We start from the raw sequence: 57,671 nt of genomic DNA, 5'->3' as shown, positions 1-57,671 counted from the left end.
TACCTAAGGCTCGTCTGCTCGCGCGGTTTGAGTTGCCGCAGCGACGGCTCGGTCGCTCTGGAGCGGCGACCCGTCTAGGCCGCGAAAGTCCGCGGTCTCCCGGGATGGTTGTCCTGGGGGTGGGGCACAGCGGGGCGCCGGAGGCTCCCTGTGCGACCCGGCGCGACCGCCAGGACGGACCGGTCTCGCATTGTGGGCAGTGCTTGACGTCACAGTTCAACACGAGTTGATACTAGCGACGCCCCCCGGCCGCACACCCGGAGTGGGCCGACCGGGCGACGTGGCGCGGTGCACTGTCAATGAGGAGGTGTGTCTCTGTGGCTACTCGGATGGACGTGGCCAAGCTCGCGGGAGTGTCACCGGCGGTGGTCAGCTATGTGATCAATGAAGGCACACGGCCGGTGGCGCCGGCGACTCGTGCCCGCGTCCTCGCAGCGATCAAGGAGCTGGGATACCGCCCGAACCGCTTGGCCGCGTCACTGCGGAGCAGCAAGAGCCACACGATCGGTGTGCTCGTGCCGGACAACTCGAACCCGTTCTTCGCCGAGCTGGCACGGGCGATCGAGGATGCAGCCTTCGTCCTCGGGTACACGATCCTGCTGGGAAACGCGAAAGAGATCCCGAGCCGGGAGGTGGCCTACGTCTGTGAGTTCCTCGACCGGCAGGTCACTGGGATCGCGATCATTCCCGCCTACGGTCCCGCGGAATGGACTTCGCACCTCGTCGGCCGCGACGTGCGGTGCGTACTGCTTGACCGCGACCTCGACGGCACCGACGGGCTGGAGTTGCCGCTCGTGCGGAGCGCGGGCGAGGACGGTGGCTACGAGGCGACCGCTCACCTGCTCGGGCACCGGCGTCGTCGTCTCGCGATGATCGCGGGGCCCGAGGGTCTGGCGCCGGCGGAGGAACGTGTGCGCGGTATGCGTCGAGCTGTCACGGAGCACGGCGCCGATCCGGATCTCGTCCCGGTCCAGCACGTGCCGTTCAACATCGCGGCGGGGTACCGGGCGACCCTCGAACTCCTTGCCCATCACCCCCAGACCGACGCGATCTTTGTCAGTAGCGACATCCAAGCCCTCGGAGTGCTCCGTGCGCTCACCGAGCGAGGTCTGACGGTACCGGGCGACGTCGCGATCGTCTCCTTCGACGGCATTCCGCTCTCCGCCTACACCTCGCCGCCGCTGACGACTGTCCAACAAGGCTTCGACGAGCTGGGGCGAGAGGTGCTGAACACTCTCGTTGCCGAGGCGGATGCGCGACCGCGGGTGAGGTCGACCACCATCCCCACGAGCCTTCGCATCCGCTCCTCGTGCGGGTGTGTTCCCGCTCCGTCATATACCGAGCTCGGCGCTGAGGGGGGTGGCGCCATGTGAGCACACCCGCCGGCGCGAGCATGTTTTTCAAGTATGTCTCGAACAGGCAGACCCCCGTTCTCCACACACGCGAAAGGCCAGAAGACATGAACGTACGAAAGACCCTCGCCATCGGAATGGTCGCCGTCGCCGGCCTCTTCCTCTCGGCGTGCGGCCAGGACAGCCCAGCTCCGGCCCAGTCGAACGGGTCGCCCGCGGCGACCGGTGACACGGACGGCGACCTGCCGCGCATCGGGCTCGTCATGAAGTCGCTCGGGAACGAGTTCTTCCAGGAGATGCAGCAGGGCGCGCTCGACTACGAGGCTGAGGAGGGGACGTTCGAGCTCACCGCCGTCGGGACGCAGTCGGAGACGGACATCGACGGCCAGGTCCAGGCGATGAACCAGCTGATCGCTCAGCAGGTCGATGCCATCGTCATCGCGCCGGCCGACTCCCGCGGCCTGGTTTCCCCGGTCCAGCAGGCCGTTGAGGCCGGGATCCCGGTGATCAACATCGACGTCCGACTCGACCCGGACGCGCTGGAGGCGGCCGGCATCGAGGTCCCGTTCGTCGGACCGGACAACCGCGAGGGCGCCAAGCTTGCCGGTGACGCACTGGCGGACGCGATCGGTGAGGGCGGCCGCGTCGTCATCATCGAGGGCATCCCCGGCGTCGACAACGCCGAGCAGCGGAAGGCCGGCTTCATGGACGCGATCGAGGACGGTGGCCTCGAGCTCGTCGCCTCGAACACCGCGAATTGGGAGACCGACCAGGCGCACAGCGTCCTCACCAGCATCCTCACCGGCGACGCGGAGATCGATGGCGTCATGACCGCCAACGACTCGATGGCCCTCGGTGCGATCTCTGCGGTCGAGTCCGCCGGACTCACCGGCGAGATCGAGATCGTCGGCTTCGACAACATCCCCGCGATCCACCCCTACCTCGAGGACGGCACGGTGCTCGCCACGGTAGACCAGTACGGGTCGCAGCAGGCGGCGCTCGGAATCGACGCTGCACTCCTCGCGATCGACGGTGAGACCCTCGAGCCCTGGGTCAAGACCGAGGTGACGCTCATCACCGGAGACGCGCAGTAAGAACGCTCTGGGTGGCCGGCCGGGCCGGCCACCCCGTCGTCCCGACACGTCGCGAGGAAGATCCAATGAACGACAAACCCCCACCGCGCGCCGAGCCGGATGCGCTGCTGGTCGCACGAGGTGTCACCCGCCGCTTCCCGGGCGTGCTCGCGCTCGACCACGTCGACCTCGACCTGTACCCCGGCGAGGTGCACGCCCTCGTGGGTGAGAACGGAGCCGGGAAGTCGACGCTCGTCCGGATCATCGCCGGTGTCGAGACGAGGGACTCCGGCGCGCTGCAGCTCGATGGGAAACCCTACGAGCCGGCCTCGTCCGCCGACTCGATCGGCCACGGCATCAGGGTGGTTCACCAGGAGCTCAACCTCCTGCCCTACCTCACGGTCGCCGAGAACATCTTCTTCGAGCGTCTGCCGCGTCGGCGCGGGCTGGTCGACTACCGCACGATGTATCGCGAGAGCGCGACGCTGCTGGACGCGGTCGGGCTAAACATCTCGCCGCGGACGAAGGTCGAGACGCTCGGCATCGCGCAGATGCAGCTCGTCGAGATCGCCCGCGCGGTCTCGGCCAGGAGCCGGCTGCTCATCCTCGACGAGCCCACCGCCACCCTGACCCCGCCGGAGAAGGAACGGCTGTTCGCGATCATCGACCGCCTGCGTTCCTCCGGTGTCGGGATCGTCTTCATCTCCCACCACCTCGACGAGGTCGTGCGCCTCGCTGACCGCTGCACGATCCTGCGCAACGGCGCACGGATCGCCGAGCACTGCGCTCCTGGGATCACCGTCCCCGCGCTCGTCCGGCAGATGGTCGGGCGCGACCTCGCCGAGGAGTACCCGCCGCGGCCCGAGCACGCCCGGACCAACGCGGTGCTCGAGGTCAGCCAGCTCCGGCGGAGCAAGGGGTCCTCGCCCGTCGATCTCATGGTCCGGCAGGGCGAGGTACTCGGTGTCGTCGGTCTCGTCGGCGCCGGTCGGACGGAGATCATGCGTGGCATCTTTGGTGCGGACGTCCCGGCGTCCGGGACGGTGCACGTAGGTGGGCGCCCCGTCACGATCAGGACGCCCCGCCAGGCGGTCAGAGCCGGCATCGGGTTCCTCACGGAGGACAGGAAGGCTCAGGGGCTCGTCCTCGACCTCCCGTGCGACGTCAACACGACGCTCGCCGCTCCGCACAAGGTGTCGCGGTTCGGCGTGATCGACCGGCGTGCGGAGCGGGAGGCCTTCGAGGAGCTCTCGCGGTCGCTGCGGATCAAGGTGGACTCCCCGAGACGCACCGCGAGGACGCTGTCCGGGGGGAACCAGCAGAAGGTGGTCCTCGCCAAGTGGCTGTTCGCCGAGAGCGACGTCCTCATCGTCGATGAACCGACGCGCGGGGTCGACGTCGGTGCGAAGTACGAGATCCACCGCCTCCTCGGGGCCCTGGCCGAGCGCGGCAAGAGCGTCATCATCATCTCGTCGGACCTCAACGAGGTGACCGCCACGGCGAACAGGATCATGGTCGTGTCGAACGGCGCCATCGCCGGCGTCGTCGACGGACCGGAGTTCGACAAGGAAGAAATATTGGCTCTCGCATACTCCGGCTACCTCGACCAAGAGGGCAGCGCCGGGCACGGTGCTACCGAATCTCTCAATGAGGAGCTCTAGCGTGAACGAAGCGTCGACGAAAAGCGTCTCGCGCGCCTTCAGTGGTCGTGCGCTCACCAATCGCATCATGGGTGAGGCTGGTATCGGGATAGTGCTGGTCCTCCTCATCCTGTTCTTTGCGGTCCTTGCTCCGAACTTCGCGAGCCGCGCGAACCTCAGCAACATCGCCACGGAGATTACGATCAACACGATCCTCGCTGTCGGGATGACCTTCGTCATCCTCATCGGGGGAATCGACCTGTCAGTTGGCTCGGTTCTGGCGCTGTGCGCCGTCGTCGCTGGACCCATCCTCGTGAACGACTCGATGTCGGCAACGGTGGCGATCATGCTTGCCGTCCTCGCCGCCGTCCTCACCGGGCTCGCGGTCGGGCTGATCAATGGTCTGATCACCGAGACCTGGAAGATTCCAGCGTTCATCGTGACGCTCGGCATGCTGTATATTGCCCGCGGCGCGGCGCTTGAGAAGACGCAGGCTCAGACGATCTACCAGTTCCCCGCCTCGTTCACGGATTTCGGTCGCGCGACGGTGCTTGGCGTACCGGCGGTGTTCCTTGTCGCGCTGGCCCTCGTGATCTTGGGTCAGTTCGTGCTGAGCAAGACCGTCTTCGGCAGGCTCCTGCTGGCGATCGGCAACAACGAGGAGACCGTACGGCTCGCCGGTCACCGCACCAAAGCCATCAAGGTCGCCGCCTTCGCGATCGCCGGCGCCTGCGTCGGCATTGGCGCCATCATCTACATGGCACGGCTAAACATCGCCAGCCCCATTGTCGGAACCGGCTATGAGCTGACGGCCATCGCTGCGGTCATCCTCGGTGGGACGAGCCTTTTCGGCGGAAAGGGCTCGCTCATCGGCACCTTACTCGGCGCATCCCTCCTCGGCGTCCTGACCAATGGGCTTCTCCTCATTGGTGTGAGTGACTTCCAGCGCCAGATGATGACGGGTGCAGTGATCATCGTCGCCGTCGTGGTGGACGCTTACAGGCAGCGCTTCTCCCGCAGGATGGCCATGGAGTAGTTCGTGGAGGGGCGTTGTGGCAGCCGATGACACGGTTTGTGTTGATCACAGGTGACGTCGCGAGGTCTACACCTGACGGTTGAAGAGCATGCGGGTCTGCGGCGCCACGGTGCCGAGGCGGTAAGGGGGACTGCAGTGGCGAGAACAGTCGCGGTCATCGGATCGGCGAACGCCGATCTGTTCACGCGGATTGACCGTCGTCCGGAGCCGGGTGAGACAGTCATGGGCTCGGACCTCGTCGTCATGGCGGGCGGGAAGGGGGCGAACCAGGCCGTCGCCGCTGGGCGCCTGGGGGCTGACGTCAGCTTCATCGGCTGTGTTGGTGACGACGGGCAGGGACGGATGCTCAGGGCAGCGCTCACCGAGGCTGGCGTAGCGACGCGCGGCCTGCGCGTCGCCGCGAGCGCGAGCGGGAGCGCGATCATTATGGTCACTCCCGATGGTGAGAACTCCATCGTCGTATCGCCAGGGGCCAATCTGAATGTGACGCCGGAACTGGTCCAGGATTGCAGCGACATCTGGCTCGGTGCGGATCTCGTGGTGATGCAGATGGAGATTCCGATGGAGACGGTCGAGTACGTCGCTGACGCCTCCCGGCGGTCCGGAGCGCGATTCGTGCTGAACGCCGCTCCCGCGCAGCCGCTACCGGCATCGGTGCTAGCGGTGTGCGATCCGCTCGTCGTTAACGAGGGGGAGGCGGTACTCCTGCTCGGCTCCAGCGACGAGAGCGGCGACCCGCTCCGGCTTTCCGCTGCGCTCCTGGGGCTGGGGCCTCGGTCGGTCATCATCACGCTCGGGAGCCGCGGCGCCGTCTATCGCGAGCGAGCTGCCGCGCAGTGTGGGCACGTGCCGGCGCGCCAGATCGATGCCGTCGACACGACCGGGGCCGGGGATGCATTTGTCGGAGCGTTGTGCGCCGCGCTCGCCGAAGGGGCGCCGCTTGGCGCGTGCGTCGAGATAGCAACCGACGTCGCGGCGTTCGCAGTCGAGGGCCGTGGAGCACAGGCCTCGTACCCGACGCCCGATGCACTGCGTGCTCGCGGCTTTCGCCGAAAGAAGGCCGTCTGAGGAGCCAGTGTCTGGAGGAGGGACATGCACGCTCGCCGACGCACGTCGTCATTGAGTCAGAGCAGCGAGACGACCTGCCGGGCGATCTCGAGCTCCTCGTTCGTCGGGACGACCATGACGGTGACCCGCGAACGGTCCCGCGAGACGACGGTCGGGCTCTTCTTCGGACCGGCGTTGCGCACCGGGTCGAGCTCGATGCCGAGGAACTCGAGCCCGGCGAGGGCGCCGGCCCGCACCGTCTCGTCGTTCTCGCCGACCCCGGCGGTGAACGTGACGACGTCGAGCCCGCCCATGACCGCGGCGTAGGAGCCGACGTACTTGCGCAGCCGGTGGGTGTAGACCTCGAGCGCGAGCCGGGCACCGGCGTCGCCTCCCGCGATGAGCTGGTGGACCTCGCGCAGGTCGTTGTGGCCCGCGAGCCCCTTGAGGCCCGAGCGCCGGTTGAGCAGGTCGTCGATCTCGTCGATGGACATCCCGGCGTTGCGATGGAGGTGGAAGATGATCGCCGGGTCGATGTCGCCCGTGCGGGTCCCCATGACGAGGCCCTCGAGCGGGGTCATGCCCATGGACGTGTCGACCGCCCGCCCGCGGTCGACGGCGGACGCGGACGCGCCGTTGCCGAGGTGGAGGACGATCTGCTTGAGCTCGCCGAGCGGGCGCCCGAGCACCTCGGCCACCGTGCGGGAGACGTACTGGTGGGACGTGCCGTGCGCGCCGTAGCGGCGCACGCGGTGCTTGCGCGCCACCTCGACGTCGAGCGCGTACGTCGCCGCGGCGTCCGGCAGGCCCCGGAAGAACGCCGTGTCGAAGACGGCCACGTGCGGGACGTCGGGCAGGAGCTCGCGGGCCACCTCGATGCCGCGCAGGTTCGGCGGGTTGTGCAGCGGCGCGAGCGGCGCGAGCTCGGCGATCGTCGCCTCGACCCCGTCGTCGATGCGGACGGGACCGTCGTACCGGGCCCCGCCCTGGACGACGCGGTGCCCGACGGCGACGACGCCCGCCTCACCGAGGTGCGGCCCGACGCTCGCGAAGAGGTCGAGGACGACGCGCAGGCCGGCGCCGTGGTCGGGGACCGGGTCCTCCCGGACGGTGACCGTGCCGGCGTGGGTGTGCCGCAGGCGGCCGGTGCGCTCCCCGATCCGCTCGACGAGGCCCGACGCGAGGGCCGTCCCGCTCTCCGGGTCGACGAGCTGGTACTTGATCGAGGATGAGCCGGAGTTGATGACGAGGACGGTCGCGCTCATGCGCCGGTCTCCTTCGTGGCGGCGAGCGCCTGGGCCTGGACCGCCGTGATGGCGACCGTGTTGACGATGTCCTGGACGAGCGCGCCGCGGGAGAGGTCGTTGACGGGCTTGTTGAGGCCCTGGAGTACCGGGCCGATGGCGACGGCACCCGCCGAGCGCTGGACGGCCTTGTACGTGTTGTTGCCGGTGTTGAGGTCGGGGAAGACGAAGACCGTGGCCCGCCCGGCGACGTCGGAGCCCGGCATCTTCGTCTGGGCGACGGAGGCGTCGACGGCGGCGTCGTACTGGATGGGGCCCTCGACGGAGAGGTCGGGTCGGCGCTCGCGGACGAGGGCGGTCGCCGCGCGGACCTTGTCGACGTCGGCGCCCGTGCCGGACGCCCCCGTCGAGTAGGACAGCATCGCCACGCGCGGGGCGATGCCGAACTGGGCGGCCGTCTCGGCGGAGGAGATCGCGATGTCGCTCAGCTGCTCGGCCGTCGGGTCGGGGTTGACGGCGCAGTCGCCGTAGACGAGGACCCGGTCCGCGAGGCACATGAGGAAGACCGAGGAGACGATCGACGTCCCCGGGCGGGTCTTGATGATCTCGAACGACGGCTTGATCGTGTGCGCCGTCGTGTGCTGCGCCCCCGAGACCATGCCGTCGGCGAGGCCGAGGTGGACCATCATCGTGCCGAAGTACGACACGCTCGGCAGCACCTCGCGCGCCCGTTCGACGGTCATGCCCCGGTGGCCGCGCAGGCGTGTGTACTCCTCGGCGAAGCGCTCGAGGAGCTCGGAGGAGCGCGGGTCGATGACGGGGGCGGCGTCGAGGTCGAGGCCGAGCTCGCGCGCCCGTCCGCGGACGGCCTGCTCGTTGCCGAGGAGGGTGAGGTCGGCGACACCGCGGGAGAGCAGGGTGCTCGCGGCCCGCAGGATCCGGTCGTCCGTGCCCTCGGGCAGGACGATGTGCTGACGGTCGCCGCGGGCGCGCTCGAGGAGCTCCGACTCGAACATGAGCGGGGTGACGACCTCGCTGCGCGGCACGTCGAGGGCGCGCAGGACGGCGTCGCCGTCGATGTTCGTCTCGAACGCGCTCAGCGCGAGGTCCCGCTTGCGCTGGGTGCGGTGGGAGATGAGGCCCCGGGTGGTCGAGGCGATCCGCGCCGTCTCGTACGTGTCGTGGGTCGTCGTGACGATCGGCAGGGCCTGGCCCAGGCCCTCGACGAGCGTGCGGATCTGCTCCGACGGCGCGTAGCCGCCGTTGAGCACGATGCCCGCGAGGGAGGGGAAGTTCTCCGACGCGTGGGCGCTGACGAGCGCGAGGAGCACCTCGGACCGGTCGCCGGCGGCGATGGCGACCTGGCCGTCGCGGACCCGCTCGAGGATGTGCTCGGTGTTCATGCCGCAGACGAGGAGGTGCTCCGCCTCGCGGGCGAGGAGGGCGCTGTCGCCGGCGAGGAGCTCGCCGCCGAGGGCCTGCATGAGGTCCCCGACCGTCGGGGCCGACAGGAGCGGGATCTCGGGGAAGATCCACACCGGCAGGTCGAGGTCGGCGAGCTCGCCGCGGACGTCGTCCGCGTTCTCGGGCTCGCACCGGTTGACGGCGACGGCGACGACGGAGGCGTGGCCGGAGCGCAGCTCGCCGGCCGCGACGTCGACGACCTGGCGGACCTCCTCGCCGCTGCGTCCGAGCGCACGCACGACGAGGAGGACGGGGGCGCCGAGGTTGGCGGCGACGCGCGCGTTGAAGGCGAGCTCTGCCGGGCCCGTCACGTCGGTGTAGTCCGAGCCGACGACGACGACCACCTCGTTGCGGGACCCGACGGCGCGGTAGCGCTCGAGGATCGTCGTCAGCGCGGCGTCCTCGTCGGCGTGGACGTCCTCGTAGGTGACGCCGACGGCGTCCTCGTAGGCCGTCTCGACGCCGTCGTGGGCGAGGAGCAGCTCGAGGACGTTGTCCGGCTCGCGGGAGCCGCGCACGACCGGCCGGAAGATCCCGACGCGCTGGACGCGCCGGGAGAAGAGGTCGACGAGGCCGAGCGCGATGGTCGACTTGCCGGTGTGCCCCTCGGGGGAGGCGATGTAGATGCTCCGCGCCACTTCGTGTGCCTGCTTCCTGTCGTGGTCGTGCGCCGTCCCCGCCCGGCCCGGGCCAGGCGTCCTACTCGTTGTCCCCGCCGGTGGCGGAGGTCGGGATCGGGCCTGCGTCCTCCGTCGCCGTCTCGCCGGCGTCGGGCCACACCCAGTCGGCGACGGCGGGGATGTCCTGCCCGTGCTCGCGCGTGTACCGGCGGGCCTCGTGCCGGGCGTCGCTCATGCGCTGGCGGAGGCCGGCGTAGCGGGACCCGAGCGACGGTACGCGGTCGATGACGTCCATGACGAGGTGGTACCGGTCGAGGTCGTTGAGCATGACCATGTCGAACGGCGTCGTCGTCGTGCCCTCCTCCTTGTACCCGCGGACGTGGAGGTTGGCGTGGCCCGCGCGGCGGTACGTGAGGCGGTGGATGAGCCACGGGTACCCGTGGTAGGCGAAGATGACCGGCCGGCCCGTCGTGAAGAGGGTGTCGAAGTCCCGGTCGCTCAGGCCGTGCGGGTGCTCACGCTCGTCCTGGAGCCGCATGAGGTCGACGACGTTGACCACCCGCACCTTGAGGTCAGGGATGTGCTCGCGCAGGAGGTCCGCGGCGGCGAGGGTCTCGAGCGTGGGGACGTCGCCCGCGCAGGCGAGGACGACGTCGGGCTCGGTGCCCTCGACCTCCGTGCCCGCCCACTCCCAGATGCCGAGGCCGCGCTCGCAGTGCGTGACCGCGGCGTCGATGCCGAGGAAGCTCGGCGCGGGCTGCTTCCCGGCGACGACGACGTTGACGTACTGCCGCGAGCGCAGGACGTGGTCGTAGGTGGCGAGGAGGGTGTTGGCGTCCGGGGGCAGGTAGACGCGGATGACGTCCGCCTTCTTGTTGACGACGTGGTCGATGAAGCCCGGGTCCTGGTGGGAGAAGCCGTTGTGGTCCTGCCGCCAGACGTGGGAGCTGAGGAGGTAGTTGAGCGATGCGATCGGCCGGCGCCACGGGATGTGGTTCGTGACCTTGAGCCACTTGGCGTGCTGGTTGACCATCGAGTCGACGATGTGGATGAACGCCTCGTAGGACGTGAAGAGCCCGTGGCGCCCGGTGAGGAGGTAGCCCTCGAGCCACCCCTGGCACTGGTGCTCCGAGAGCATCTCCATGACGCGTCCCGCCCGCGCCAGGTGCTCCCCGGTGTCGCTCGTGCGGTAGTCGGCGTTCCACTGCTTGTCGGTGACGTCGTAGACGCCCTGGAGGCGGTTCGACGCGACCTCGTCCGGCCCGAAGATCCGGAAGTTGTCCGGGTTGCGGCGGATGACCTCCGTGAGCCACGCACCGAGCACCCGCGTCGCCTCGGCCAGGGGGGCGCCGGGGGAGGCGACGTCGACGGCGAAGTCGCGGAAGTCCGGCAGGCGCAGGTCCTTGAGCAGGAGCCCGCCGTTGGCGTGGGGGACGGCGCTCATCCGCAGGTCACCGTCGGGGGCGAGGGCGGCGACGTCACCGGAGAGCCGGCCGTCGTCGTCGAAGAGCTCCTCGGGCCGGTAGCTGCGCAGCCAGCTCTCGAGGGTTCGCAGGTGCTCCTCGGTGTCGCGGGCGCTCGTCAGGGGGACCTGGTGGGAGCGCCACGAGCCCTCGGCGGGCTTGCCGTCGATCTCCTTCGGGCACGTCCAGCCCTTCGGGGTGCGGAAGACGATCATCGGCCACAGCGGGCGCTCGAGCTCGTCCGGCGGCGTCGCGGCGGCGCGCGCCTTGATCTCGGCGATCTCGTCGAGGACGTCGTCGAGGAGGGCGGCGAAGCGCGCGTGCACGGCCGCGGGGTCCTCGTCGTCGAACCCGCCGGTGAAGACGTGCGGCGTGTGCCCGTAGCCCCGCATGAGGGCCGTCAGCTCGTCGTCGCTGATCCGGGCGAGGACCGTGGGGTTGGCGATCTTGTACCCGTTGAGGTGGAGGACGGGCAGGACGACGCCGTCGGTGGCGGGGTTGACGAACTTGTTCGAGTGCCAGCTCGTCGCGAGCGGCCCCGTCTCCGCCTCGCCGTCCCCGACGACGGCGAGGACGAGGAGGTCCGGGTTGTCGAACGCCGCGCCGTAGGCGTGGGAGAGGGCGTAGCCGAGCTCACCGCCCTCGTGGATGGAGCCGGGGGTCTCGGGGGCGACGTGCGAGGGGATGCCGCCCGGGAAGGAGAACTGCCGGAAGAGGCGGCGCAGGCCCTCGGCGTCCTCCGTGATGTCCGAGTACGTCTGCGTGTACGTCCCCTCGAGGTAGCTGTTGGCGACGAGCCCGGGGCCGCCGTGGCCGGGGCCCGTGACGTAGAGGGTGGACTGGCCGCGCTCGCGGATGGCCCGGTTCATGTGCGCGTAGAGGAAGTTGAGGCCCGGCGTCGTGCCCCAGTGGCCCAGCAGCCTCGGCTTGACGTGCTCGCGGGCGAGCTCGGTGCGCAGGAGCGGGTTGTCGAGGAGGTAGATCTGCCCGACGGAGAGGTAGTTCGCGGCGCGCCACCACGCGTCGATCGTCCGCAGGGTCTCGGGGCTGAGGTCGTGCCCGGGGCGGGGTCGCCACGCCGCGGTACTCGTCTGCTTCGTCACCAGGAGCCTCCTTGTCGCCGACGGTCCGTGCGCCCCAGCCTGGTGCCGGGGGCGGGCTGCGTCTACACGTGGCGCCGCCCGGGGTGTGCGGGGGGCGACGGCCACGTGCCTCGAGTCTGTCCTGGGCCGCGTGCGGCGAGATGGGCCGTTGGTCCGGTTCGTCCCCGCGTGCGCGGTGATCTGCCACACACGGCAACGCCGTCGCGGGGGTGCGCCGCGGCGGTGGGCGCACGCCGAGCCGAGCGCCCACGGGGGCCACGTACCCTGGGAGCGTGGAGGACCCCGACTCCCGGGAGACCCCCGGTTCCCTCGATCTCGACCGCAGCGCCGGGCCCGGCGTGCGTCCCGGCACCAGCTTGCGCGCGGACGCCCGCGGCGCTGACGGGCGCGGCGCTGACGGGCGCGGGCACGGCCGCCGGGCCGCCGCGCGCGAGTGGCTCCGGGCCGCCGCCAGCCCGGGCATGGCGGTCCTGCTCGTGCTCGTCCTCGTCGTCGGCGGCCTCTTCGTCCGCCTCGGGTTCTGGCAGCTCGACCGCGCGGGGATCCGGGCCCAGGAGGCCGTCCAGGTCGAGCGGGCCGAACGCCTCGCCGCCGACCCGGTGCCGGTCGAGGACGTCCTCGCACCCCAGCGGGCGCTGACGGCCGACGAGCTCGGGCGCCGGGTGGGCATGACCGGGCAGTACGCGGCGGGCGAGGAGGTGCTCGTCCCGGGGAGGCAGGTCGACGGCGTCGACGCCGTCCTCGTCGTCACCGCGCTCCACCTCACCGAGGGCGCGCACGCCGGCGCGATCATGCCGGTCGTACGCGGGTGGGTGCCCTCCGCCGAGCTCGCCGCCTCCGGCCTCGAGGCCGGGGGCAGCGAGGGCGGGATCGGCGAGCTCGACGTGCCCGACGCCCCCACGGGCGCGGTCGACGTCGTCGGGGTGCTGAGCGCCGGCGAGGCGGTCGAGGCCGACGCACTGCCGCCCGGGCAGGTCGGCGCCATCAGCCCCGCCCAGCTGACGAACCTCTGGGGCGGGCCGATGTTCAGCGCCTACCTCGTCGCGCAGACGCCCGAGCAGGGGGCAGGCGACCTCGGGGCCGCCCCGGCGCCCGTTCCCGAGGGGGGACTCAACCTCCAGAGCCTCGCCTACGCGATCGAGTGGTGGGTGTTCGCGGCGTTCGCCCTCGTCATGTGGCTGCGCATCCTGCGTGACCGGGTCCGCGACGCCCGCGACGACGCGCGCCCGTAGGAGCCCCTGCTCCCGCGTCCGGGGTGATCCCCCTCTCCCTTCGTGATCGTGCAGAAGCTCCGCGGAACTTCTGCACGATCACGAGCAAAGGGGGCGGGGGCAGGGTGGGCCTACTCCTGCTGCCAGGAGCGCCAGAGCGCCGCGTACTCCCCGTCCGCGGCGACGAGCTCGTCGTGCGGGCCGATCTCGATGATCCGCCCGTCCTCGACGACGGCCACGCGGTCGGCGTCGTGCGCGGTGTGGAGCCGGTGCGCGATCGCGACGACGGTCCGCCCCGTCAGCACCGCGGAGAGCGAGCGCTCGAGGTGCCGGGCCGCCCGCGGGTCGAGGAGCGAGGTCGCCTCGTCGAGGACGAGCGTGTGCGGGTCGAGGAGGACGAGGCGCGCGAGCGCGAGCTGCTGGGCCTGCGCGGGGGTGAGGTGCGCGCCGCCGGAGCCGACCTCCGTGTCGAGGCCGTCCGGGAGCGCCCGCGCCCAGCCGAGCGCGTCGACGGCGTCGAGCGCCCGCTCGAGCTCGTCGTCGGTGGCCTCGGCCCGGGCGAGGCGGAGGTTGTCCGCGAGCGTCCCGACGAAGACGTGGTGCTCCTGCGTGACGAGCGCGACGTGCCCGCGCAGCTCCTCCTCGGGCAGGTCGACGAGCGGCACGCCGCCGACCGTCACCGAGCCGCCGGTGGGCGGGTGGATGCCCGCGAGCATGCGCCCGAGCGTCGACTTGCCGGCCCCCGAGGGCCCGACGACGGCGAGCCGCTCACCCGGCACGAGGTCGAGGTCGATGCCGTGGAGGACGTCCTCGCCGTCCCGGTAGGCGTAGCGCACGCCGCTGGCGACGATCTCCTCCCCGGCCGGGCGCGCTCCGCTCGTGCTGCGGTCCGGCTCGACGAGGCTGACGCCGACGATCCGTGCGAGGCTCGCCGTCGCGACCTGGATCTCGTCGACCCACATGAGGAGCTCGCTCACCGGGTGGCGCACCTGCATGGCGTACAGCGCGACGGTCGTCACCGCCCCGAGCGTGACGAGGTCCCGGGAGACGAGCCACGTGCCCCACACGAGGACGGCCGCGATGGGCAGGGCGAAGGAGATCCCGAGCCAGAAGAACAGCGGCACGCGCAGGCGCAGCGTGGCCTTCTCCGTCTCCCAGGCGTGGCCGACGACGGCGTCCGTGCGCGCCCGCCGGTGCCGCCCGAGGCCGAGCGCGTCCACCGTCGCCGCGTGCTCGACGGACTCCGTCAGGGTCCCGTTGAGCGTCGCGTAGGCGGCGGCGTTGGCGTGGTACGCCGGCGGTGCGAGCCGCAGGTACCACCGGGTGGCGGCGAGCAGGACCGGGATGCCGACGAGGACGGCGAGCGCGGCGAGCGGCGAGGCCGCCACCGCGGCGGCCAGGGTGAGCAGGACCGTCGTCGCCGTCACCAGGACGCGCGGGACGCCGAAGCGCACCGCCCACTGGACGCGGTCGACGTCGTTCGTCGTCCGCCCGAGGAGGTCGCCCGTCCCGGCGCGCTCGACCGTGGACAGGGGCAGGTGCGTGACGGCGGAGAGGAAGTTCTCCCGCAGCCGGGCGAAGACCTCCTCGCCGAGGATCATCGCGCTGCGCTGGGCGTACCGGGTGACGACGGTCTGGACGAGCACGACCCCGACGAGGACCGCCGCCGTCGTGTGGATGTGACGCTCGGTCGTGCCGGCCGCGACGGAGTCGACGAGGCCGCCGAGCACCCACGGCACGGCGAGCGCGGCGACGGCGGCGAGCGCCTGGAGCCCGACGACACCGGCGAGCCGGCCGCGGTAGTGGCCGATGAGCCCGCCGGCGAAGCGGCGAACCGTGCGGGCGTCCGCGATGGGTAGCTGCATCAGCGCTCCTCGGCGGCGTCGGTGGTGGTCTCGCTCGGCTCGGCCGTCTCGCGGGTGACGACGGCGCGGTAGGCGGCGGCGTCGGGGTCCCCGGCGCCGGCCCGGGCGAGGAGGTCGCGGTGGGCGCCGCGCACGCGCTCGCGGCCGTGGGAGAGGAGGACGACCTCGTCGGCGTGCTCGAGGACAAGAGGGGAGGCGGTGACGACGACGGTGGTCCGGCCCCGCCGGTGCGCGGCGAGCCGGGCGGCGATGCGGGCCTCCGTGTGCGCGTCGACGGCGCTCGTCGGCTCGACGAGGACGAGGGCCTGCGGGTCGGTGAGGAGCGCGCGCGCGAGCGCCACGCGCTGGCGCTGCCCGCCGGAGAGCGAACGGCCCTTCTCGGTGATCTCGCCGTCGAGGCCCTCGGGCAGGGACGCGAGGACGTCGTGCGCGTCAGCGACGTCGAGGGCGGTGAGGAGCGCGGCATCGTCGGTGGCGTCGCCGTCCCCGCGCACGGCGAGGCCCTCGCGGAGCGTGCCCGTGAAGAGCTGGGGCGTGGCGTCGGCGACGACGACGCGCTCGCGCACCTCGGCGAGCGGAAGGTCGCGCAGGGCGATCCCGTCGAGGCGGACCGGGGTCTCGGTTGCGTCGTCGAACCGGCCCAGGCGTACGGCGAGGGCCGCGGACTCGTCGGGGGAGTCCGAGACGATGACCGTGAGCGCGCCGGGCCGGACGATGACGCCCGCGGCCTCGTCGACGAGCTCGGCGGGCACGCCGTCGCCCGTGGGGGCGGCGGGTCGGGCGTCGGCCGCCTCGGACTCGGCGATGCTCCCGGCGGCGGGCTCGACGGAGAGCACCCCGATGATCTTGCGCCCCGCGACGCGGGCCCGGGTGAAGAAGTTGAGGAACTGCGTGGCCCAGCGAAGAGGTTGGGAGAGGAAGGCCGTGTAGCCGTAGATGGTGACGAGCTGTCCGGGCGTGATCTCCCCCCGCAGCGCGAGCAGCGCGCCGAACCAGACGACGCCGGCGACGAAGAGCCCGGGCAGGAGGACCTGGAGTGCCTCGAGGACCGAGGACATCCCGGCGACGCCGACGCCCGCGCCGCGCACCCGCTGGGACTGGTCCCGGTAGCGGGCGGCGAAGGCGTCCTCGCCGCCGATCCCGCGCAGGATCCGCAGGCCGGAGACCGTGTCCGAGCCGAGGGTCGCGAGGCGGCCCGAGGCCTCGCGGTGCGCCTTCTGCCGGGCGTGCAGCGGCTTGATGATGAGGCCGAGCGTCGCGGCGACGAGGGGGAGGCCGAGGAGGACGGCGAGCCCGAGGGGCACCGAAGCCTCGAGCATGACGACGGCGACGACGGCGTACGCGACGATCCCGGCGATGAAGCGCGGGAGCAGCTCGAGCATGTTGCCGACGTGGAAGGAGTCCGAGGCGACCGTCGAGACGACCTCGCCGGTGGGCAGCTCCGCGCCGATCGCGGGACCCGTGCGCGTGACGTGGTGGCCGACGAGCCGCTGGGCGGTGAACGCCCCGTGCATCCACGCGCCGACCTCGGCGACGTGCCCCGACGCGGAGGCGGTCGCCTCGACGAGCCCGACGACGAGCAGGAGGAGGACCGCGACGAGCAGCGGGCGGGACAGGCCGTCCTCGAGGCCGGCGTCGAGGGCCCGGCCGAGGAGATAGGGGATGGCCGCCCCGCACAGCGCCTCGATCGTGGCCAGGGCGACCCCGGCGAGGAGAAGGAGGGTGCCGCGACGCGTCACCCAGCCCAGGAGCGCCAGGGGAGAGGTGAGCGGGGGGTGACCGGGATGACCGGTCGGGACGTCGAGCACGAGGGCTGAGCGTACGCGGCGGGTGCGACATCGCCCTACCTGTTTTTCGCCGGTGGGCGCGCCACAGGGGGAGGCAGGAGTGGCGGCGGAGCGCACCCGGCGGGCGCGCCGCTCACGGTGGACCGGCGCCGCGCAGCGCCAGGAGCCCCCGTGGCGGCTGAGATACTGGGGGCTCAGGCGGTGCGACGCGAAAGGTGCAGACGTGAGCTCGAGGAACATCCCGCCCGCCGACGAGGCGGAGCGCAAGGCCCGGCGGACGTGGGGGTTCTACCGCGTCATGGCGTTCGTCACAGGCGTCATGCTCCTCCTCCTCACCGCCGAGATGATCCTCGTCTACCTCGTCGGCGTCGGGCCCGACGTCGAGTCGGCCATCGCGTGGATCCCGTTCGTCCACGGCTGGATCTACGTCGTCTACGTCGTCGCCGTCTTCAACCTGTGGTCGGCGATGCGGTGGAGCCTCGGGCGCGTCGCCGCGCTCGTCGCGGCCGGCGTCGTCCCCGTCCTCTCCTTCGTCATGGAGCGCCGGGCGCGGGCATGGTTCGAGGCGGACCTGCCGGCCCTGGTCGAGCGGACCCGAGCGCGCACTACCCTGAACCGGTGAGCACCGACCCCACCGCGCCCACGACCGCCGAGCTCGCCGCCACACCCCGGCCTGTCCTCGTCGTCGACTTCGGCGCCCAGTACGCCCAGCTCATCGCCCGCCGCGTGCGCGAGGCCAACGTCTACTCCGAGGTCGTGCCCCACACGCTCGGCGTCGACGAGATCATCGCGAAGGACCCCGCCGCGATCATCCTCTCCGGAGGCCCGGCGTCGGTGTACGCCGAGGATGCCCCCGGCGTCGACCCCGCGCTCTTCGAGGCCGGCGTCCCCGTCCTGGGCATCTGCTACGGCTTCCAGGCCATGGCCGGTGCGCTCGGCGGCACCGTCGCCCGCACCGGCGTGCGCGAGTACGGCTCGACCGTCGTCGAGCTGAGCGCGTCCGGCTCGCTCCTCGCGGACTCGCCGACGCAGCAGACGGTGTGGATGAGCCACGGCGACTCGGTCCAGGCCGCACCGGAGGGCTTCGACGTCCTCGCGACGTCGCCGGGCTCGCCGGTGGCGGCCTTCGAGGACCGCTCGCGCCGCCTCTACGGCCTCCAGTGGCACCCCGAGGTCAAGCACTCGGTCCTCGGCCAGGCCGCGCTCGAGCACTTCCTCTTCGACGGCGCGGGCCTCGAGCCCACGTGGACGCCGGGCAGCGTCATCGCCGAGCAGGTCGCGGCGATCCGCGCCCAGGTCGGCAGCGCGCGGGTCGTCTGCGGGCTATCCGGCGGCGTCGACTCCTCGGTGGCGGCGGCGCTCGTCCAGAAGGCGGTCGGTGACCAGCTCACGTGCGTCTTCGTCGACCACGGCCTCCTGCGCGCGGGCGAGGCCGAGCAGGTCGAGGAGGACTTCGTCGCCGCGACCGGCGTCAACCTCAAGGTCGTCGACGCGGCCGAGCAGTTCCTCACCGCCCTCGCCGGGGTGAGCGACCCCGAGACGAAGCGGAAGATCATCGGCCGTGAGTTCATCCGGGTCTTCGAGCAGGCCGCCCGCGAGGTCGTCGCGGAGGCCGGTGCCGACGAGGAGGTCAAGTTCCTCGTCCAGGGCACGCTCTACCCCGACGTCGTCGAGTCCGGCGGCGGCGAGGGAGCGGCGAACATCAAGTCTCACCACAACGTCGGTGGCCTGCCCGACGACCTCCAGTTCGAGCTCGTCGAGCCGCTGCGCGCCCTCTTCAAGGACGAGGTCCGCGCCGTCGGCCTCGAGCTCGGCGTCCCCGAGGGCATCGTCTGGCGCCAGCCGTTCCCCGGCCCCGGCCTCGGCATCCGCATCATCGGCGAGGTGACGGCCGAGCGCCTCGAGATCCTCCGCGCCGCCGACGCCATCGCGCGCGAGGAGCTGACCGCCGCCGGGCTCGACCGCGACATCTGGCAGTGCCCCGTCGTGCTCCTCGCCGACGTCCGCTCGGTCGGCGTCCAGGGTGACGGGCGCACGTACGGCCACCCCGTCGTGCTGCGGCCCGTGTCCTCCGAGGACGCGATGACGGCCGACTGGTCCCGCGTGCCGTACGACGTCCTCGCGAGGATCTCGAACCGCATCACGAACGGGGTGCCCGAGGTCAACCGCGTGGTGCTCGACGTGACGAGCAAGCCGCCGGGCACGATCGAGTGGGAGTGAGCCGCTAGCGAGCGGGTGCTCACGCCCCGGCGCGGCGGTACATGTCCTCCGTCGCGCCGAGCACCGTGGCCCACGTCGTCGTCGGCGGGACGGTGCGGTTGTGCGCGGTGATCCGCCCGAGGAGCGCGCGGTCGGTGACGAGCCGGGCGAGCTGGTGGGCTAGGGCCGCGTCGTCGTCGGCGAGGAGCCCGTCCACCCCCTCGGTGAGGAGCTCGGCCGCTCCGGACTGGGCGCGCGAGACGATCGCGAGGCCGGCGGCCTGAGCCTCCTGGACGGCGACGCTGAAGGCGTCCTGGACGCCCGGCGCGAGGTAGACGTCGGCGCGGCGGTAGAGCTCGATGAGGTCGGCTCGGCTCAGGCGCCCCGGGAGGTGGACCCACCCGGTCATGCCGTGCTCGGCGAGGAACGCCTCGGCGTCGCCGAGCTGAGGGCCGGCGCCGGCGATCGTCACCTCGAGCGCGTCGTCGGGCAGGAGCTCACCGGCCCGGCGCAGCGCCTCGAGCAGCGGCATCATCCGCTTGCGCGGGGCGAAGCGCCCGGCGGTGACGGCGTGGACCGCGCTCGAGGCGCGGGGGAGCGGGGGGCGGCGCCACTCCGTGACGTCGACCCCGTTGCGCAGGACGTGGACCTCGGTGCCCGGCCGCGCCGCCCGGCGGACCGGGCGGGCGGCGAGCTCGGAGACGGCGGTGAGGGTGAGCGGCCAGCCCGACCAGCCGAGGAGGCGGTCGAGCGCCGCGTAGAACGGCACGGCCGTGCGCGGGCTCCACACGCTGTGCACCGTGACGACGGCGGGGATCCCCAGCCGGCCCACGAGCGGCATGACGGCCTGGGTCGACGGCGTGACGCCGCCCATGTGGAGGTGGACGACGTCGGGGCGGAGCCGGGTCAGCAGCCGGCGCGCGTGGGGGACGGGCCAGGGGTGCACGGGGACGCCCGCGGGCATACGGGCCGCCATGCGGTAGACGCGCACGCCGTCGTCGTCCTCCTGGCTGAGGCCGTGCCCGCCCCGCTCGCGCGGGGTCGCGGTGAGGATCCGCACGTCGTGGCCAGCGGCGCGCTGGTGCAGGGCGAGCTGGCGGACCTGGACCTCGATCCCGCCGAGGAGCGGCAGGTAGCAGTCCGTGACGTGGAGGATCCTCATGGCGAGGATCGTCCCACCCGGTGACGTCCGGAGCGCCCACGGTGTGACCCCGGGCACGCCCGCCGGCACCGGGACCATCGGCCCATAACGGGAGCAATCGCCCCTGACATGATCTTCACATCACGAGCTCACCGGCTCACCCGACGGCAGCGTGGCTGCCCGACCGTCCCCCGAAAGGACCGTTCTCATGAGCACCACCCGCCCCGGCACCGGAATCGCCAAGACCGCCGGCCTGCTCTCCCTCATCGCCGGGATCATCTTCGTCCTCGCCGGCGGCGTCACGTGGTTCGTCGTCAGCGACCAGCTCGCCGCCGAGGAGATCACGGTTCCCGAGGACGCGAACTTCCTCGCCGGGCGCGAGGTCGGCGGGCCCTTCACGGCGTACGCGCAGGCCGACATCATCAACCAGCACGCGCTCGCCGGCACCGACGGCCGAACCTACGCCGAGCTCGGCGCCGCGATGCGCGAGGTCGAGGAGGGCTCCCCCGAGCACGAGGAGCTCCAGGCCCAGCGTGACTCGGTCATGAACGCGTCCTTCCTGCGGGCGTCGCTCTTCACCTCCGTCGTCGCCTACGGCGTCGCCGCGCTCGTCATCGGCCTCGGGGTGCTGCTCGGCCTCGTCGGCCTCGCCCTCATGAACCTCGCCAAGGCGGCGCAGACGCCTGTCTACGCCGACGCGCCGCGGGACTACGACGCCGGTCGTGACACACGCCAGAGCTGATCCCCTGCGGCCCGGCGCGTCCCCGCGGGCCTCGTGGAGCCGCCCCGCGAGCGGCTCCACGAGCGGCCCCCGCACGGACGAGTGCGCCTCGACACGCGCAATGCGCCTGGTAGACCAGGCGCATCGCGCGTGTCGAGGCGCACTCACGTCGGGGGCGCGAGTCAGTCCTCGTCCCGGGCGGCCCAGGTGCCCCCGGTGCCGACCTCGGCCGGCTCGGATCCTCGGCCGGGCCGGACGAGCGCCTTGACGAGGAGCCCGACGCCGGCGACGGCGAGGAGCACGATGAGGACCGCCTGGAGGTCGAGGTCGACGCCGAGCCCGAGGGCCAGCACCGCCAGACCGGTCAGCGCGAGGAGGATGCCCCACACGATGGTGCCCGCGCGGGGCGTGGACGGCTCGTGGCTGCTCATGCTCATGACCTCTCCTCGATGATGACCTGACCGAAGCCGACCTCGACCTCGACGATGATGTCCGGCCCGGTCGCGGTCCCGGTGCCCTCCTGGACGACGACGACCTCGACGCCCATGCCGTTGCCGAGCGAGTCGCCACCGCGCGTGGCGTCCCCGGGCAGTGCGCCGCTGGGGACCGACCAGTCCGCGCCGAGGCGGCCGATGATCTCGCCGCCGGCGACGCTCGCGCGGACCTCGACGTCCGCGTCCTCGGGCACGAGGACGCGTGCGACCCCGAAGGCCACCTCGACGGGCACCTCGACCGTGCCGCGCGCGGTGCCCAGCTCGGTGAGGTCGACGGTCAGCTCGCCTGCGCCGAGCTCGTAGCCCTCACTGGCCTGGGGGCCCGTCGTCGGCCGGAACGTCGGGTCACCGGCGAGGGCGGACCCGGGGGAGCTGAGACCGCCCACCGTGCCGAGACCCGGCAGGACCGCGACGGCCGACGCCGTCGGGACGAGGACGATCGCGAGGACGAGGGCGAGCCCGCCGAGCGCTCCCTGCCGGCGCCCGCGCATCCCGCTGAGGACGACGCCGAGGCCGAGGAGCGCGAGGACGGTCCCCCCGACGACGAGCACGGGGTTGCCGTCGAGCGCGCCGGCGCGGTGCGCGAGGAGCAGGGCCGCCGTGGTGAGGAGGCAGAGCGCGAGGACGATGCTGACCGTCGTCGAGCTGGGGCCCGGGACGGGTGGGCGCGGCGGCACGGGCGGGACCGGTGGCACCACGGGAGGCGGGGCGCCCCCGTCATGGAAGAAGGGAGTGGTCGGCGGCTCGTAGCCGGGCCCGCCGTACGCGGACGCCCCGTCGCCCGGGGTCGGGACGTCGGACGGCGGCGCGTCGTGCAGCGGGTTGTCGAACGCGCGCGTCGGTGCGTCGGCGTCGGGCGCGGGGCCGGCCGGCGCGGGCGGGTACGTCGTCATCGGGTAGCTCTCTCCAGCGGTCGGGGCGGGCGGCGGCGTGGTCCACGCGGCGGGTGCGGGCGGCGCCGTCCACGCGGCGGCGCCGTACGGGGTGGTCGGGTCGTGCGGGTGCGTGGGCGGCGTGGTCCGCGCACCGCGGGCGGAGACGACGGCGGCGACGGTGAGGCCGATGAGCACGAGCACCCACACCGCCCCCCAGCCGTTGCCGGGGAAGTCCCACCAGAAGACGGGCCGCGAGATACCGATGATGAAGACGGCGATGGCCCCGGCGAGGGCGGCGTCGACGTGGCCGCGCATCGCCTGCTGGAGGTGGATGCGCCCGTCGCGCGCCTCGGGCAGGAGCGCCCAGCCCGCGCCGTAGAGGATGAGTCCGAGTCCGCCGAAGAACGTGAGGACGACGAGGAGACCACGCACGAGCGCCGGGTCGATGCCGAGGCGCTGGGCGGTCCCGGCGGCGACGCCGCCGACCCAGCGGTCGTCGGTGCGCCAGATGCCGGTGCGGCGCAGGGAGTCGAAGAAGGAGTCGCCGCCGGAGGGCCGGGGCGGTGGGGGCGCCGGGGCCGCCGGCGGGTCGTGGTGCGGTGTCGTGTCCATGCCATCGAGCCAACCGCGCCGAGGTGCCCCGCCGCTATGGGGGACCCCCCTGATCCGACCCTGGATCGTGCCACCGCCGCGGCGGGGCTCACCCTGAGATCCGGGCCGAGGGCTCCCGCTGGTGCCCGGCCCGTGTGACGATTCCGGGGTGAGTGCCACCCCGATGCCCGCCCCGCCGCGGCTGCCGCTGCGCCGTCCCGACCGGGGGCGGCGCGTGGCGGGCGTGTGCCGCGGCGTCGCCGCCCATCTCGACCTCCCGGTCGAGCGGGTCCGCCTCGCCTTCGCCCTCGCTACGCTGGCGTTCGGCGCCGGCGCGATGATGTACGTGTGGCTGTGGCTCTTCGTGCCGCCCGGGGACCCGGCGGCCGCGGCGGCCGAGGCCCGGCCGGCGGCCGGTGCGCGCCTGGCGCCGCGGCTGCGGACGATGAGCCGTGCCGTCTCGCTCGGCGACGTCGTCCTCGCCCTCCTGCTCATCCTCGCCGCCGTGCTCCTCGTCCTGTGGCGGGCCGGGATCACGCTGCCCAGCCCGTGGCTCGTCCCGGCGCTCGTCGCGGTGGGCGGGGCGGGGCTCGTGTGGAGCCAGCTCGACAGCTCCCTCCCCGGCGCTGCGGCGTCCCGCCCGCGCCGGGCCGCGAGCGTCCTGCGCGTCGTCGGGGGCCTGCTCCTCGCGCTGGTCGGCACGCTCCTGCTGCTCGGGCGGGGCGAGGGACTCGCCGAGCTCCTGGGCGGCACCGTGGCGGGGGCGGCGATCCTCGGCGGTGCGGCGCTCGTCCTCGCGCCGCTGTGGCTGCGCCTCGTGCGGGACCTCGGCGCGGAGCGCGCGGCCCGCGCCCGGGAGGCCGAGCGGGCGGACATCGCGGCGCACCTGCACGACTCCGTGCTCCAGACGCTCTCGCTCATCCGCTCCCGCGCCGGCGATGCCGACCAGGTGGCGCGGCTCGCCCGGGCCCAGGAGCGACAGCTCCGGGAGTGGCTCTACGCGGACCGCCCGGCTGCCGGCACCTCGGTCGCCGCCGCGGTGCGCCAGGTGGCCGCCGAGGTCGAGGACCTGCACGGGGTCGCCGTCGACGTCGTCACCGCGGGCGACCGCGAGCCCGACGACGCGACGGCACCCCTCCTCGCCGCGACCCGGGAGGCGCTGACGAACGCCGCCGTCCACGGCGCGCCCCCGGTCTCGCTCTACGTCGAGGTGGGTGAGGGTGCGACGGAGGTCTTCGTCCGGGACCGCGGTGCGGGGTTCGACCTCGCGGCCGTCCCGGCGGACCGGCACGGCGTGCGCGAGTCGATCATCGAGCGGCTCGAGCGGCACGGCGGCACCGCGCGGATCCGCTCCGGCGGTGGGACCGGGCTCGTCGGGACCGAGGTGCGGCTGAGCATGCCCGCAGCGGGCGCCCGGGCCTGAGCCCGCCCACGGGGCGGGGGCGGGCTGCGAGGATGGCGGCATGAGCGAGCCCGCGACCCCGCAGTACCGCGTCGTCATCGTCGACGACCACTCGATGGTCCGCACCGGCGTGCGGACCGAGCTGGCGGCCCAGGCGAGCGACATCGTCGTCGTCGGGGAGGCGGCCGACGTCGCCGGGGGGATCACCGTCGTCCGGGAGCACGTGCCGGACGTCGTCCTCCTCGACGTCCACCTGCCCGGCGGGCGCGGGGGCGGCGGGAGCGAGGTCATCGCCGGGTGCGCGGACGTCGCGACGCGCTTCCTCGCCCTGTCCGTCTCGGACTCGAGCGAGGACGTCGTCGGCGTCATCCGCGCCGGCGCACGTGGCTACGTGACGAAGGCCATCGCCCCGGTCGATCTCGCCGACGCCGTGCGCCGCGTGGCCGGCGGTGACGCCGTCTTCTCCCCGCGGCTCGCGGGCTTCGTCCTCGACTCCTTCGGCACAGGTGCGGCGGACGTCGCCACGACCGACGACGAGCTCGACCGCCTCTCCGCGCGCGAGCAGGAGGTCATGCGCCTCATCGCCCGCGGCTACTCCTACCGGGAGGTCGCGAGCGAGCTCTTCATCTCGATCAAGACCGTCGAGACCCATGTCTCGGCCGTCCTGCGCAAGCTCCAGCTCTCCTCCCGCTACGAGCTCACCCGCTGGGCGGCGGCCCGCCGGCTCATCTAGCTCCTGAGGCGCGCCGAGCGCTCGGCGACCGACCTTTGGTGACGACCTGTCAGGAAAGCCGCCTAGGCTGGGCGGCATGGATTTCCTCTACCACCTCGTCCTCGTCCTCCACATCCTCGGCTGGGCGATCGTCCTCGGCGGGACGCTCGTCAACCTCCGCCCGCCGCGCATCGCCAAGGGGGTCCTCCACGGCGCGCTCACCGCGCTCGTCACCGGCCTCATCATGGTGGGGCTCGCCGAGGCTGTGCTCGACGGCGACGTCAACCACATGAAGATCGGCATCAAGCTCGTCGTCACGCTCGTCGTCACCGCGCTCGTCGTCGTCGCGAGCCGCAAGGACGCGGACAAGGTGAGCACCGGCATGGTCGGGGGCATCGCTGGCCTCACCGTGCTCAACATCGCCATCGCCGTCCTCTGGCGCTAACGTCGCCGGCATGACGCACGAGCCCCCGACCGCGCCCCTGCCCACCTGATGGGCGCCCTCGGTGAGGGGCTCGTCGTCCTGGCCGTCCTCGTCGGGCTCGTCGGGGCGGTCGTCCAGGTCATCCCCGGCAGCCTCATCGTGCTGGCCGCCGTGCTCGTGTGGGCGTTCGTCACCGGCGGGACCGTCGGGTGGACCGTCGGCGTCGTCGCGACCGTCGCGGTGGCCGTCGCCGCCGTCGCGAAGTACGTCCTCGCCGGGCGCTACCTCGGGCGGGGCGGCGTGCCGGGCCGCACGCTCGTCGTCGGTGGAGTGCTCGGCGTCGTCGGGTTCTTCGTCATCCCCGTCGTCGGGCTGCCCATCGGCTTCGTCCTCGGGGTCTACCTCATGGAGAGCGCGCGACTGCGGGAGCAGGGAGCCGCGTGGCGCTCGACGTGGCTCGCGATGAAGGCGACCGGCCTGACGATCCTCGTCGAGCTCGCCGGTGCCCTCGTCGCGACCGGGGCGCTCCTCATCGGCATGTGGCGCACCTGACCCGTCCACCTCCCCCGTCGCGGTCCCCAGGGGCGCCGGAGTGTCAGTGCGAGCGCTTACGCTTGAAGGCGCCATGACATCTCTGTTCGACAACCTCCCGCTCCCCGGTCTCGAGGGCCTCGCGACCCTCCCGGCCGCCGTCCTGCCGCGCACGGACGACGACGTCCCAGCCGAGCGTCCCGGTGGCTCCCGCGGCCGTGGCGCGAGTGGCGGCGGCAGCGCGGGCGGCAGTGCCGGTGCCGCCGCCGACGGGAGCAGCGAGGCCGCGGCCCTCCTCGAGGGGCTCAACCCGCAGCAGCGCGCCGCCGTCGTCCACGCCGGCGGCCCGCTCCTCATCATCGCGGGCGCCGGCTCGGGCAAGACCCGCGTCCTCACGCACCGCGTCGCCCACCTCCTCGCGACCCGGCGCGCGCGCCCGGGGGAGATCCTCGCCATCACCTTCACGAACAAGGCGGCGGGGGAGATGCGCGAGCGCGTCGAGGAGCTCGTCGGGCCCGCAGCCCGGAGCATGTGGGTCTCGACCTTCCACTCGGCGTGCGTGCGGATCCTGCGCCGCGAGCACGCGACCCTGGGGCTGCGCTCGAGCTTCTCCATCTACGACGCCGCGGACTCCCAGCGCCTCATGACGCTCGTGTGCCGCCAGCTCGACCTCGACCCCAAGCGCTACCCGCCGAAGATGTTCTCGCGCCGTGTCTCCGACCTCAAGAACGAGCTCGTCGACCCGGACGACTTCGCCGCCGGCGTCGCGGAGACCAACCCGTTCGACACGGCGCTCGCGCAGGCCTACCGCCTGTACAACGACCGCCTGCGCCAGGCGCACGCGCTCGACTTCGACGACCTCATCATGACGACGGTCAGCCTCCTCCAGGCGTTCCCGGCCGTCGCCGAGCACTACCGGCGCCGGTTCCGGCACGTCCTCGTCGACGAGTACCAGGACACCAACCACGCCCAGTACGTCCTCGTCCGCGAGCTCGCCGGCGTGGGGGACACCTCCAGCAACGACCTGCCCGACGTGCCGCCCGCCGAGCTCACGGTCGTCGGTGACGCGGACCAGTCGATCTACGCCTTCCGCGGCGCGACGATCCGCAACATCCTCGAGTTCGAGGTCGACTACCCGCACGCGACGACGATCCTCCTCGAGCAGAACTACCGCTCGACCCAGACGATCCTCTCCGCCGCCAACGCCGTCATCTCGCGCAACCCCGGCCGGCGGGCGAAGAACCTGTGGACGGACTCGGGCTCGGGTCCCCAGGTGGTCGGCTACGTCGCGGACTCCGAGCACGAGGAGGCGCGCTTCATCGCCGAGGAGATCGACCGCCTCGGGGACTCCGACGGCGTGCGCCCGGCCGACGTCGCCGTCTTCTACCGCACGAACGCCCAGTCGCGGGCGCTCGAGGAGGTGCTCATCCGCGTCGGCATCCCCTACAAGGTGGTCGGCGGGACGCGCTTCTACGAGCGGCGTGAGATCAAGGACGCGCTCGCCTACCTCCGGGCCGTCGCCAACCCCGACGACGCCGTCAACCTGCGCCGGATCCTCAACGTCCCCAAGCGCGGGCTCGGGGACCGCGCCGAGGCCATGCTCGCCGCCCATGCCGAGCGGGAGCGCATCTCCTTCGGCGCGGCCATCGAGCACGCGGCGGCGGCCGACGGCGCGGCGCCCGAGGTCCTCGGCCTCGCCACCCGCGGGCGCACGCAGGTCCGCGTGTTCGCCGACCTCATGCGCGGGCTGCGCGACCTCGCCGCCTCCGGCGCGGGGCCGGCGGAGATCCTCGACGCGGCCCTCGACCGCTCGGGCTACCTCGCCGAGCTGCGGGCGAGCGAGGACCCCCAGGACGCCTCCCGGGTGGAGAACCTCGCCGAGCTGCACGCGGTCGCCGCCGAGTTCTCCGAGCTCGACCCCGAGGGGGAGCTCGGTGACTTCCTCGAGCGCGTCGCCCTCGTCGCGGACTCGGACCAGATCCCCGACGCGGGCGCGGCCGACCAGGGGCAGGTCACCCTCATGACGGTCCACACGGCCAAGGGTCTCGAGTTCCCGGTCGTCTTCATCACCGGCCTCGAGGACGGCACGTTCCCGCACCAGCGCTCGCTCGCCGACACCGAAGAGCTCGCGGAGGAGCGGCGGCTCGCCTACGTCGCCCTCACGCGCGCCCAGCAGCGCCTCTACCTCTCGCGCGCGGCGGTGCGCACCGCGTTCGGGATGCCGCAGGAGCTGCCCGCGAGCCGTTTCCTCTCCGACATCCCCACCGACCTCCTCGACTGGCGCCGCGAGGCGTCCTCGATGGACGCGCTGCGTTCCGGCACGGGCGGAGGCTGGCGCTCCGGCTGGGGCGGGCGGTCCGACCGCGCCGGCGCGCCGTCGGGGCCTGGCGGCTCCGGCGCCCGCAGCGGCGCCGTCCGCACCACCCGGCAGGGCGCCGGGGAGAAGACGCCGAGCTTCGGGTCGGCCACCCCGCGCGCCGACGTGCCGGACCTCGACGTGGGGGACAAGGTCACCCACGACGCGTACGGCATGGGGACGGTCATCGCCATGGAGGGCGCGGGCGCGAGCTCGGTCGCCAAGATCGACTTCGGCGGCGGCAACACGAAGCGCCTCCTCCTGCGCTACTCGCCCGTCACGAAGCTCTAGCGGGGCACGTCCGCCCCGCGGGACCGGCGCGCCGCGCCGGGATCTGCGCCTCCGCGTCCCTACGCTCGGGACAAGGCGGAGGGAGTGGTCCATGAGCGCGACGTCGACGCTCGCGCGGCCGCGCGGGCAGGCACCGCGCGCCGCCACCTCGCGGCCTCCCGCTGCGGCGGACCCGCGGGCACCCCGGTCGCGCGCCTCGAGCCGCATCGAGGGGCTCGACGGGATCCGGGCGCTGGCGATCGTCGCCGTCCTCGTCTACCACCTGCGTCCGACGTCCCTACCGGGCGGCTTCCTCGGCGTCGACGTCTTCTTCGTCCTCAGCGGGTTCCTCATCACGACGCTCCTCCTGCGCGAGATGCGCACGAGGGGCCGCCTGGACCTGCCGCGGTTCTGGGTGCGCCGCGCCCGCCGGCTCCTGCCGGCCCTCGTGACCGTCGTCGCCGTCAGCGTGAGCGCGGCGGCGCTCGTGGGCGGGGACCTCCTCGTCAACATCGGCCGCCAGGCGCTCGGCGCCCTCACCTTCTCGAACAACTGGCTCGAGATCGGGGCCGGGTCGAGCTACTTCGCCCGCACCTCGCCCCTGCTCTTCGTCAACTTCTGGTCCCTCGCGGTCGAGGAGCAGTTCTACCTCCTGTGGCCCGTGCTCCTCGTCCTCGTCCTCGCGTTCACGGCCACGGTGCGCCAGCGCGTCGCGGCCGCCCTCACCGCCGCCGCGCTCTCCGCGGGCGCCATGGCGCTCCTCTTCACCCCGGGCGAGGACGCGACCCGCGTCTACTACGGCACCGACACCCACCTCTTCGGGCTCATGATCGGCGTCGCGCTCGCGTTCGCCTGGGGCGCGCCCGGCGGGTGGCTGCGCTCGGCGTGGTGGCGCCGGCTGCGGGGCCTCGCCGCCCTCGCGGCCCTCGCCGGGCTCATCGCGCTCATGCTCGGCCTGCGCGAGGACCTCACCGGGACGTTCCGCGGCGGCATCCTCGCTGCGTGCCTGCTCACGGCCGTGCTCATCGCCGCCCTGCTCGGGCCGTCCTCGACCTTCCAGCGCCTCATGCGGATCCCGGCGCTCGAGTGGGTGGGACAGCGCTCCTACGGCATCTACCTGTGGCACTGGCCGGTCATCCTCATCGTCACGGAGGCGCTGCCGGCGACGACGTACGACTCCGGCTGGAGCTGGACGGTGCGTGGGCTCGCCCTCGTCCTCACCCTCGTGATCTCGGCGGCCTCGTACCGCTGGGTCGAGATGCCCGTGCGGGAGGCCGGCTTCCGGGCGAGCGCGGCCGCCGCCGGGCGCGCCCTCGCCGGGCCACGCTCGCGGGGCCCGCGCATCGCGGCCGCCGTGGTGGTGATCCTCCTCGCCGGCAGCGCTGTGGCCATCGCCACGGCGCCCACGTCCTCCCGGACCCAGGCGCAGATCGAGGCGGGGGAGAGCATCGTCGCCGCGTCGGAGGCCGCGGAGGCCGCCAGCGCAGCCGCTCCTGCCGCGGACCTCGACACCTCGATGCCGACCGGGGAAGAGATCACCGCCTTCGGGGACTCGATCGTCGTGACGAGCGCGCACGGCCTCACCGACCGGTTCCCGGGCATCGCGCTCGACGCCGAGTCGAACCGGCAGTGGCCTGCGGGCCGGGCGGCCGTCGAGGCACAGGTAGCGGCCGGGACCGTGCGCCGCGCCGTCGTCCTCGACTTCGGCACGAACGCCGGCGTGCGCGAGCCCGACGTCGTGCGCGCCACCCTCGACGCGCTCGGACCGGAGCGGATGGTCGTCGTCGTCAACCTCTACGGCGGCAGCTACTGGGTGCCGGAGGCGAACGCGACGCTCGCGGACGTCGTCGCGGAGTACCCGAACGTGATCATCGCCGACTGGTACTCCGCGATCGACGCCGTGCCCCACATGCTCCAGTCCGACGGCATCCACCCCGACATCGACGGCGGCCTCCTCTACGCGGACGTCGTGGCGGACGCGTTCGCCGAGCTGTCCGCACGGCTGGGCGGGTAGCGCCGCCGCGGGCAGGATGGCTCCCATGAGCGAACCGAGCACGTGGGCCGAGATCACCCGGGCGAACCCCGAGCACTCCACCTGGTACGTCGAGCGCTTCCGGGCGATGGCCGCTGCCGGCGCCGACCTCGTCGGTGAGGCGCGGCTCGTCGACGCCCTCGTCCCGCCCGGGGCCCGCATCCTCGACGCCGGCTGCGGGCCCGGCCGCCACGGCGGCTACCTCGCGGGTCTCGGCCACGACGTCGTCGGGGTGGACGTCGATCCCGTCCTCGTCGCCGCGGCGAAGGAGGACCACCCCGGCGCGACGTGGCTCGTCGGAGACCTCGCCGAGCTCGACCTGCCCGCCCGCGGCATCACCGAGGGGTTCGACGCGATCCTCTGCGCCGGCAACGTCATGGCCTTCCTCGCCCCGGGCACCCGCCGGGAGGTGCTGCGGCGGATGGCCGTCCACCTCCGTCCCGACGGCCGCGCGGCGATCGGCTTCGGCGCCGGGCGCGGGTACGACTTCGACGAGTTCCTCGACGACGCGCGGGTCAGCGGGCTCGTCCCGGACCTGCTGCTGTCCACGTGGGACCTGCGCCCCTACGTCGAGGGCGCCGGCTTCCTCGTCGCCCTGCTGCGCCGGGCCTGACCGGGGCGGTACTCGTACCACCACGCGAAGAGCGCCGTCGCGAGGAGCAGCTCCGCGACGTCCCCGCCGTAGTACATCCACTGTGCGGCCGCCTCGCCGGCCGGGTCGCCCGCCCGCGCGTAGAGCAGCTTCGCGAGGAACGCGTGCGCGCCCGCGGAGAGGAGCAGCACGCCCACCCGGACGCCCATGCCGGGCCGGCGCGGGGCGGGGTCGGGCCCGGCGATCGCCCACGTGTAGAGGGCGCCCGCGAGGACGAGGTGGACGTTGAGGGCGGTGTGGACGACGGGCTCGGTGAGGGTGAGCGCGTAGAGCGGGGTGAGGTAGAGGACGAAGAGGCTGCCCGTGGCCAGCACCGCCGCGACGCCCGGGTGGGAGAGCACGTGGACGCCTCGCTGGCGCAGGACCGCGGTCACCCGTCGGGCGGTCGGGGGCTCTGAAGCACCGAGGAGGAGCGAGACCGGCGCGGCGAGGACGAGCGCGAGCGGCGCGTACATGCCGAGCACGAGGTGCTGGGCCATGTGCCCGCGCGGGTCGGCGTGGGCCCACGCCGAGGCCGGCGGGGACACCGCTGCCGCCACGAGGAGCGCGCCGAGCACCCAGCTCGCGGTGCGCCGAGGGTCCCACGGGCGCCCGCGCCGGCGCCGGTAGGCGCGGGCGCCGGCGCCGTACGCGGCGAGGAGCGCGAGCGCGAGGAGCGCGGGCACGAGCCAGGCGGCGAGGCCACTTCCAGCGCCGGCGGCGTGGGCCGCGTGGTCGGCGGAGGTGCGGACGGCGGCGCCGATACCGATCGTCACGCCGCCGCCCGGGCGACGACCACCGTCGCCGTCACCGTCCCTCCTGCCCGGCCTCCCGGCGGGAGCCGAGGAGGAGGACGAGCCCGACGACGAGCAGGGCTCCGCCCGCGAGGTTCCACGCGAGGTCGTACGGGAGGAGGTCGACGCCGTACCGGACCTGGTGCAGACCGAGGACCTTGTGGTTGACGAGCCCGTCGAAGAGCTGGAAGCCGCCGAGGCCGAGGAAGAGCCCGGCGAGGGCGGAGCGCGGTGCGAGCGCCCGGCGGCGGCGCAGGTCGGCGTAGAAGAAGAAGCCGGCGACGACGAGCACGAGCTCGGCCGCGTGGAGCAGCCCGTCGGACAGGAGGGCGACGTCGCTCGTCGAGCGGTCGTAGAAGTGGTGCCACGCGAGGACCTGGTGGAAGACGATCTCGTCGACGGCGGCCATGACCCCCACGCCGATCATCGCGCCGGACGCGAGCGACCGGCCGCGCTCGGACTGCCGACCGGCCATGGCGCCCTCCCCGTCGTCGTCTCGTGGCCACCGTAGGACGGGCCGGTGGCGCGCGCATCACACCGTCGCCGCCCGCCTCCGTTCGGTGCGTGCGGAAGCCGCGCGATAGGCTCACCCGAGCTGTCTCGCGTGTCGAGGCACCCAAATCTGTCGATGGAAGGACTCACCGGGGTGGACCTTTTCGAGTACCAGGCACGCGACGTGTTCGCCAAGCACGGTGTCCCCGTGCTGGGCGGCATCGTCGCCACGACTGCCGAGGAGGCGCGGGCCGCGGCCGAGCAGCTGGGCGGCGGCACCGTCGTCGTCAAGGCGCAGGTCAAGACCGGCGGCCGCGGCAAGGCGGGCGGCGTCAAGCTCGCCCACTCGCCCGCGGAGGCGGCCGAGAAGGCCGGCGAGATCCTCGGCATGGACATCAAGGGCCACACCGTCCACCGCGTCATGATCGCCGAGGGGGCGAAGATCGCCGAGGAGTTCTACTTCTCCGTGCTCCTCGACCGCTCCGAGCGGCGTTACCTCGCCATGGCGAGCGTCGAGGGCGGCGTCGAGATCGAGCAGCTGGCCGTCGAGCGCCCCGAGGCGCTCGCCCGCGTCGCCGTCGAGCCGGGCGTCGGCATCGACGAGGCCAAGGCCCGCGAGATCGTCGAGACGGCGGGCTTCGCGCCCGACGTCGCGGACGAGGTCGCCCGGGTCATCCAGACGCTGTGGACCGTCTACGTCGAGGAGGACGCCACCCTCGTCGAGGTCAACCCTCTCGTGCGGACCGAGGACGGGGCGATCATCGCCCTCGACGGCAAGGTGACGATCGACGAGAACGCCGCCTTCCGTCACGCCGACCACGCCGAGCTCGAGGACAAGGCCGCGGCCGACCCCCTCGAGGCCAAGGCGAAGGCCGCGGGCCTCAACTACGTCAAGCTCGACGGGCAGGTCGGCATCATCGGCAACGGCGCTGGGCTCGTCATGAGCACCCTCGACGTCGTCGCCTACGCGGGCGAGGCGCACGGGGTCCGCCCGGCGAACTTCCTCGACATCGGCGGCGGCGCCAACGCCGAGGTCATGGCGAACGGCCTCGACGTCATCCTCGGTGACGAGCAGGTCCGAAGCGTCTTCGTCAACGTCTTCGGCGGGATCACCGCCTGCGACGAGGTCGCCAAGGGCATCGTCCAGGCCCTTGAGATCCTCGGGGACAAGGCCACCAAGCCGCTCGTCGTCCGCCTGGACGGCAACTCCGTCGTCGAGGGGCGACGCATCCTCGACGAGGCCAGCCACCCCCTCGTGACGATGGTGGACACCATGGACGACGCCGCGGCCAAGGCCGCCGAGCTCGCCGCCGCGAAGTAAGGACGGGAACCCCAGCTATGTCGATCTTCCTCAACGCGGACTCGCGCGTCATCGTCCAGGGCATGACGGGTGCGGAGGGCCAGAAGCACACCCGCCGGATGCTCGGCGCCGGCACGCAGGTCGTCGGCGGCGTCAACCCCCGCAAGGCGGGCACGAGCGTCGACTTCGACGTCGAGCCCATCGGTCCGGGTGCGCAGGGGCGCACCGCCGGCACCGTCTCGATCCCGGTCTTCGGCTCCGTCGCGGAGGCGAAGGAGGCCACCGGCGCGGACGTCTCGGTCATCTTTGTCCCGCCGGCGCACACGAAGGGCGCCGTCATGGAGGCCGTCGACGCAGGGCTCCCCCTCGTCGTCATCATCACGGAGGGCGTGCCGGTCGCGGACTCCGCGGAGTTCTTCACCTACGCCCAGTCCAAGGGCGTGCGCCTCATCGGCCCGAACTGCCCAGGCATCATCAGCCCTGGGAAGTCGAACGTCGGCATCACCCCGGCGGACATCACGGACGCGGGCCCGATCGGCCTCGTCTCCAAGTCGGGCACGCTCACGTACCAGATGATGTACGAGCTCCGCGACATCGGCTTCACCACCGCCATCGGCATCGGCGGGGACCCGGTCATCGGCACGACGCACATCGACGCCCTCGCGGCGTTCGAGGCGGACCCGGACACCGAGGTCATCGTCATGATCGGTGAGATCGGCGGCGACGCCGAGGAGCGGGCCGCGGAGTTCATCAAGGCCAACGTGACGAAGCCGGTCGTCGGCTACGTCGCGGGCTTCACCGCCCCCGAGGGCAAGACGATGGGCCACGCCGGCGCCATCGTCTCCGGCTCCTCGGGCACGGCGGAGGCGAAGAAGGTCGCGCTCGAGGCCGCCGGGGTCAAGGTCGGCAAGACGCCGAGCGAGACCGCGCGCCTCGCCCGCGAGATCCTCGCCGGCTGAGCGCCCGGCACGGCGCCGATGGCGCCGTGCTTCCCGCCACGCCGACACGCCGCCCCGCTAGCACTCCTGCGGGGCGGCGTTCGTCGACGATGGGGGAGATGTCCACGACCGCCGCGCCCCCGCTCCTGAGCCCGTCCCCGACGCGCCGGGTCCTGCGCCTTCCCTCCGGGTGGCTGCGCTCGACCATCACGGGCGTCGAGGCCGCCGTGCTCAGCTGGCTCGCGATCGCCATCCCCGCCGTCGCTGCCTACGTCGCGACGGCGGCCGCCCCGGTCCTCGGCGAGGCGGGCTGGGTCGACGCAGCCCGCGCCGGGACGTCCCTGTGGCTCCTCGGGCAGGGCGGGACGATGCACCTCGGCGGCGGCGGGACGGTCTCCCTCACGCCTCTCGGCCTGTCCCTCCTCAGCGCCGCGCTCGTCTACGGCGGGGCCCGCCGGGCCCGGTTGCGCTCGTGGGGCCAGGCGGGCTTCACGACCGGCGGGTACGTCCTCGCCGCGCTCGTCATCTCCGCGGTCGTCCCGGGCCCGGCCGGCCGGCTCGGCGCGGTCGTCGGTGCCGCCGCCATCGCCGCGCTGGGCGCGGCCGCGGCGTTGCGGCGGGCGCGCGCCCGCACTCCCGAGCGCGTCGCGCGCGCCGTCGGAGCGCTCCCGGCGTCCGTGCGTGCCGGTGTGCGCGGCGCCGGGTGGGCCGCCCTCGGGCTCCTGGCGCTCGCCGTCGTCGCCGGCGGGACGGCGCTCGCCACCGGTGCCGCGGAGGTGAGCGCCCTCCACGAGGCGCTCGGCCCGGAGCCCCTCGGCGGCGTCATCCTCGTCCTCGCCCAGCTCCTCTGGCTGCCGAGCGCACTCGTGTGGGCCCTGGCGTGGGTCGCCGGGCCGGGTTTCGTCGTCGGCACGGGCACCCTCTTCTCGACGACGGAGGTCGTCACCGCGCCGCTGCCCGCCGTGCCGCTCCTCGGTGCCCTCCCCGGACCCGGCGCGCCCGGCCTGGCGTGGGTCCTCCTCGGCCCCGTCCTCGTCGGTGCGGCCGTCGGCTGGTGGCTGCACCGCCGGCGGTTCTGCCCCGCCCCCGGTCACGCCGCTCTCTCCGCCCTCACGGCGGGCGCGGTCGCCGGCGTCGTCACCGGGCTCTTGTGCGGCGCCGCGAGCGGCGCGATCGGGCCCGGCCGGATGGCCGAGCTCGGGGCTCCCGCGCTCGCGGTCGCCGGGTACACCGCGGCGACCGTCACGGGCGGGGCGCTCGTCGTCGTCCTCGCGCTGCACCCGGCCACCCACGCCCTGCTCGGGCGGGCGTACGCCGGGGCGCGGACGCGCCTGCGCCGGGACGGTGCCGTCGACGGCGCCGACGCCGCCGCGCGCGACTGACCGTCGCCGGCCGGCGCGGCGCAGGAGCCGGCCGGACGGCGCCCGGGGAGGCTCTCGGGATGCGCGTGGGAGCAGGGCGGTGTTCTCTGGTCGCACCACGGTCATTGCGGACCGTGCCGGCGAGAAGGAGGCCGAACGTGCGACGACGTCCGACGGCGGTCGCCGGTCTGGCGCTGACCATGACCGCCTGCCTCGCCGCGTGCGCGAGCGAGTCCGGTCCTCCGGTGCTCACCTGGTACACCACGCCGGACGCCGGAGGGCAGGCCGAGATCGCCCGCACCTGCTCGGAGGCCGCCGAGGGGGAGTACCGCATACAGATATCCCTGCTGCCCAACGACGCCCCCGGGCAGCGGGAGCAGCTCGCGCGGCGCCTGGCGGCGTCCGACGCCTCCATCGACATCATGAGCCTGGACCCGCCGTTCATCCCCGAGATCGCGGAGCCGGGCTTCCTCGCCCCGATGCCGGAGGAGCTCGCGGACGTCTTCGTCGAGGACGTGGTGCAGGGCGCCGTCGACTCGGCCACGTGGGACGGCGAGCTCGTCACGGCCCCGTTCCTCAGCAACACGATGCTGCTGTGGTACCGCAAGTCCGTCGTCGAGGAGGCGGGCCTGGACATGAGCCAGCCGGTCACCTGGGACCAGATCATCGAGGTGGCCCGGGACCAGGGCAAGTACCTCGGGGTGCAGGGCGTCAAGGCCGAGTCGATGACCGTGTGGGTCAACGCGCTCATGGCGTCTCAGGGCGCGGAGATCCTCCCCGACCCCGCCGCGCCCGCCGACGAGCTCGAGGTCGCCCTCGACAGCCCCGAGGGGCAGCGGGCCGCCGAGATCATGAGCACCATCGCCTCCGAGGGGCTCGGCGGGCCTGGGATGCCGACGGAGGACGAGGACGCCTCCCTCAACGAGTTCCTCGGGGACAACGGCTCCTTCATGGTCAACTGGCCGTTCGTGTGGCCCGGCGCGCAGAGCACGGCCCCCGACGTCGTCGAGGACATCGGCTGGGCGATGTACCCGCAGGTGGAGGAGGGGACGGAGAGCGCCCCGCCGGTCGGTGGTCTCAACCTCGGCGTCGGGGCGTTCTCCGAGCACGTCGGCCTCGCCTACGACGCCGTCCAGTGCCTCGTCCAGCCGGACAACCAGGCGATGTACGTCGAGACGAACGGCAACGCGCCGGTCGGCGCAGACGTCTACGACCGGCCCGAGATCCAGGAGGCCTATCCCATGGCGGACCTGCTGCGCGACTCGCTCGAGCGGGCGGTGCCCCGCCCGCAGACCCCCTACTACAACGAGGTCTCCATCGGGCTCCAGGAGACGTGGTACCCGATCTCGGACCTCGACCCCGAGCGCACCCCGGTCGAGGCGACCGAGCTCATCACCGGGGTGCTCCGAGGGGAGCGGCTGCTGTGAGCGTCCAGGGACAACCGCCACCGCCCGCCCCGACCGCGGTCGACGCCGACGTCGACGCCGAGGAGGGCCGCGCGGCGCCGGCGAAGAAGAAGCGCCGCAGCGGTCGTGGCCGTGACGAGGCGAGGCTCGGCTGGATGCTGGCCGGTCCGGCCTTCGTCATCATGCTCGCCGTCACGGTCTACCCGATCCTCCAGGCCTTCTGGGACTCGCTGTTCTCCTACCGGCTCACCGCCCCGGACGACCGCCGGTTCGTCGGGCTCGGGAACTACGGCGTCGTCTTCACCGATCCCGAGTTCTGGCGGAGCATGCTCATCACGGCGTTCATCACGGTCGTCACGGTGCTCATCGAGCTGGTCCTCGGCTTCGCGCTGGCCATGGTCATGCACCGGGCGATCAGGCACCTGCGCGGTCTGCTGCGCACGGCCATCCTCGTGCCCTACGGCATCATCACCGTGGTCTCGGCCTTCGCCTGGTTCTACGCCTTCGACATCAGCTCCGGGTACGTCAACAACTGGATCTCGGCGTTTCCGGGCGTGGACATCACCGACCTCAACTGGTTCGCCGGGTCGGCCAGCTCTCTCTTCGTCATCATCGCCTCGGAGGTGTGGAAGACCACGCCCTTCATCTCCCTGCTGCTGCTCTCCGGGCTCGCGCAGGTGTCCGGGGACCTCGAGGAGGCCGCGAAGGTCGACGGCGCCACGCCCTGGCAGGTGCTGCGGCGCGTGATCCTGCCGAACATGAGGGCCGCCATCATGGTCGCGGTCCTCTTCCGGGCGCTGGACGCGTTCCGCATCTTCGACAACATCTACATCATGACCGGCGGCGCGAACAACACCCGCGCGCTCTCGCTCCTCGCCTACAACACCTCCATCGGCCGCCTCGAGATCGGCATGGGCTCAGCGATCTCGGTGGTGCTGTTCCTGTGCGTGATCGGCATCGCCATCGGCACGGTCAAGGGCTTCAAGGTGGACCTGGCCGGCTCTGTGGGAGGGAAGTGACATGGCGCTGACGACGAAGCAGAAGGTCGCCTGGGCACTCATCACCCTCGTCGTCCTCGTGTGGGCGCTCTTCCCCGTCATCTCGATCCTCATGACGTCCTTCAAGGCCCCGGCGGACATCGACTCGGGCACCTTCCTGCCGCCGGCGTGGTCCGTCGAGAACTACACCGCGATCCTCGCGCCCGACGGATCGGCGCAGGAGCTGTTCCTCTCCGCGCTGCGCAACTCCATCGGCATCTCGCTCATCTCCACCGCCGTGGCCGTCGTCCTCGCCACGTTCGCCGCCTACGCCATCGTCCGGCTCGACTTCCCCGGCCGGCGGATGGTGCTCCTCACCTCGCTGGCCGTCTCGATCTTCCCGGCGATCTCCATCGTCACCCCACTGTTCAACCTGTGGCGCTCGATCGGGCTGTACGACACCTGGCTCGGGCTGATCATCCCCTACCTGTCGCTGACCCTGCCGATCTCGATCTGGACGCTGGCGGCGTTCTTCCAGCAGATCCCCTGGGAGCTCGAGCAGGCCGCCCAGGTCGATGGCGCGACGCCGATGCAGGCGTTCCGCAAGGCGGTCGTGCCCCTCGCCGCGCCCGGGGTGTTCACCACGGGCATCATCGCGTTCTTCATCGCCTGGAACGACTTCGTCTACGGCATCTCACTCACCTCGACCGAGGCGGCCAGGCCCGTGCCGGCGGCACTCGCGTTCTTCACGGGCGCCTCGCAGTTCGAGCAACCCACCGGGTCCATCTCGGCCGCCGCCATCGTGGTGACCATCCCGGTGGTCATCGTCGTCGTGCTCTTCCAGCGTCGCATCGTGTCCGGCCTGACCCAGGGCGCCGTCAAGGGCTGAGGCCCTCGACCAGAAGAAGGAGAGGCCCCAGATGGCATCCATCACCCTCGACAAGGTCGTCAAGACCTACCCGGACGGTTTCACCGCCGTCAAGGGGATCGACCTCGACATCGCCGACGGCGAGTTCGTCATCCTCGTGGGCCCGTCCGGCTGCGGGAAGTCCACGCTGCTGCGGATGATCGTCGGCCTCGAGGACATCACCGACGGCGAGCTCCGCATCGGGGAGGAGGTCGTCAACGACAAGGCGCCGCGCGACCGGGACCTCGCGATGGTGTTCCAGAACTACGCGCTGTACCCGCACCTGACGGTGTACGAGAACATCGCCTTCCCGCTGCGGCTGACCAAGGGCCAGTACTCCGACGACGACATCGACGCCCGGGTGCGCCGCGCGTCGTCCCTGCTCGAGCTCGACGAGCACCTCGAGCGCAAGCCCGCCAACCTCTCCGGCGGGCAGCGCCAGCGGGTGGCCATGGGACGGGCGATCGTGCGGGAGGCGCAGGCGTTCCTCTTCGACGAGCCGCTGTCGAACCTGGACGCCAAGCTGCGCGGCCAGATGCGCACCGAGATCGCCCGCCTCCAGCGCACCCTCGCCACGACGACCGTGTACGTCACGCACGACCAGACCGAGGCCATGACGCTCGGCGACCGCGTCGCCGTCCTGCGCCGCGGCGAGCTGCAGCAGGTCGCGAGCCCGCGGGGCCTGTACGACCAGCCGCTCAACCTCTTCGTGGCGGGCTTCATCGGATCGCCCCCGATGAACTTCCTGCCCGGCGAGGTCAAGGGCGGCACGTTGCACCTGCCCATGGTCGACCTCCCCATGGACGACCGGCTGCGCGCCGCCGTGGGGGACCGGGACCTCGTCATCGTCGGGATCCGCCCCGACGCGTTCGAGGACGCCGACACGATGGAGACCGGCGCCAAGGACGGCGGGGTCACCTTCGAGGCCGACGTGGACGTCACGGAGTGGATGGGTGAGGTCCTCTACGCCTACATCCCGTTCGAGACCCACGACGCGGTGCGGGACAAGCTCGAGGAGCTCGACCGGGACCTCGACGGCGAGGGCATGCGCACCCAGCTCGTCGTCGCGCTGGACTCGATGAGCGGCGTGCGCGAGGGAGACGTCGCCGAGCTGTGGTTCGACCCGGCCCTCCTGCACGTCTTCGACCCCGAGTCGGGTGACAACCTCACCCGCGACCAGGAGAAGGCGGACAGGCTCGAGGACGAGGCCAAGGAGCAGCGCCGCCGGGCGCTCGAGCGTGCCAGGAAGCGGGCGGACAGGACCGACGCCCCGACCGGGGCCGGGGCGTCGGTCAGCGGCGAGGCCTGAGCAGCCTCAGGCGTGCTGGCCGGCGTGCTCGCCCTCGGAGATCTCCTCGACGAGCTTGTCGTTGAACGCCGGGAGGTCGTCCGGGGTGCGGCTGCTCACGAGGCCCTGGTCGACGACGACCTCCTCGTCCACCCACGTCGCGCCGGCGTTGCTGAGGTCGGTCTTGAGGCTCGGGTAGGACGTGAGCGTGCGGCCGCGCAGGACGTCCGCGTCCGTGAGGATCCAGCCGCCGTGGCAGATGACACCGACTGGCTTGTGCTGGGCGAAGAAGTCGCGGGTGAAGGCGACGGCCCGCTCGTCGGTGCGGATGGTGTCGCCGTTGACGACGCCGCCCGGCAGGACGAGACCGTCGAAGTCCTCCGCCCGGGCCTCGCCCACCTCGAGGTCGACCTTCGCCTCGTGCCCGTTCTTGCCGGTGATCGTGCCGGTCTTCGCGGAGACGAGGACCGCCTCGGCGCCGTGCCCGGTCACCGCCTCCCACGGGCTCGTCAGCTCGGAGTCCTCGAAGCCGTCGGTGAGCAGGAACGCGACTCGCTTGCCGGTCAGGTGCGACATGATCTCTCCTCGTCGTCTCTGGAAGATGTCCTTCCACCGTACGAGCGAGGTCCGCCGGTCGCCTCCCGGGCGGGCGGCGAGCGCCCGGGTCAGCCGAGGAGCCGGCCCCGGACCGCATCCTCGAGGCCGTCCGTGCACGCGCGCTCGGCCTGCACCGTGAGGGCCCGGTCGGCGCACTCCTGGAAGGCGGCGTACTCCTCCCACAGGATCGCCTGCACCACCGCGGAGACCACGAGGTAGACCGCGAAGAGGAGCGAGACGATGAGGACGGGAAGGATGATGCCGCCGACCCGCACCCGGATGACCTTGACGAGCGCGTAGACCCCGACGCCCAGCGCCGCGAGCGCGAGCACGCCCGAGCCGAGCGAGAGCGGCCACGGCAGGGTGAGCAGCGGGAAGAGGAGCGCCCCGAGGAGGAGCAGCGAGAACCACATGACTGGGCGCGTGGCGGACCGCGCCTCCTCGGGCGTAGGGGGCCGGCGCTTGCCGGGCGCACCGGTGTCCGGGGGCGCAGCCCCTCGCGCGGGGGTGGGCCGCTCGTCGTCTCGCATGCGCGCCATCCTCCCACCAGCGCCGGGATCCACCGGGGCGTCCGCGTGCCGATACGCTCGTCCTCGTGCCGAGCTGCCGCGTCGTCGTCCTCGTGTCCGGGGGCGGGTCCAACCTCGCCGCCCTCCTCCAGGCGGCCACCGATCCCGCGTACGGGGTCGAGGTCGTCGCCGTCGGCGCCGACCGCGCCGGGACCGGCGGGGTCGAGATGGCCGCCGCGGCGGGCATCCCGACGTTCATCGAGCGTGTGGGCGACCACCCCGACCGCGCCGCCTGGGACGCCGCCCTCACCGCTGCCGTCGCCGCGCACCGGCCCGACCTCGTCGTCTCGGCGGGCTTCCTCAAGATCTGCGGTCCCGCGTTCCTCGAGCGTTTCGCCGGGCGCTACGTCAACACCCACAACTCGCTCCTGCCGGCGTTCCCCGGCATCCACGGACCCCGGGACGCGCTCGCCTACGGCGTCCGGCTCGCCGGTGCGACGCTGTTCGTCGTCGACGCCGGGACGGACACCGGGCCGATCATCGCCCAGGTGGCCGTGCCCGTCGAGGACGACGACACCGAGGAGACGCTCACCGAGCGGATCAAGGTGGCCGAGCGGGCGCAGCTCGTCGAGCACGTCGGCCGCCTCGCGCGCGAGGGCTGGCGCATCGAGGGCCGCCGGGTGCGTCTCGGGTCGCGCTAGACTCGGGCCAGGTCGTGACTGGCGAGACGAGGTGGACCTGACCACCGGGGAGCGACCGGAACGTCCCTTGCAGTGCACCGTGCGCCTGGGTGCCTGGGTCCGTCCAGCGACGTCCGACCCAGGAGTTGTGCCATGACCGACGCCCACCCCATCCGCCGCGCCCTCGTCTCCGTCTACGACAAGACGGGCCTCGTCGAGCTCGCCCAGGCCCTCGCCGCCGCCGGCGTCGAGATCGTCTCGACCGGCTCGACCGCCGCCCGCATCGCCGGCGCGGGCGTGCCCGTCACCGGCGTCGAGGAGCTGACCGGCTTCCCCGAGTGCCTCGAGGGAAGGGTCAAGACCCTCCACCCGCGGGTCCACGCCGGCATCCTCGCCGACCGCCGCAAGCCCGAGCACGTCGCCCAGCTCGCCGAGCTCGGCGTGGAGGCGTTCGACCTCGTCGTCGTCAACCTCTACCCGTTCACCGAGACCGTCGCCTCCGGCGCGGACGCGGACGCGTGCGTCGAGCAGATCGACATCGGCGGGCCCTCGATGGTGCGGGCGGCGGCGAAGAACCACCCCTCCGTCGCCGTCGTCGTCGACCCCGCCGCGTACGGCGACGTCGCGCGCGCGCTCGCCGACGGCGGGTTCACGCTCGCCCAGCGCCGCGCCCTCGCGGCCCAGGCCTTCCGCCACACGGCGAGCTACGACGCCGCCGTCGCCTCGTGGATGGGCGACGTCCTCGCCCCGGACGACACGGTGGACGGCGCCCCGACGGGGTTCCCCGGCTGGGCCGGCGCCACGTGGGAGCGCGAGGCCGTGCTCCGGTACGGGGAGAACCCGCACCAGCGCGCCGCGCTCTACACCTCGGCCAGCGGCCCCGCCGGCCTCGCGCAGGCCGAGCAGCTCCACGGCAAGGCGATGAGCTACAACAACTACGTCGACGCCGACGCCGCCTGGCGGGCGGCGAACGACCACGCCGCGCCGACCGTCGCGATCATCAAGCACAACAACCCGTGCGGGATCGCCGTGGGGGCGGACGTCGCCGACGCCCACGCCAAGGCCCACGCGTGCGACCCGGTCTCCGCGTTCGGCGGGGTCATCGCGGCCAACCGGCCCGTCACGCGCGCCATGGCCGAGCAGGTCGCGGACGTCTTCACCGAGGTCGTCGTCGCCCCGGACTTCGACGCCGACGCCGTCGAGGTCCTCACCCGCAAGAAGAACGTCCGGCTGCTCCGGATGCCCCAGGGGGCGCCGGCCGCCGTCGAGACCCGCGCCATCAGCGGCGGCCTCCTCATGCAGGCGGCGGACCTCGTCGACGCCCCCGGGGACGACCCGGCCGGGTGGACCCTCGCGGCCGGCGAGCCGGCCGACGACGCGACGCTCGCCGACCTCACCTTCGCGTGGCGGGCCGTGCGTGCGGTGCGCTCCAACGCCATCCTCCTCGCCGACGACGGCGCGTCCGTCGGGGTGGGGATGGGGCAGGTCAACCGCGTCGACTCCTGCCGCCTCGCCGTCGAGCGGGCCAACGCCCTCGCCGAGGGCGCCGAGCGGGCCCGCGGCGCCGTCGCCGCCTCGGACGCGTTCTTCCCCTTCGCGGACGGGCTCCAGGTGCTCCTCGACGCTGGCGTGCGCGCCGTCGTCCAGCCCGGCGGGTCCGTCCGCGACGAGGAGGTCATCGCCGCCGCGGCGGCCGCCGGCGTGACGCTCTACCTCACGGGCACCCGCCACTTCGCCCACTGAGCGTCCGCCCGGGTCGCCCCGGGCCCCTCCCGACTCGCCTCCACCGGGGAGGGGGATCGGTGTGTTCAGCGCAGGGACCGGCGCAGCGGCACCGCGGGATCCGCGGCGTTGGTCCGGTCGATGCGAGGGTACGCAGCGCCGCCGAGCGCCTTGCGGAGCGCGCCGACGTCGCGGGGCGCGTCGACCGTGAAGCCCGCCCGGAGCACGGCGCCCGCCCCGTCCGGACCGGGCTCGACGTAGAGCGCCGTCCACCCGCCGGCGCCGGGCGTCCCGCGGAGGATGACCTCGCTGGCGGGGGTCGGGCGGCCGACGAGCGTGACGTCGTGGCCGAGCTGGCGGGAGAAGACGTACGGGGCGGGATCGGCGACGCGGCCCTCGGCCGCGCCGCCCTCGGCGCCGCCGGCGCGCGCGAGCAGGTCCGAGACGAGCGCGGCGGGGTGCGTGAGGGCCGCGTCCCAGTGGCCTCCCTCGACGGCGCCGTCGCGCGGGGAGGTGCGGTCCGCGCAGTCGCCGACGGCGCGGACCGAGGCCGGCCCGCCCGTGACGCGACCGGTGGGGCCGACGGGGAGGGCGCCCCGCGCGGTGAGCGGCAGCGCGCCGGCGAGCCACCCGGTGCTCGGCCGCACCCCCGTGGCGGCGAGGAAGGTGTCCGCGGCCAGGACGGTGCCGTCGGCGAGGACGACGCCGGCGGGGGACAGCCCGGTGGCCGCGGCCGAGGTCCGCAGCGTGACGCCGGCCTCGTCGTACCAGGCCCGCGTCAGCGCGCCCACCTCCTCGCCGAGCTGCCGGGCGAGCGGCGTGGCAGCGGCCTCGAGGACGGTGACGTCGACGCCCGCGGCCGCCGCCGCGCCCGCCACCTCCGCGCCGATCCACCCGGCCCCGACGCACACGAGCCGCGACCCGGGCCGCAGCCGCGCACGGAGCCGCGCGGCGTCGTCGGCCGTGTGGAGCGTGAGCGCGCCGGCGAGGGCGGCCGGGGTCGCCGCCTGGGAGCCGCAGGCGAGGACGACGGCGTCGGCGGCGAGCTCGCTGCGGCCCGTGGGACCGGCGACGGCGAGCCGGACGCCCGCGTCGTCGGCGCGGAGCCCGACCGCCCGGTGGCCGAGGAGCGTGCGGTCCGCGAGGGACGTGAGGTCGGCGCCGAGGTCGTCCGCGAGCCACACGGGCTCGGTGCGGGTGAGGAGCTCCTTCGACAACGGTGGGCGGTCGTAGGGGAGGGCGTCCTCCGCGCCGACGACGGTGACCTCGCCGTCGAACCCCTGCGCGCGCAGCTCGGCGGCGGTGCGCAGCCCCGCGAGCCCCGCTCCGACGACGAGCACGCGACGGGGCGCGGGGTCCGGGATCACCCCGCCACGGTAGTCTTCCGGCCGTGATGAGGCCCGAGACGTCCCGGCACCCGGTGCTGTGGGCGCTCGCCGCCGGGACCGCGGCGGTCGCCGCGGCCGCGCTGTGGGTAGACGCCCCGACCGCCGTCCGCGTCCTCGCCGTCGGGCTCCTCGTCCTCGCGGGTGTGCGCGCCGCGGACCGGTCCGTGCCGAGCGTCCTCGCCGCGCGCTCGCGGCCCTTCGACGTCGCGCTCCTCGTCCTGCTCGCCGCGGCGCTGCTCGTCCTCGCCCCTGCGGGATACCTCACGTAGGGCGAGCGGGCGGGTGTACGGGAAGATAGGGCGATGAGCGACATCGTCACCGACATCCTGCTCGTGTTCGCGTTCATCGTCCTCGGTGGGGTGTTCGCGGCGTCGGAGATCGCGCTCGTCTCCCTGCGCGACGGCCAGGTGCGGGCCATGACCGAGCGCGGCGGGGCCGGCGCCCGGGTGGCCAAGCTGACGGCCAACTCCAACCGCTTCCTCTCCTCGGTGCAGATCGGCGTCACCCTCGCGGGCTTCTTCTCCGCGTCCTTCGGCGCCGCCCAGATCGCGCCGCAGGTCTCCCCGACGCTCGAGGGCTGGGGCCTCGCGCCGGGCGCGGCGGGGTCGATCGCGTTCATCGGCACGACGGTGCTCATCTCCTACCTCTCGCTCGTCTTCGGCGAGCTCGTCCCCAAGCGTCTGGCCATGCAGAGCGCCGAGAAGTTCTCCGTCGTCGTCGCGACGCCGCTCGACTGGATCGCGACGATCATGCGCCCCGTCATCTGGTTGCTCGGGGCCTCGACGAACGTCGTCATGCGCCTGCTCGGCCGGGACCCGCACGCGCAGCGGGAGGAGATGGGCGCTGAGGAGCTGCGCTCGCTCGTCGCCGAGCACGAGTCGCTCGGGGACGAGGAGCGCGCCATGGTCGTCGACCTCCTCGCCGTCGGCGAGCGGACCGTGCAGGAGATCATGACGCCGCGCACGGAGGTGGAGTTCCTCGACGCGGACATGCCCATCGAGGGGGCCCAACGCATCGTGCGCACCCTCGAGCACTCCCGCTACCCCGTGCGCGGGGAGAACGACGACGACGTGCTCGGCTTCATCCACGTCCGCGACCTCATCTACCCCGAGGACGCCGTCGGGACGGTAGGCGACCTCGTCCGCCAGGTCATGTTCTTCCCCACGGGCAAGCGCGTCCTCGCCGCGCTGACGGAGATGCGCGCCGGGAACTCCCACCTCGCCGTCGTCGTCGACGAGTACGGCGGCACCGACGGCATCGTCACGCTCGAGGACGTCGTCGAGGAGTTCGTCGGGGAGATCCAGGACGAGTACGACCGCGAGGAGCCGGACTCGGTGCTGCGCGGCACGACGGAGGACGTCGCCGGCCTGCTCGGCCGCTCGGACGTCGTCAAGGTCCTCGGCCGGGAGCTGCCCGAGGGGCCGTACGACACGCTGGGCGGGTTCATCATGGCCGGCCTCGGCCGCCTCCCGCAGGTGGGCGACACGCTCGTGTGGGACGACCTCGTCCTCACGGTCACCGCCATGGACGGGCGGCGGGTCGACCGCGTCGACGTGCGCGAGGCGACGATGCCCGCGCACCCGCTCGACGACGGCGCGGCGGACGGCGAGAGCGCCACCCCCGACGTCGTCCACACGCAGACGATCTCGGGGGATCCGGCCCCGCGCGGGTGAGCCTCGGGCTGCCAAAGTATCTCGACGTCGAGTAATCTGGGGGGCGGTGCCGACGCCTCGGCGCCCACGGACGCCCGAGGACACCCCGCGTGGGTGGTCAGGAGAGTTGCGCGTATGTCGAAGATCAAGGTGGCCGGACCCGTCGTCGAGCTCGACGGCGACGAGATGACGCGGATCATCTGGCAGTTCATCAAGGACCGTCTCATCCACCCCTACCTCGACGTGGACCTGCGGTACTACGACCTCGGTATCGAGAACCGCGACGCCACCGACGACCAGGTGACGATCGACGCGGCCAACGCCATCAAGGAGCACGGCGTCGGCGTCAAGTGCGCCACGATCACGCCGGACGAGGCGCGCGTGGAGGAGTTCGGCCTCAAGAAGATGTGGGTCTCGCCGAACGGCACGATCCGCAACATCCTCGGCGGCGTCGTCTTCCGCGAGCCGATCATCATCTCGAACATCCCCCGCCTCGTGCCGGGCTGGAACAAGCCGATCATCATCGGCCGTCACGCCCACGGCGACCAGTACAAGGCGACGAACTTCAAGGTCCCCGGTGCGGGCACGCTCACGCTGACCTACACGCCGGCGGACGGCTCCGAGCCGATCCACCAGGAGGTCGTCACCTATCCCGAGGCCGGCGGCGTCGCGATGGGCATGTACAACTTCAACGAGTCGATCCGCGACTTCGCGCGCGCCTCGTTCGCCTACGGCCTGCAGCGGAACTACCCGGTGTACCTCTCGACGAAGAACACGATCCTCAAGGCCTACGACGGCGCGTTCAAGGACATCTTCGCCGAGGTCTTCGAGGCCGAGTTCAAGGACCAGTTCGACGCCGCGGGCCTCACCTACGAGCACCGCCTCATCGACGACATGGTCGCCGCCGCCATGAAGTGGGAGGGCGGCTACGTCTGGGCCTGCAAGAACTACGACGGTGACGTCCAGTCCGACACGGTCGCGCAGGGCTTCGGCTCGCTCGGCCTCATGACCTCCGTGCTCATGACGCCGGACGGCAAGACGGTCGAGGCCGAGGCTGCGCACGGCACGGTCACCCGGCACTTCCGCCAGCACCAGGCCGGCAAGCCGACGTCGACCAACCCGATCGCCTCGATCTTCGCCTGGACCCGGGGCCTCGCCCACCGCGGCAAGCTCGACGGCACCCCGGAGGTCACGCAGTTCGCCGAGACGCTCGAGGACGTCGTCATCAAGACGGTCGAGAGCGGCAAGATGACCAAGGACCTTGCGCTGCTCATCGGCAAGGACGCCGAGTGGCTCACCACCGAGGACTTCCTCGCCGCCCTCGACGAGAACCTCGCCGCCCGCCTCGCCTGAGAAGGAGCTCGTCACATGACCACGCCTGTCAACGTCACGGTCACCGGCGCCGCCGGTCAGATCGGCTACGCACTCCTCTTCCGCATCGCCTCGGGCCAGCTCCTCGGCCCGGACGTCCCCGTCAGGCTGCGCCTGCTCGAGATCCCGCAGGGCGTCAAGGCTGCGGAGGGCACCGCGATGGAGCTCGACGACTGCGCCTTCCCGCTGCTCGCCGGGATCGACATCTTCGACGACCCGCGCCAGGGGTTCGACGGCGCGAACATCGCCCTCCTCGTCGGGGCGCGCCCGCGCGGCCCCGGCATGGAGCGCGGTGACCTCCTCGAGGCCAACGGCGGGATCTTCAAGCCCCAGGGTGAGGCGATCAACGCCGGCGCCGCCGAGGACGTGCGCGTCCTCGTCGTCGGCAACCCCGCCAACACGAACGCGCTCATCGCGCAGGCGCACGCCCCGGACGTCCCGGCGGAGCGGTTCACCGCCATGACGCGTCTCGACCACAACCGCGCGCTGAGCCAGCTCTCCGCGAAGACGGGCGCGCCGGTGACGGACATCGCCGGGCTGACGATCTGGGGCAACCACTCGGCCACCCAGTACCCGGACGTCTTCCACGCCACCGTCGCCGGTCGCCCGGCGTCGGAGCTCGTCGACCAGGCGTGGCTCGAGAGCGAGTTCATCCCGACGGTCGCCAAGCGCGGTGCGGCGATCATCGACGCCCGCGGGGCCTCGTCGGCGGCGTCGGCGGCCAACGCGGCCATCGACCACGTCCGCGACTGGGTCTCCGGCACGCCCGAGGACGCATGGACGTCCGCCGCGATCGTCTCCGACGGCTCGTACGGCGTGCCCGAGGGTCTCATCTCCTCGTTCCCGGCGCGCTCCGTCGGGGGCCGCTGGGAGATCGTCCAGGGGCTCGAGATCAACGAGTTCTCGCGCGCAAAGATCGACGCCTCGGTCGCCGAGCTCGTCGAGGAGCGCGAGGCGGTCACGGGGCTCGGGCTCATCTGAGCGCTGCCTGACGACGCCTGACGGGTCCGCCCGGACCCGACGAGGACGCCCCCGCACCGGCACAACGGTGCGGGGGCGTCGTCGCGTCTGGGGCGTGGGCGGCTCCGCCATCGTGATGACGTGGGGCTCCGCGGTAACGGGCGCGGCACATGTCTTGAAACGCTCTGCAAGGCTTGCAGGGCCGTTACATCCGCGCGTACGCTTCCCCCACATCCCTCCGCACGGTGTCGTGCAGGTGACGAAGGAGTCCCCATGGTTGTCCGTCCTGCCCGAGCCGCTACCGCCGCGCTCGCCGCCGCCGCCGTCGCCCTCGCCGGCCTCGCCGGGATCGGGACGGCGCTCGCGCCGTCCGCCCAGGCGAACGACCGGCTCGTCGTCCTCGCCGGGAGCCTGCAGTCCGAGCTCGGCTGCCCGGCGGACTGGGACCCGGCGTGCGAGGCGACGGTCCTCGCGGGCACCGAGGCCGAGGGCGTCTACGCCACCGAGTTCGACGTGCCCGGTGGCAGCTACGAGTACAAGGCCGCCGTCGGCGGGACGTGGGACGAGGCGTACGGCGTGGACGGCGGCGCCGACAACATGGCCCTCGAGCTGGCCGGGCCCGCGCGGCTGCGCTTCGTCTTCGACGACAACGTCGACCGGGTGGGCGTCGAGGTCCTCGACCTGGCAGGTGAGTACACGGCGGCCGACGACGCGCTCGTCGCCGAGCCGGTGCGCCAGGCGGGCGGGGACGAGCAGTTCTACTTCGTCCTCACGGACCGCTTCGAGAACGGGGACCCGGGCAACGACACGGCCGGCCTCGGCGAGAACCGTCTCGTCTCCGGCTTCGACCGAGAAGACAAGGGCTTCTACAACGGCGGTGACATCGCCGGTCTGCGCTCTCAGCTCGACTACATCGAGGGGCTGGGGACGACGGCGATCTGGCTGACGCCGTCGTTCATGAACCGCCCCGTCCAGGGCGAGGGGCCGGACGCCTCCGCGGGCTACCACGGGTACTGGATCACCGACTTCACGCGCATCGACCCCCACCTGGGCACGAACGCCGAGCTCGAGGCGTTCATCGACGACGCCCACGCGCGCGACATCAAGGTCTACTTCGACATCATCACGAACCACACGGCGGACGTCATCGACTACGCCGAGGGCGAGTACGGCTACATCGACACGGCGACGTCGCCCTACCGTGACGCCGACGGGAACGCCTTCGACCCCGCGGACTACGCCGGCACCGAGACGTTCCCCGAGCTCGACCCGGAGACGTCGTTCCCGTACACGCCGGTCCCCGACCCCGAGATCACGATGGTCCCGGAGTGGCTGAACGACGTCACGCTCTACCACAACCGGGGGAACTCGACGTGGTCCGGCGAGTCCGTCACGTACGGCGACTTCGACGGGCTCGACGACCTCATGACCGAGCACCCCGACGTCGTCGACGGGTTCGTCGAGATCTACGAGGCGTGGGTGGACCTCGGCATCGACGGGTTCCGGATCGACACCGCCAAGCACGTCAACGTCGAGTTCTGGGAGGAGTGGACCACCGAGGTCCTCGACCACGCCCGCGCGGGAGGGAACGAGGAGTTCTTCATGTTCGGCGAGGTCTACGACGCCGACGCGCGCCTGCTCTCGCCGTACGTGCGGGACACGGACATGAGCTCGGTGCTCGACTTCGCCTACCAGGCCTCGGCCCTCAACTACGCGAAGGGGTTCTCCGCCGAGGGGCTCTCGAGCCTCTTCGCCTCCGACGCGTACTACACGACGCCGACGACGAGCGCCGCCTCGCTGCCGACGTTCCTCGGCAACCACGACATGGGCCGGATCGGCTACCTCCTCCAGGGCTCGGGCGACGAGCGCGAACGCTCGATGCTCGCCCACTCCCTCATGTACCTCACGCGCGGCCAGCCGGTCGTCTACTACGGCGACGAGCAGGGCTTCGTCGGCCTCGGCAACGACAAGGACGCGCGCCAGTCGCTCTTCGCGAGCGACGTCGAGCAGTACCGCCAGGACTGGACCCTCCACGGCTACCAGATCGGCGCCGTCGACCGGTTCGACACCGACGTCCCGCTCTACACCCACATCGCCGAGCTCGCGGGGCTGCGCAGCGCCCACCCCGCGCTGAGCACCGGCGCGCAGATCGAGCTCCACGCGGACGACGGCACCGGCGTCTACGCCTTCGCGCGGGTCGACGACGACGAGCTCGTCGAGCACGTCGTCGCGCTCAACAACGCGGGTGCGGACCGGACCGTCACGTTCAGGACCCTCACCCCGGGCGCGACCTACACCCCGCTCTACGGCGACGCGGGCAGTGTCACGGCCGACGCCGAGGGATCGCTCACGCTCACCGTCCCGGCGCTCGACGCCGTCGTGCTCGTCGCGGACGGCACCGTCGGTGCGCCGGACGAGGCCGGACCGGTCGCCGTCGTCGCCCCCGGTCCCGGGGCCGAGATGAGCCGCGTCGCGCCGGTGAGCGTCGACGTCGCCGACGACGTCTGGGCGCAGACGAGCATCGCCTACCGCGTCGTGGGCGCGGAGGACTGGACCGCGCTCGGCGTCGCCGAGGGCGACGCGCCGCGGGTCTTCCACGACACGGACGACCTCGCGGTCGGCACGCTCGTGGAGTACCGGGCCGTCACGGTGGACGCCGCGGGCAACCGCGCGGCGGCCTCGACGTACGGCTCCGTCGGCCAGGCCGTCGACCTCAGCGTCGACGAGGGCCCGGGCGACGGCGAGGAGCTCTTCGTCACCGTGCCCGGGAGCCACAACGCGGCGATGGGCTGCCCCGGCGACTGGCAGCCTGGCTGCGAGGCGGCCGCGCTCGCGCTCCGCCCCGACGGCGTTTACTCCGGGACGTTCGAGGTCCCCGCCGGCTCCTACGCGTACAAGGCCGCCGTCGGTGGCTCGTGGGACGAGAACTACGGTGCGGGCGGCGTCGCGGGCGGGGCCGACATCACCTACACCCACGCCGGTGGGTCCATCACGTTCTTCTACGACCCGGTCACCCACTACGTGACCTCGACGGCGGAGGGCGACGTCATCACGGCGGCTGGCAGCTTCCAGAGCGAGGTGGGCTGCCCGGGTGACTGGCAGCCCGACTGCCTCGGCTCGTGGTTGCAGGACCTCGACGGCGACGGCGTGTACACGTGGTCGACCGACGAGCTGCCCACCGGCACGTACGAGACGAAGGTGGCCCACAACCTCACGTGGGCCGAGAACTACGGCGCCGGCGGGGTCCTCGACGGACCGAACATCACCTTCAGCGCCACGGAGGGCAGGCTCGTGGTCTTCAGCTACGACATCGAGAGCCACGTGCTCACCATCGAGGTGGCCGACCCGCCGCTCGCGGGCACCGGCCAGCTCCGAGCGCACTGGCTCGACGCCACGACGGTCGCGTGGCCGCGCGACCTCCTCGGCGACGCCGAGACGGGGGACCTGGCATGGTCCCTCCACACCGCGGCCGCGGGCGGGCTCGTGCTCGCCGACGGCGAGGTCACGGGCGGCGACGAGGTCACGCTCACGTACGACCCGGCCGGCATCGGCGAGGAGCTCGCGGACAGGTACCCGCACCTCGCCGACCATGTCGCGCTGCGGGTCGAGGGCCTCGACCGTGCCGCGACCGAGGCCGCCCTCACGGGGCAGCTCATGGTCCTCCAGCGCGGCGCCGGCGACGTGCCGACGGCGTTCACCGGGGTGCAGGTCCCCGGGGTCCTCGACGACCTCTACGCCGACGACGCCGCGGACCGGGCGCTGGGCGTGACGTGGTCCGGCGGGGTTCCCTCGCTCGCCCTGTGGGCGCCGACGGCGAAGGCCGTCGACCTCCTCCTCTGGGCCGACGGGACCGGCGCGGGCGAGCCCGAGCGGATCCCCGCGACGCGGCACGACGACGGCGCGTGGACGGTCGAGGGGGAGGCGGACTGGCGCGACCGCGCCTACCTCTTCGACGTCGAGGTCTACGTCCCGGCGGAGGGCGAGGTCGTCACGAACCGTGTGAGCGACCCGTACTCCGTCGCGCTGACGGAGAACTCGACGCACTCGGTGCTCGTCGACCTCGCCGACGAGGCGTGGGCGCCGGCGCTGTGGACCGAGACGGCGGTGCCCGTCGTCGAGCGTCCCGTCGACCGGACGATCTACGAGCTCCACGTGCGTGACTTCTCCATCTCGGACCCCTCCGTCCCGGAGGACCTGCGCGGGACGTACCTCGCGTTCGCCGAGGCGGAGAGCAACGGCATGCGCCACCTGCGCGAGCTGGCCGAGGCGGGCATGAACACCGTCCACCTCCTCCCGACGTTCGACATCGCCACGATCGAGGAGGACCGCGACGCCCAGGCCGAGCCGGACATCCCGGCCGACGCGGGTCCGGCGTCGGAGGAGCAGCAGGCCGCGGTGGGTGCCGTCGCCGACGCGGACGGCTTCAACTGGGGCTACGACCCGTGGCACTTCAACGCACCCGAGGGGTCCTACGCCACCGACCCGCACGGCGGGGCGCGCGTCGCCGAGTTCCGCACGATGGTCGGCGGGCTCCACGACGCCGGGCTCCAGGTCGTCCTCGACGAGGTCTACAACCACACGAGCGCGTCCGGGCAGGCCGAGCGGTCGGTCCTCGACCGGGTCGTCCCCGGGTACTACCACCGGCTTTCCGCCACCGGGTCCGTCGAGACGTCGACGTGCTGCGAGAACGTCGCCACGGAGCACGCGATGGCCGAGAAGCTCATGGTCGACTCCGTCGTCATGTGGGCGCGGGACTACCGCGTGGACGGGTTCCGGTTCGACCTCATGGGCCACCACTCGCGCGCGAACATGCTCGCCGTGCGGGAGGCGCTCGACGCGCTCACGCTCGAGGAGGACGGGGTCGACGGCTCGGCGATCTACCTCTACGGGGAGGGGTGGAACTTCGGCGAGGTCGCGGACAACGCACGGTTCGTCCAGGCGACGCAGGGCCAGCTCGGGGGGACGGGGATCGGCACGTTCTCCGACCGGCTCCGTGACGCCGTCCGCGGCGGCGGTCCCTTCGACGAGGACCAGCGCGAGGTCCAGGGCTTCGGTTCCGGCCTGTTCACCGATCCCAACGGGGTCTCGGAGGCCACGGCCGAGGAGCAGGCGGCGAGCCTGGCTCACCAGACGGACCTGGTCCGGCTGGGCCTGGCCGGCAACCTCGCCGGCTACACGTTCCTCGCCCACACGGGCGAGGTGCTGCGGGGAGACGAGCTCGACTACAACGGTCAGCCGGCCGGGTACGCGACCCAGCCCGACGAGGTCATCACCTACGTCGACGCGCACGACAACGAGACGCTGTTCGACAACCTCGTCCTCAAGCTGCCCGTCGACACCCCGATGGCCGACCGGGTGCGGATGAACGCGCTGTCCCTGGCGACGACGGCGCTGGCACAGACGCCCTCGTTCTGGCACGCGGGCACCGACCTCCTGCGCTCGAAGTCGCTCGACCGCAACAGCTACAACTCCGGCGACCACTTCAACCGCGTCGACTGGACCGGGCAGGACAACAACTTCGGTGTCGGGCTGCCTCCGGCCGCCGACAACGAGGAGGCGTGGGACATCATGGCTCCGCTGCTCGCGGACCCGACGCTGAAGCCGACGCCCGCGGACATCGCCACCTCGAGCGCGATGGCGCAGGACCTGCTCCGCCTGCGGTTCTCGACCGAGCTGTTCCGACTGGGATCGGCCGACCTCATCGAGGAGAAGGTCACCTTCCCGGGGTCCGGCGCGGAGGCGACGCCCGGCGTCCTCGTCATGGCGGTCGACGACCTCGTGGGTGAGGATGTCGACCCGGCGCTCGACGGCGTCCTCGTCGTCTTCAACGCGACGCCCGAGCCGGTCACCGAGGTGGTCGAGGCCTTCGCGGGCCGTGACCTCGCGCTCTCGCCGGTCCAGGCGGACGGGGCCGACGCCGTCGTCCGCGAGACCGCGTGGGACGCCGCGAGCGGGACGGTGAGCGTGCCGGCGCGGACGGTCGCCGTGCTCGTCCAGGCGAGCGCGGAGGAGCCGACCGAGACCCCGACCGAGACGCCGACGACGGACCCGACCGACGGGCCGACGGATGAGCCGACGGATGGGCCGACCGATGGGCCGACCGGCCCGGGGGCGCCGACTGACGGTACTGGCGGTCCGGGTGGTCCCGGCGGTTCGGGCGGTCTGCCGAGCACCGGCGTCGGCGGGGCACTCGGCCTGCTTGCCCTGCTCGCCCTCGTCGGGGGAGTGGCCCTCGCCCTGGGGAATCGGAGGCGCGCTACCCAGGGGTGATCTGGACACCCGGCAACGGCCGGCCCGGTGAACCACTCTCGACCGCGAGCTCGCGGCTTGAGAGTGGTCACCGGGCCGGCCGTCGCCATGTCGTGGGTCGACGCTCGAGCGTCGGCACGGCTGGCGGCTCGCCGGGTGCGGGGGCGGGTGCTGTGCGAGGGCGGCTGGGAGCTCGTCGCCGTGAGCGGTCACTGTGCCGGCTGCCCCCATGTGGCGGCTCGGCTCTCGAGCTCTGCTTGGACTCCGCCCACCAGTGGGCGGGGCGTCTTAGAAGGGCGGAGGGTCGTCGTCGATGGCGTGGGGGTCGATGGTCCAGGGGGCGTAGGAGCTGGCCAGGGCGGGCGGGGGTTTCGTCGTGCCGTCGGTGGTGAGGGGGGTGATGGTGCCGTCGCTCTCGCGGCGGTAGGTGTGGCCGGTGGGGGTGGTCCACTGGTAGGTGCCGGGGCCGAGGTGGCGGGTGTGGAGCGCGCCGAGGGACTTGAGGGTGTGGTCGCGCTGGCACAGGGCGCCGAGGTTGTGTGCGGCGGTCGGCCCGTTCTGGGACCAGGGGGTGGTGTGGTCGAGGTCGCAGGAGCGGGCGGGGACGGTGCAGCCGGGGCGGGTGCAGGTGAGGTCGCGTTCGCGGACGTGGTCGGCGAGGGCGGCGGGTGGTTGGTAGCGGGTGCGTCCGACGTCGAGGACGGTGCCGGTGAGGGGGTCGGTGACGAGGCGTTGCCAGGTGCTGCCGGCGGCCAGGGCGCGGGCGACGTCGGGGGTGATGGGTCCGTAGCCCTCGAGCTCGGCGACCTCGCACGGCGGTAGCTCGAGGCAGGGGATGAGGTCCTCGTCCGGGACGTCCGGGACGGCTGGGACGCCCGGGATGCCGTTGTCCGTGCCGGGTGCAGAGGCGTAGGCCGAGGTCGTGCCAGGTGCCGCGTCGGGCGAGGTCGTGCCAGGCGTTGCGGTGTCGGGTGAGGTGGTAACAGGTGCGGCGTTCTCGGGCATGGCCGTGCCGGGAGGGCCGTCGGGCGGTCCGCCGGGACCCATGCTGGGCATGGCTGTGCCGGGAGGGCTGTCCGCTGCTGCACCGACCGGGTCGAACGGACCGCCGGGGCCCGCGTCGGGCAGGGCTGCGCCGTCAGGCTCGCGGAGAGGTCCGGGCTCCTGCGGGATGTCCGGTCGAGCCGGCGGCAGGAGGACGGAGAGTGGGACGGTGATGCGGACCTGGGTGCGGTGACCGCCGATGTGGGCCAGGCGCATCCGCTCCCTGGGACGCGGCCGCCGGGCCGGGGGATCCTCAGCATCGACGACGGGGTCAGCGCCGGTGACGACAGCGTCGTCATCGCGACTGCCGCTCGGGCTGCTCTCTCCGTCGACCGCGGAATTGCCGGTGGTCGTCCCGGTCCCGGTCCCGGTGGCCGTCCGTGTGCCGGTCCCTGTGGCGCGGTGGGTGTCGTCCTCGGGGGTGGGGGTGCCGATCCAGCCGGTGTCGAGGGCGGTGTGGGCGAGGAGGGCGAGGGCGTCGGCGCGGAGCTGGTCGATGGTGCGGTTGTCGCCGTTGTTGCGGGCGGTGCGGGCGGCGGCTTCGAGGGCGAGGTCGAGGCTGGTGGCGTCGGTGGCGGGGAGGACGGAGTAGATCGAGGCCATGCCGTCGGGCAGGGCGCGGGGGTGGTGCACGCGGCGGGTGGCGCGTGCCTTGCGGTGGCGGTCCTCGGCGTCGTCGGGGTCGACGGCGATGAGCGCGCGGGCGATGTCGGCCTTGAGCTGGGTGTTGGTGCGGGTGGCGGCGCCGGGGA

At 72.9% G+C, this 57,671-nt stretch carries 44 protein-coding genes and 1 riboswitch; of the genes, 30 read left to right on the top strand and 14 right to left on the bottom strand.

Going from position 1 to position 57,671, the window contains the following annotated elements; genetic code table 11:
• The first annotated feature begins 329 nt into the window (after positions 1–329).
• The 5 genes from V2J63_RS15315 (at position 330) to V2J63_RS15295 (ending at position 6,169) form a co-directional block, all read left to right on the top strand.
• Positions 330–1,373 (top strand): LacI family DNA-binding transcriptional regulator, encoded by a 1,044-nt coding sequence (locus V2J63_RS15315; protein WP_331242111.1) that lies wholly within the window; start codon positions 330–332, stop codon positions 1,371–1,373.
• Between the two features lie 86 nt (positions 1,374–1,459).
• Positions 1,460–2,446: a sugar ABC transporter substrate-binding protein gene (locus V2J63_RS15310; protein WP_331231858.1), complete on the top strand. Its 987-nt coding sequence runs from the start codon at positions 1,460–1,462 to the stop codon at positions 2,444–2,446.
• A gap of 65 nt (positions 2,447–2,511) precedes the next feature.
• Positions 2,512–4,086, top strand: coding sequence for a sugar ABC transporter ATP-binding protein (locus tag V2J63_RS15305; protein ID WP_331231857.1), 1,575 nt, complete (start codon positions 2,512–2,514; stop codon positions 4,084–4,086).
• Positions 4,087–4,153: 67 nt separating this feature from the next.
• Positions 4,154–5,101 (top strand): ABC transporter permease, encoded by a 948-nt coding sequence (locus V2J63_RS15300; protein ID WP_491062065.1) that lies wholly within the window; start codon positions 4,154–4,156, stop codon positions 5,099–5,101.
• A 135-nt stretch (positions 5,102–5,236) separates the two neighbouring features.
• Entirely contained in the window at positions 5,237–6,169 is a 933-nt protein-coding gene (locus V2J63_RS15295) for a ribokinase (protein ID WP_331231855.1), read from the top strand.
• Between the two features lie 56 nt (positions 6,170–6,225).
• Here V2J63_RS15295 and V2J63_RS15290 read toward each other — a convergent pair whose 3' ends face one another.
• From V2J63_RS15290 to V2J63_RS15280, 3 genes are all read right to left on the bottom strand, one after another.
• Positions 6,226–7,413, bottom strand: a complete 1,188-nt coding sequence (locus V2J63_RS15290; protein WP_331231854.1) for an acetate/propionate family kinase — start codon at positions 7,411–7,413, stop codon at positions 6,226–6,228.
• Positions 7,410–9,494: a phosphate acetyltransferase gene (gene pta / locus V2J63_RS15285; protein ID WP_331231853.1), complete on the bottom strand. Its 2,085-nt coding sequence runs from the start codon at positions 9,492–9,494 to the stop codon at positions 7,410–7,412. Before pta ends, V2J63_RS15290 begins: the two co-directional genes overlap by 4 nt.
• 61 nt (positions 9,495–9,555) lie before the next feature.
• Positions 9,556–12,042, bottom strand: coding sequence for a phosphoketolase family protein (locus V2J63_RS15280; RefSeq protein ID WP_331231852.1), 2,487 nt, complete (start codon positions 12,040–12,042; stop codon positions 9,556–9,558).
• Positions 12,043–12,314: 272 nt separating this feature from the next.
• Between V2J63_RS15280 and V2J63_RS15275 the strand changes: the two genes are divergently transcribed.
• The gene (locus V2J63_RS15275; RefSeq protein WP_331231851.1) at positions 12,315–13,274 is read left to right on the top strand and encodes an SURF1 family protein; all 960 of its coding nucleotides are present in this window, start codon (positions 12,315–12,317) and stop codon (positions 13,272–13,274) included.
• A 110-nt stretch (positions 13,275–13,384) separates the two neighbouring features.
• On the opposite strand, the gene V2J63_RS15270 is transcribed toward V2J63_RS15275, so the two are convergent.
• Both V2J63_RS15270 and V2J63_RS15265 read right to left on the bottom strand, forming a co-directional pair.
• The gene (locus tag V2J63_RS15270) at positions 13,385–15,118 is read right to left on the bottom strand and encodes an ABC transporter ATP-binding protein (protein ID WP_331231850.1); all 1,734 of its coding nucleotides are present in this window, start codon (positions 15,116–15,118) and stop codon (positions 13,385–13,387) included.
• Positions 15,118–16,926: an ABC transporter ATP-binding protein gene (locus V2J63_RS15265; protein ID WP_331231849.1), complete on the bottom strand. Its 1,809-nt coding sequence runs from the start codon at positions 16,924–16,926 to the stop codon at positions 15,118–15,120. The genes V2J63_RS15270 and V2J63_RS15265 overlap by 1 nt, the downstream gene beginning before the upstream one ends.
• A gap of 202 nt (positions 16,927–17,128) precedes the next feature.
• Here V2J63_RS15265 and V2J63_RS15260 point away from each other — a divergent pair, with 202 nt between their 5' ends.
• Both V2J63_RS15260 and guaA read left to right on the top strand, forming a co-directional pair.
• Positions 17,129–17,527 (top strand): DUF3817 domain-containing protein, encoded by a 399-nt coding sequence (locus V2J63_RS15260; protein WP_331231848.1) that lies wholly within the window; start codon positions 17,129–17,131, stop codon positions 17,525–17,527.
• On the top strand, positions 17,524–19,125 hold the full coding sequence (gene guaA / locus V2J63_RS15255) for a glutamine-hydrolyzing GMP synthase (RefSeq protein ID WP_331231847.1): 1,602 nt from the start codon (positions 17,524–17,526) through the stop codon (positions 19,123–19,125). Before V2J63_RS15260 ends, guaA begins: the two co-directional genes overlap by 4 nt.
• A gap of 19 nt (positions 19,126–19,144) precedes the next feature.
• Here guaA and V2J63_RS15250 read toward each other — a convergent pair whose 3' ends face one another.
• A complete protein-coding gene (locus V2J63_RS15250; protein ID WP_331231846.1) occupies positions 19,145–20,266 on the bottom strand; it encodes a glycosyltransferase family 4 protein in 1,122 nt (373 codons plus the stop codon).
• Positions 20,267–20,453: 187 nt separating this feature from the next.
• Here V2J63_RS15250 and V2J63_RS15245 point away from each other — a divergent pair, with 187 nt between their 5' ends.
• A complete protein-coding gene (locus tag V2J63_RS15245; protein WP_331231845.1) occupies positions 20,454–20,987 on the top strand; it encodes an aromatic ring-opening dioxygenase LigA in 534 nt (177 codons plus the stop codon).
• Between the two features lie 161 nt (positions 20,988–21,148).
• Here V2J63_RS15245 and V2J63_RS15240 read toward each other — a convergent pair whose 3' ends face one another.
• Both V2J63_RS15240 and V2J63_RS15235 read right to left on the bottom strand, forming a co-directional pair.
• Positions 21,149–21,403: a hypothetical protein gene (locus V2J63_RS15240; protein ID WP_331231844.1), complete on the bottom strand. Its 255-nt coding sequence runs from the start codon at positions 21,401–21,403 to the stop codon at positions 21,149–21,151.
• On the bottom strand, positions 21,400–22,947 hold the full coding sequence (locus V2J63_RS15235; protein ID WP_331231843.1) for a PspC domain-containing protein: 1,548 nt from the start codon (positions 22,945–22,947) through the stop codon (positions 21,400–21,402). The genes V2J63_RS15240 and V2J63_RS15235 overlap by 4 nt, the downstream gene beginning before the upstream one ends.
• Before the next feature lie 148 nt (positions 22,948–23,095).
• On the opposite strand from V2J63_RS15235, the gene V2J63_RS15230 reads away from it, so the two are divergent.
• The 7 genes from V2J63_RS15230 (at position 23,096) to V2J63_RS15200 (ending at position 31,266) form a co-directional block, all read left to right on the top strand.
• Positions 23,096–24,349 carry an ATP-binding protein gene (locus tag V2J63_RS15230; protein ID WP_331231842.1) on the top strand — a complete coding sequence of 418 codons (1,254 nt, stop codon included), beginning with the start codon at positions 23,096–23,098 and terminating at the stop codon, positions 24,347–24,349.
• A 40-nt stretch (positions 24,350–24,389) separates the two neighbouring features.
• Positions 24,390–25,061, top strand: a complete 672-nt coding sequence (locus tag V2J63_RS15225; protein WP_331231841.1) for a response regulator transcription factor — start codon at positions 24,390–24,392, stop codon at positions 25,059–25,061.
• Positions 25,062–25,137: 76 nt separating this feature from the next.
• Complete coding sequence (locus V2J63_RS15220) at positions 25,138–25,485, top strand: hypothetical protein (RefSeq protein ID WP_331231840.1); 348 nt, start codon at positions 25,138–25,140, stop codon at positions 25,483–25,485.
• A 48-nt stretch (positions 25,486–25,533) separates the two neighbouring features.
• Positions 25,534–26,016, top strand: coding sequence for a DUF456 domain-containing protein (locus tag V2J63_RS15215; RefSeq protein ID WP_331231839.1), 483 nt, complete (start codon positions 25,534–25,536; stop codon positions 26,014–26,016).
• A 73-nt stretch (positions 26,017–26,089) separates the two neighbouring features.
• Positions 26,090–28,642, top strand: coding sequence for a DNA helicase PcrA (pcrA, locus tag V2J63_RS15210; protein WP_331231838.1), 2,553 nt, complete (start codon positions 26,090–26,092; stop codon positions 28,640–28,642).
• 91 nt (positions 28,643–28,733) lie between these two features.
• Complete coding sequence (locus tag V2J63_RS15205; protein ID WP_331231837.1) at positions 28,734–30,635, top strand: acyltransferase family protein; 1,902 nt, start codon at positions 28,734–28,736, stop codon at positions 30,633–30,635.
• Positions 30,636–30,660: 25 nt separating this feature from the next.
• Positions 30,661–31,266 carry a class I SAM-dependent methyltransferase gene (locus V2J63_RS15200; protein ID WP_331231836.1) on the top strand — a complete coding sequence of 202 codons (606 nt, stop codon included), beginning with the start codon at positions 30,661–30,663 and terminating at the stop codon, positions 31,264–31,266.
• On the opposite strand, the gene V2J63_RS15195 is transcribed toward V2J63_RS15200, so the two are convergent.
• On the bottom strand, positions 31,218–32,060 hold the full coding sequence (locus tag V2J63_RS15195) for a cytochrome c oxidase assembly protein (protein ID WP_331231835.1): 843 nt from the start codon (positions 32,058–32,060) through the stop codon (positions 31,218–31,220). The genes V2J63_RS15200 and V2J63_RS15195 overlap by 49 nt on opposite strands.
• Before the next feature lie 31 nt (positions 32,061–32,091).
• A complete protein-coding gene (locus tag V2J63_RS15190) occupies positions 32,092–32,553 on the bottom strand; it encodes a DUF2243 domain-containing protein (RefSeq protein ID WP_331231834.1) in 462 nt (153 codons plus the stop codon).
• Between the two features lie 171 nt (positions 32,554–32,724).
• On the opposite strand from V2J63_RS15190, the gene sucC reads away from it, so the two are divergent.
• The 7 genes from sucC to V2J63_RS15155 all read left to right on the top strand — a co-directional run bounded on the left by sucC (position 32,725) and on the right by V2J63_RS15155 (position 40,768).
• Complete coding sequence (gene sucC, locus V2J63_RS15185; RefSeq protein WP_331231833.1) at positions 32,725–33,891, top strand: ADP-forming succinate--CoA ligase subunit beta; 1,167 nt, start codon at positions 32,725–32,727, stop codon at positions 33,889–33,891.
• A gap of 17 nt (positions 33,892–33,908) precedes the next feature.
• A complete protein-coding gene (gene sucD / locus V2J63_RS15180) occupies positions 33,909–34,829 on the top strand; it encodes a succinate--CoA ligase subunit alpha (RefSeq protein ID WP_331231832.1) in 921 nt (306 codons plus the stop codon).
• Between the two features lie 98 nt (positions 34,830–34,927).
• Positions 34,928–36,190 carry a cell division protein PerM gene (locus V2J63_RS15175; protein ID WP_331231831.1) on the top strand — a complete coding sequence of 421 codons (1,263 nt, stop codon included), beginning with the start codon at positions 34,928–34,930 and terminating at the stop codon, positions 36,188–36,190.
• A gap of 137 nt (positions 36,191–36,327) precedes the next feature.
• Positions 36,328–37,596, top strand: a complete 1,269-nt coding sequence (locus V2J63_RS15170) for an extracellular solute-binding protein (protein ID WP_434056350.1) — start codon at positions 36,328–36,330, stop codon at positions 37,594–37,596.
• Complete coding sequence (locus V2J63_RS15165; protein ID WP_331231830.1) at positions 37,593–38,594, top strand: carbohydrate ABC transporter permease; 1,002 nt, start codon at positions 37,593–37,595, stop codon at positions 38,592–38,594. Before V2J63_RS15170 ends, V2J63_RS15165 begins: the two co-directional genes overlap by 4 nt.
• Position 38,595: 1 nt before the next feature.
• On the top strand, positions 38,596–39,441 hold the full coding sequence (locus V2J63_RS15160) for a carbohydrate ABC transporter permease (protein ID WP_331231829.1): 846 nt from the start codon (positions 38,596–38,598) through the stop codon (positions 39,439–39,441).
• A gap of 31 nt (positions 39,442–39,472) precedes the next feature.
• Entirely contained in the window at positions 39,473–40,768 is a 1,296-nt protein-coding gene (locus V2J63_RS15155; protein ID WP_331231828.1) for an ABC transporter ATP-binding protein, read from the top strand.
• A 6-nt stretch (positions 40,769–40,774) separates the two neighbouring features.
• Here the strand turns inward: V2J63_RS15155 and V2J63_RS15150 are convergent, their stop codons facing one another.
• Together V2J63_RS15150 and V2J63_RS15145 are read right to left on the bottom strand one after the other, a co-directional pair.
• Positions 40,775–41,323 carry a type 1 glutamine amidotransferase domain-containing protein gene (locus V2J63_RS15150; protein WP_331231827.1) on the bottom strand — a complete coding sequence of 183 codons (549 nt, stop codon included), beginning with the start codon at positions 41,321–41,323 and terminating at the stop codon, positions 40,775–40,777.
• Positions 41,324–41,412: 89 nt separating this feature from the next.
• Positions 41,413–41,874, bottom strand: a complete 462-nt coding sequence (locus V2J63_RS15145; protein WP_331231826.1) for a hypothetical protein — start codon at positions 41,872–41,874, stop codon at positions 41,413–41,415.
• Between the two features lie 65 nt (positions 41,875–41,939).
• Here V2J63_RS15145 and purN point away from each other — a divergent pair, with 65 nt between their 5' ends.
• Together purN and purH are read left to right on the top strand one after the other, a co-directional pair.
• Positions 41,940–42,554 (top strand): phosphoribosylglycinamide formyltransferase, encoded by a 615-nt coding sequence (gene purN / locus V2J63_RS15140; RefSeq protein ID WP_331231825.1) that lies wholly within the window; start codon positions 41,940–41,942, stop codon positions 42,552–42,554.
• Between the two features lie 4 nt (positions 42,555–42,558).
• A riboswitch (ZMP/ZTP riboswitch) is annotated at positions 42,559–42,652 on the top strand.
• Positions 42,653–42,686: 34 nt separating this feature from the next.
• Entirely contained in the window at positions 42,687–44,276 is a 1,590-nt protein-coding gene (gene purH, locus V2J63_RS15135) for a bifunctional phosphoribosylaminoimidazolecarboxamide formyltransferase/IMP cyclohydrolase (protein WP_331231824.1), read from the top strand.
• Positions 44,277–44,341: 65 nt separating this feature from the next.
• On the opposite strand, the gene V2J63_RS15130 is transcribed toward purH, so the two are convergent.
• On the bottom strand, positions 44,342–45,622 hold the full coding sequence (locus V2J63_RS15130; RefSeq protein ID WP_331231823.1) for an NAD(P)/FAD-dependent oxidoreductase: 1,281 nt from the start codon (positions 45,620–45,622) through the stop codon (positions 44,342–44,344).
• A gap of 26 nt (positions 45,623–45,648) precedes the next feature.
• Here V2J63_RS15130 and V2J63_RS15125 point away from each other — a divergent pair, with 26 nt between their 5' ends.
• The 5 genes from V2J63_RS15125 to pulA all read left to right on the top strand — a co-directional run bounded on the left by V2J63_RS15125 (position 45,649) and on the right by pulA (position 55,896).
• A complete protein-coding gene (locus V2J63_RS15125; protein ID WP_331231822.1) occupies positions 45,649–45,912 on the top strand; it encodes a DUF3017 domain-containing protein in 264 nt (87 codons plus the stop codon).
• 33 nt (positions 45,913–45,945) lie between these two features.
• Positions 45,946–47,316: a hemolysin family protein gene (locus V2J63_RS15120; RefSeq protein ID WP_331231821.1), complete on the top strand. Its 1,371-nt coding sequence runs from the start codon at positions 45,946–45,948 to the stop codon at positions 47,314–47,316.
• 114 nt (positions 47,317–47,430) lie between these two features.
• A complete protein-coding gene (locus tag V2J63_RS15115) occupies positions 47,431–48,648 on the top strand; it encodes an NADP-dependent isocitrate dehydrogenase (RefSeq protein ID WP_331231820.1) in 1,218 nt (405 codons plus the stop codon).
• 15 nt (positions 48,649–48,663) lie between these two features.
• Positions 48,664–49,647, top strand: coding sequence for a malate dehydrogenase (locus V2J63_RS15110; RefSeq protein WP_331231819.1), 984 nt, complete (start codon positions 48,664–48,666; stop codon positions 49,645–49,647).
• A gap of 252 nt (positions 49,648–49,899) precedes the next feature.
• Positions 49,900–55,896 carry a pullulanase-type alpha-1,6-glucosidase gene (gene pulA / locus V2J63_RS15105; RefSeq protein WP_331231818.1) on the top strand — a complete coding sequence of 1,999 codons (5,997 nt, stop codon included), beginning with the start codon at positions 49,900–49,902 and terminating at the stop codon, positions 55,894–55,896.
• 267 nt (positions 55,897–56,163) lie between these two features.
• On the opposite strand, the gene V2J63_RS15100 is transcribed toward pulA, so the two are convergent.
• The coding region (locus tag V2J63_RS15100) for an HNH endonuclease signature motif containing protein (RefSeq protein ID WP_331231817.1) at positions 56,164–57,671 on the bottom strand (1,508 nt) is incomplete at its 5' end.

It is taken from the genome of Georgenia wangjunii (assembly GCF_036421975.1).
Classification (GTDB): domain Bacteria; phylum Actinomycetota; class Actinomycetes; order Actinomycetales; family Actinomycetaceae; genus Georgenia_A; species Georgenia_A wangjunii.
This window is presented reverse-complemented; position numbering and strand designations above follow the sequence as displayed.

Coding starts and splice junctions, on each gene's coding strand:
- purH (WP_331231824.1), top strand. CDS start 42,687: ATGACCGACGCCCACCCCATCCGCCGCGCCCTCGTCTCCGTCTACGAC.
- V2J63_RS15175 (WP_331231831.1), top strand. CDS start 34,928: ATGTCCACGACCGCCGCGCCCCCGCTCCTGAGCCCGTCCCCGACGCGC.
- pulA (WP_331231818.1), top strand. CDS start 49,900: ATGGTTGTCCGTCCTGCCCGAGCCGCTACCGCCGCGCTCGCCGCCGCC.
- V2J63_RS15145 (WP_331231826.1), bottom strand. CDS start 41,874: ATGCGAGACGACGAGCGGCCCACCCCCGCGCGAGGGGCTGCGCCCCCG.
- V2J63_RS15290 (WP_331231854.1), bottom strand. CDS start 7,413: ATGAGCGCGACCGTCCTCGTCATCAACTCCGGCTCATCCTCGATCAAG.
- V2J63_RS15220 (WP_331231840.1), top strand. CDS start 25,138: ATGGATTTCCTCTACCACCTCGTCCTCGTCCTCCACATCCTCGGCTGG.
- V2J63_RS15125 (WP_331231822.1), top strand. CDS start 45,649: ATGAGGCCCGAGACGTCCCGGCACCCGGTGCTGTGGGCGCTCGCCGCC.
- V2J63_RS15110 (WP_331231819.1), top strand. CDS start 48,664: ATGACCACGCCTGTCAACGTCACGGTCACCGGCGCCGCCGGTCAGATC.
- V2J63_RS15245 (WP_331231845.1), top strand. CDS start 20,454: ATGAGCACCACCCGCCCCGGCACCGGAATCGCCAAGACCGCCGGCCTG.
- V2J63_RS15160 (WP_331231829.1), top strand. CDS start 38,596: ATGGCGCTGACGACGAAGCAGAAGGTCGCCTGGGCACTCATCACCCTC.
- V2J63_RS15190 (WP_331231834.1), bottom strand. CDS start 32,553: ATGGCCGGTCGGCAGTCCGAGCGCGGCCGGTCGCTCGCGTCCGGCGCG.
- pcrA (WP_331231838.1), top strand. CDS start 26,090: ATGACATCTCTGTTCGACAACCTCCCGCTCCCCGGTCTCGAGGGCCTC.
- V2J63_RS15240 (WP_331231844.1), bottom strand. CDS start 21,403: ATGAGCATGAGCAGCCACGAGCCGTCCACGCCCCGCGCGGGCACCATC.
- V2J63_RS15150 (WP_331231827.1), bottom strand. CDS start 41,323: ATGTCGCACCTGACCGGCAAGCGAGTCGCGTTCCTGCTCACCGACGGC.
- V2J63_RS15310 (WP_331231858.1), top strand. CDS start 1,460: ATGAACGTACGAAAGACCCTCGCCATCGGAATGGTCGCCGTCGCCGGC.
- V2J63_RS15270 (WP_331231850.1), bottom strand. CDS start 15,118: ATGCAGCTACCCATCGCGGACGCCCGCACGGTTCGCCGCTTCGCCGGC.
- V2J63_RS15215 (WP_331231839.1), top strand. CDS start 25,534: ATGGGCGCCCTCGGTGAGGGGCTCGTCGTCCTGGCCGTCCTCGTCGGG.
- V2J63_RS15225 (WP_331231841.1), top strand. CDS start 24,390: ATGAGCGAGCCCGCGACCCCGCAGTACCGCGTCGTCATCGTCGACGAC.
- V2J63_RS15300 (WP_491062065.1), top strand. CDS start 4,154: ATGGGTGAGGCTGGTATCGGGATAGTGCTGGTCCTCCTCATCCTGTTC.
- V2J63_RS15205 (WP_331231837.1), top strand. CDS start 28,734: ATGAGCGCGACGTCGACGCTCGCGCGGCCGCGCGGGCAGGCACCGCGC.
- V2J63_RS15315 (WP_331242111.1), top strand. CDS start 330: ATGGACGTGGCCAAGCTCGCGGGAGTGTCACCGGCGGTGGTCAGCTAT.
- V2J63_RS15115 (WP_331231820.1), top strand. CDS start 47,431: ATGTCGAAGATCAAGGTGGCCGGACCCGTCGTCGAGCTCGACGGCGAC.
- V2J63_RS15155 (WP_331231828.1), top strand. CDS start 39,473: ATGGCATCCATCACCCTCGACAAGGTCGTCAAGACCTACCCGGACGGT.
- sucD (WP_331231832.1), top strand. CDS start 33,909: ATGTCGATCTTCCTCAACGCGGACTCGCGCGTCATCGTCCAGGGCATG.
- V2J63_RS15235 (WP_331231843.1), bottom strand. CDS start 22,947: ATGGACACGACACCGCACCACGACCCGCCGGCGGCCCCGGCGCCCCCA.
- V2J63_RS15250 (WP_331231846.1), bottom strand. CDS start 20,266: ATGAGGATCCTCCACGTCACGGACTGCTACCTGCCGCTCCTCGGCGGG.
- V2J63_RS15305 (WP_331231857.1), top strand. CDS start 2,512: ATGAACGACAAACCCCCACCGCGCGCCGAGCCGGATGCGCTGCTGGTC.
- V2J63_RS15200 (WP_331231836.1), top strand. CDS start 30,661: ATGAGCGAACCGAGCACGTGGGCCGAGATCACCCGGGCGAACCCCGAG.
- V2J63_RS15120 (WP_331231821.1), top strand. CDS start 45,946: ATGAGCGACATCGTCACCGACATCCTGCTCGTGTTCGCGTTCATCGTC.